Consider the following 57,671-nt stretch of genomic DNA (forward strand, 5'->3'; position numbering starts at 1 on the left):
CCTACAGTGGGCCACGACCCACCAACCCCAAGTCGCATAGCGACTGGACCACCAAACGGGTCCCCCTCACCGGGGTGGGCGTAGAAATCGCACATCGCGCGGTTGAAGTCCTTCATGCTGGTATTGCCTCGCATGCCGATTCGGCACACTGGCCATCTCTCGTCGCCGGTGCGGGTGAATTGACCGTGGCGCCGCACTTCGCGTCGATGGAACTCTTTGGCGAAAGCCTCAACTGCGGTGCTTTTGCCGAGGCCGGGATAGCCGTCGAGCGCTATGGCACCTTTGACGCGATCTCCGTCGCGGTCGTTGCCGTCCATGATGTCCCACAGCGTTTCGTGCAGCTCCACAAGTTGCGGTGTCTGCAGCGGCCCAATGTTGTTGTGCCAATCGTTTCGTCGCTGGTTGTAGATGTCCGCGGCGGATTCACTCAGACGGCGGATCTCTGATTTCGTCAACGGCTCCGGACGTTCTCGTTTGGGTGCTGCGACGGCGTCGCGCCAGCCCTCTTTTCGGGACAACGTGAGGTTGTCCAGGTTGGACCGTTGCTGTGGTTGAGTGATGCCGGCGGTGTTCATGATGTCCTCCTACATGTCGGCGCAACGATGCGTGGGTCGGTGTGCTCGTCGGGGCCGTACTCATATGTCCTCCCATACGTCGTCGTAGAAGTGTTCGTCGTCGGGGAGCGGATCGTCGTCGAGCTCGTCAATCATGTGCGCGTTGTTGTCGATCTCGACCTCGTCTTTGGTGCCTCCGTGAACGTCGAAAGATGGTAAAGCTGAAGCCGATTGGTTAGCTTCGCCTGCACTTCGCGCGTCTTGACTGAGTGTGGATTGTTCCCGGGAAAGCCTCAGCGCAATGCGACGCTCGGTCGGTGTGCGAGCTTGACTGAGATGGTGCTGTTCCAGGAGTTCGGCGAGCGCCAGTTTGTCGTCGAAGTAGCGGTGCTTTTTTCTGACGAGATCCCGGGCGTACTCCAAGCCGTCCTCGGACATCGGACCGTCGCAGACCTCCGCCTCGGTCCATACGAGGGTGTGCCACTGCTGAGTGGTCTTGAGATCGAAGAAGTACAGATATCGCACATCGTCGGGATCAATGTGGAATGGCCACTTGCCGCCTTGTTCGCGATAGGGGCTTTCCTCTCCAGCCGCGTAGCTGCCGAGGCACTTGCCACGGTAGACACGGTTGCGTGTCTGAATGCCGTAGGGCTGGATGGTGCGCCAGTCGACCTTGAGAAACTGGTAGGCAAGATGCGGATCACGCGGCGCCTCGATGTAGCCGGCGCGTGCGATCCCGTGCTCGAACATCTGAGTTGGCGACAAGCCGAGTCCCCAAAGGCCAGGCTCGCCGATCCCGCGGTGGGGCCTGCGGTGGTAGACCGTAGCCACCCATGTGCGTAGCAGTGCCTCAAGCTCGTCGATGAAGAAGAAGGCATCTTTTTCCGGATCTAGACCCCGCGAATAGACGTCCGGGCCCTTGTAACCGGGCAGCTCTTGCAGAACACCTTCGCGGATGGTGCGAAAAAAGCGTTCGACTGGACCCTTGTCTTGCCCTTTGCGTAGACGGGCCGGTTGTATCGAGATTCCCAACTTTCGACAGGCACTCGTCAGATGTTCACCGACATAGATCTTGCCGTGGTCGACGACAATCGTTTCGGGGACAACGGCCGGCGTGGCTGCAAATACGCTAGCAGGATCGAGTGTGTTGTGTTCGACCAGAACCGATCGCGGTACGCCGTGTGGCGGCCACACCGCGTCCTCGGGCCAATCGACACCTGCCGGAGCTGGTCGAAAACACTGATACAGCACTGCGGCCGCGTCGATTGCTTTCGTGGACGCAGGAGTCAACCGCAAGCCTGTGATACACCGGGAATACCAGTCCATGGCGACGGTGAGATCAACCGATGTCCAGCGCAGCGTGTTGGGATCCATGGCGAAAACATCCAGTCGCGTGGTATCCATCAGCAGGTACTCGCCGGGCCGAGCCGGATGCAGTTTGCCGTATGGCTGCTGGGAACGAGATGCGATGTCCCGGTTACGTTTAGTGCTCCCATGAAGGACGGGGTACATGCGCTCAAGTGTGTCGACGATCCGGTAGGCCGTCGCCGTGGACGGTAGCGGCACAACACCGACGCCGTAATCAGCGATCAGGCGCGCACGGGCATGAGAAATCACAAACTTCGCGTTCGGCTTCGACATCTCGACGTGCTCGCGCATCACGTCCAGCGCGGCCTGCCTGAACAATTCAAAAGACCTGCCGCCAAGTCCCGGCCGTATAGCCCTAGCCGAGACGAGACCGACCTCGCCATCCTTCTCGAAGCTTCGCACCCACCGCTCCACGGTGCGTTGGGATTTGTGAAGCTGCTGCGCCTTGGCGCATACCCGAGCTTGCTTCGAACGAGTCAACCGGTAGCAGGCCCGAGGCTCCCCCGGCCGTGCGGCTTCTGCGCATCCCGACCGATAGCCGGTCAGCACCTCCCGTACGTGTTCAGCACGCCACCGGGCTTCCTGCCGCGCCGATTCTGGTGCTGCTGACCACCTGACTGCCGTGCTGTCGCCACTGTCTGCATCGACATCAGGTGCGAGATCTTCCCCGAGCAGACGAGACCTTTCGGAAAGCATCAGCTCACTCAGGTCGAATCGTCGGATCGTCTTCGTTCGCAGGTCTTCGGTGATAGCTTCCATTCGTCCATCGACCGAATGCATTTCGACTATCTTGATGACCTCGCCGTCGTATGCGAATCGCGTTCCGGTGCCTACTCGCCCTCCTGCACGCTTCATCTCTGTACCTCCAATACCGTTGATGGGGACAATGTTTGGTTAATGCTTACTGAGAACTCGTGATGCCATAGCAGATGCAGAAAGGCCGCGCGTACCAACGGCTTGGGAGATCCCGCCAAGCTCGACTCGGCGTCCTTGATCGTTCGACCACTGAAATCGTCTTGGTGAGAACGTATCTCGCCAAGAATGCTCTGGTTGAGCAACCACTCGCGCCGGTACCCCGCAAGGAACCGTACGTTGGCCAAGCGGATACGCTGCGGCTCGCTGACGATCAAATATGTCCACCCACAGGATTCGACGATCGCACGGGTCCACTCACACAGCTTGGCGATCTTCGGTTTGTCAAGGCGCTCTGCACGGACGACATCAACGACAACCGGCCCGTCGTCGCTGTCCCACAAATAGTCCAGAATGTGTCGGCGGGACTTCCCGTCCACCTCGGCCTGCAACATGAACGGCTGCGCCACGATGCGTCGCACCGTTGGGTCAAAATCGGCTAACAGCAGGTTCGCGAGCTCCAGCCGTGACTCATAGATCACGTGGTCGCCCACCGTGGCCGACCAGTACGTTCCCGAGTAGTGACGCTGACCGAAGTACCAGCGGAAGGTGCGCCAGGGCCGCGCGGCGAACAGCGCAGCCGGCGAAGCCTCCCCCACCGGCACCGATCGTTGCTCGCCCATCAGTGGCCGATACTGAAGAACTGCGGAATCTAGATCGATATCTATCGCCATCACAGCTCACCCACCATCACACCGGCAGAGACTCCGTCGACAGCAAACTCAACTAAGGTGAATTGGGGCCACTTCGGAGTTCAATTACTCCGCTCAGTATCCGCCCGGATTGCCTCATTCCAGTCCAGCAAAGCAAATTTTCAAACAGGCTAATATTGCGCGCAAATAGCGGCGGGCGGCCGTTTCACCAAAGTGCACATTTCTCAATATAAGAGCAGCTATTTTAATACGAGATTAGATGGTTGATAGAGTCAAATAATCTAGATTGTAGCTAATGTTGAAAAATGTTGATCAGCACTACGTACTACAGGATCGACCTGCATAGTATGCGGAAATTAGCCAGCTTGCAAAGTCCGCTGAGCAAATATCAGCCCTACACTTTGTATAGGTACCGAGGCGGACTCGGCCAACAGCACCGCACTGCTGACACTCCCCATCATGGCATTCCGTAGCGGTGCTACACCGAAGTGTAGCACCGCATCACTTTGGAACATTGCCGTAAGTGCCCATGCCCGCCGGAAAATCCCGCCAGCACTGCGCTGCCCACGCTCTAATTATTGCGACACAACAAGTTTCAGCAATTTGAAACTAAATCTGCGCTCAGCTTAATTACTGGTAGCACCAGGACAAAGCCCTAGTACCATAGCGGCGCTACGGTAGCTACAATCGGCCGCCAACTCAGTTGTGCGATTATTTCGCAATAACGCTGAATGCAGACGATTTGCTGGTGGTGATTCCGTAGCACTTCCACAAGCGCGAACGAATAGAGCGATGATCAGGTCCCCCTCGTCAGAGTGTTTGACCACGCATGCTCGCGTCAACGCCCGTGTCTGGGAACAACGGCGCCCGATCACCGTCCAAATGCACACCATCGCGTCGACGTATCCAGGTGACTCACCGGTTGAGACCTCGGTGCTGTCGCCACCTACCCATAATGAATAGATGGACTTTGGTGCCTGATGGTGTTCGAGGAACTCTCTGAGCGCGAGCGACGCATAGTTGCCGACGCCCTAGCCGATGGCTGGTTGTCCGGATGGCGTTGGTCGCAACAAGATGTGCGCTGGCTCGCGGCTCTTGCTACGAGAAGCATCACCTTCGAGGACTACCGAGCGGAAGTTCTTGCATCCGTCGATCGTGTTCGTAACGCATGACTTCGAAATGTCAGGCGAACAGTCGTTCTCGTAGCAGCAGCATCGCCAGCGATTCAAGGTGACTGGCTGACGAAGTGGCAAGTGAAGTCGCCTTCGAACCGGAATCGCACTGCGGGCAACTAACCAGAACCAGAACCAGAACCTCCGAGCTTCCAGTCACACAGGCAACAACCACACATCACGCGCGCACCCAAACCAGTGGCCAAAGCCCGTCACGATCACGTATAGGCGCAACTCCAACCACCATGCCCGTCGTCGGGCCCAAGATCGGGTCATCGGCGAGCACCAGATTCCACATCGCAGCTTGATGGTCCGCACTCGCCCGTTTGACGTAGTGGAACTGGTCGGGGTTAAGAGGACCTGCGAGTCGTGGTGGGTTCACCGGCGGCGGAATTCCCATCTGATCACCTACTCGACTGAGAGGTTGTCTCACATGATCGTAGGACCGATCACACCGTCAACCAAGCCTCACGCTCAGACCTCAGCTGGATTGATCTCGGCGTGTAGCCGTCTAGATCCCGCAACCCCGCTATCTCCCAAACAGGTGCGATCGAATCGTTGCTGGCGGACTTAAACTCTTGTTCATGGGTGGGATGTTGCGTGTCAATCCGGACTCGCTGCGCAATGCTGCGCGCACTCAGGCCGACGTGGGTGAGTTTGTCTCAGGTCTGGGTGCTGGCCAATCGCTGCACAGTGCGAGCACTGGGGTCTCCGGTCTGCTCAGCGAGGAAGCGTGCCAGTTTGCCAGCTCCAGGGTCGATGCCGCCCTGAGTGCAGTCCGTGAAGACCTGACTAAGCACTCCGACAACCTGTCAACCGCGGCCGCTCGCTACCACCGCATGGACGAGGAGTTCGGGCGACGCTTACGCAGGTTCACCCAGTGATCCCCCGCTCAGCTCCTCGACCAATCGTATCCGTCTCAAGGCTCACGCCGTGACGGTAACCATTCCCCAGGTTCAGGAATCCCATCCCGAGACGCTCACCGCGTCCGCTGCCGAAATTGGCCAGAAGGCAACAGGTTTGGCCTCCCAAATCGACAGGCACCGCGCCAACATCGACGGGTTACGGTCGGGTTGGCAGGGCACCGCCGCCGACGCGGCGTTCGCGAAAGCGCAACCCACTTTGACGCGCATGCAACAAATTCACGACGCGCTGAACCGGGCTCAATCCGCCATGCAGGAGGGCGGCACCGCCTTGGCTCAAACCCGCACCAGTCTCGTCGCGGCGGTGGACCAGTTGAAGGCCCAGGGCTGGCAGATCGCACCGGACGGCACGGTGTCGGTACGTCCTAGAAGCGTGCTGGACGAGTACGCCAAGACGAGTCCGGCCTTCGCCATGAAGCTTCGTCAGCTGGCCGCCACGAACTCAGTGGGTCTCAAGGCGCAGTTGGCGAGTTTCGACACCGCCGACCGACAGCTCAGCCAGAGCCTTCGCACCGCGGTCGGTGGGCTAGACACCGCGCCACAGAACTTCGGGCCCGGCGGTCCCCCGGAAGCGCCGCCGTATGACACCGGCGCGGAGATCCCGGTCGGCAAGAATGCCGAGGAGGTCAACAAGTGGTGGGACTCGCTGCCACCGGAGAAGCGCCGGCAGCTGCTCGATGATTGGCCGGAAAAGTTGGGCAATCTGAATGGCATTCCGGTCCAAGACCGCAGCACGGCGAATCTGTCGATCATGATGCAGGATCTCAATCGTCCTGCCCAGGTGGCCAAAGCACGCGGGGTCACGAAAGAGGAAGTGCTGGCTCACCCGGAAAAGTACGGGATGGCTGGGCAGATGATGAGCCGCTACAACAACGCCGTTAAAGTTGCCGAGGCTTTGAAGGCCGACGCCGACAATGCCGTGGACGCCAATGGCAACACCCCTGAGGTGCTGCTGATGAAGTACGACCCCGAGGCATTCGACGGTGAAGGGGCGGCGGCGATTGCGATCGGTAACCCCGACAAGGCCGCAAACACCACCGTGATGGTCTCCGGTCTGACCACCTCGGTGGCCGGCGGAACGTTGTCCGACGGGACCGGGGTCAACGTTTACAACGAGGCCAACAAGGCCGATACGCACAACTCCACAGCTGTCGTCCAGTGGATGGGCTACAACGCCCCAGACCTGGATGCCGACCTGGACACCAACATGATTGGGGTCACCGAGCCCTTTATGGCACGCGACGGCGCGCAGCTATTGGCTCCCGACGTTAACGCCCTCGACGTCACACACGACGGAAACCCCGCGCACACCACCGTCATCGGCCACTCATATGGGTCGACAACGGTCGCCGACGCCGCTGCCGGCTATGGGATGCGCGCCGACGACATCGTCCTTGTCGGCTGCCCCGGAACAGATCTGGCGCAATCAGCAGCCGATTTCCACCTACCACCCGACGGCCACCTCTTTGTCGGCGCGGCGTCGACTGACTTCGTCACGGGAATGGGGCGCGAACACGTCAACATCCCTGGAGTCGGCCTCGGCACCGACCCCGCCATGGACGGGTTCGGCTCCACCCGCTTCCACGCCGAGGTGGCCGGCATCAACCTCGATCCACGCGACATCCTTGATGAGCACACCTCGTACTTCAAAAAGGGGTCGGAGTCGCTGTTCAGCATCGCCGACATCGTGTCCGGACACGGGGACGATCTCGAAAGGCACGGTATGACCGCTGCCCACCGCGTGCAGACTCCCGCGTTGCCGTTCCCCATACCGGGAGTGTCACCGAAGGTGGGGTTCGATCCGGAACTGGTGCACAAGTCCAACAACGACCACTATCACTGAGGTGGTGAGCCATGACGATCGAGAGAGACGGGGCAACGACCTTTGAGAATTGCATGGGTACGAATCGCCGGAACGCTCACGGGTCTGCTCTGCCTGGTGGGGTGCTCTGGCAGCGTGGATAATCCGATTTCCCCCGAGGATGCTCGCCGTCAGGTCATCGATGCGTCGCGTCAGGTGATCGCCGATCTCGGCGCCGAGGTGGCTGATGCGAAGTTCGGTTACGACTCGTGCAACGACTACGGCAAACCGCCGTTCCAGGGTCACAGCAGGCTGAAGTTGTGGATGCCAGACGCCGATCGGTCTCGCGAGGTCTCGTCGGACTCTGTGCTGGATAGGTTGCGGCAACGTGGTTGGCAGATCGATCCCGACTTTCATTCCCATGCAACCACATTCAAACGCGACAACGTGGACGTGAGCGTGTGGGTGATCCCACCACCGAAGCCCGACAAGCCGCCCGTTGCTCACGTGATGATCGATGTCTTGGGAGAGTGCCGCGACAACTTCGACCATCGCAGCAACCAGACGAACTCGCTGTCTGAAGATATTAAAGGAGACCTCGCCACCAGTTAGAGGCAAAGGAATCGCTAGCGCGCATCGGATCAATATCTGAGACTCAGGACGGCGTGCGATGGTTCGGAACCAAAAGCACCACCGAGCCGCGACCAGTTGTTCAGAGTCCCGGGACGAAATGCGTTCGAGTACACACCGCGCGCCAGTTGGTCGGCCGCGTGCGCACGCAGGTCAGGGAAGGTTGGCCTGGAGTTGACGGTCGGCCAGTCGCTGGAATTCATCGTCGGTGAGTTGGCCGGCGTAGAAGGCGGTTTCGATGGAATCCCAGTCGCCAGCGGTGTAGGCGTCGGTGGCGACACCATTGATTCGGACTACCTCGCCGAAGCTGTATCGCCACCCTAAGAGTTTTTCCATCATCTGCTCTGTCGTGATGATGCCGGCGGTGCGCTGATCGATGATCTCGGCGGGTTTGACGTCGAGCTGGGTGGGGTCGTCGGCGATGCGACGCAGAACACGTTGGATGGTGGCCTGAGACTGGTTCCCGACGAGCTCGCTGATCTGCCGCTGGGTGAGGCCTTGGACCACGGCAGCGTCGTAGATTTCCCGTTCAAGGTCGAGTTCGTCGATGCGTTGACGTGCAGCTTTGGCTGCGAGCCGTTTTCGTGCACGGGCCAGGTTGGTTTCGGTGGACATGACGACACCTCCTGATTCATTATGAATCAGGAGGTGTCAGCCGTCGAGCGAGTGGGCGGTGTGCATCTGATGAGCCCGTCTCACCCCAATAAACTCGGCCGCCACGAGTCCGGATTCCGCAAGTCCGGCGGTCTGCATGCAACGATCAGCTCTGGCTGCGGGCCAGTCGGCAGAACCGCGCGGAAATTTGGGGGGCACCGATGACGTTGTTGCTTGATACCGAGACCTGGTACTCGGTAGGGGCTCAATTACGTGAATGCTCGAAGAAGCTCGAGGAGTGCACACACACTGCGGCTACCGCTCGCGACGAGGTGGGGCGTTGTCTCCAACAGCTGGAAGAGCACTCGACTGGAATGACCGGCGTTCTGCATCCGTGCGCGGATACCGTCCGCGAATCGACTGATGCAATGCTGCCCGTCACGATCAGCAGCGTTGCCGATCAAATTGTTGGGACGGCCGACAATTTCACCCGACTAGACGAGGAGTTTCGCAGGAGGCTCGGCCCGTAGCTGCCTAGATAGGACGCGGGTGGCGAGGCACACGGTATTTTCGGGAATCATTCTTGCGGCCAAACTGTTTGGTGGGCACTGACTGTCGGGCTACCAGACCCCGAACATGCATAACCGACAACAGCCCACGACCAGTCGAACCCATCCACGGGGAGCCCGAAGGCATATTCTGGCGCGGCACCGGAGTGCCGCGCTTGAACGACGCGATTCATTGACTTGGTTCTCGGAGGGCCAAGCTAACTCGCTCACTGCGAAGATCCTCGACCAGATGTGGGTCGATTTCCGGGCGAGCCCCGTACGTGAAGCCCGCCGACGGCGGTCGGCATGACGGTGAGTTCCTCGCGCGGAAACCGCTCGGCGAGGGACATTACCTGCAAGGCAGCCTGGCGCGACTCGGCATAGGAAGACATATCCCAAGCCACTATTCGATCTGAGTTTGTGATGCCGGAGTTTTCTTCACTGCGGCGGCCCAGGCGACCATTTCAGCTGTGTTGTCAGCGGCGGGGGGAGCCGGTCCGGTACCAGATCCCCGTCATCGGGGTGGTGAAAGATGAATTCCCGCGCACCGTCGATCGCGGTCTGATTGAACAACTTCGCGAGGTACGCAGAGCCGTCGAGGACAGCGTCGGCCCGCCCGTGCGCGAAACCGGTCGATTCATCGTCTCCGCCGGGCGCGATCATCATGAGCCCCACGGTAGGAGACATTGGAAACAGAATGACCCACGCCGATCCAACGCCAAGGCCGGCATCCGCCGGCGCATCCGGATGGGCCACCAGACCAACCGGTGCATCGGAAGTCAACAGCCGCTTCCTGCTGAATTGAACTAGCTGCCAACTCCGGCTGAAGAATTACGGTCCGTACTGCTCAATATCCAACATCGACTGCACGTGAACGCTTTTCGAGTCCATCTCGCGATGGCTCGGCGTGCGGGTCCGCTGCAGCGCGAGGAAAGTGGCCAGGATTGCGCGCTCGTGCGCGCGGAGCGGCCAAGAGCGGTCAACTAGCACCTTCCGGAAAACTGCAGCAGCATCCCGTTCGATATCTGACAGAAAGTCTTCGACTGCGTTTGGGTTGTCACGCAAGTCGATGTTGTAGAAGTCCCGCATCACCGATGCGTTGCCGGTCGACAGACGAAATCGCTTCTTGCTAGTCAGCCGCGCAACTCCGAGTTGGTTGTCGTCGTTGGCAAAGCGATCCAGGTAGAACCGAGGGACCGTATGGTGACCGCGTTTTATGTCAGCCACGCATCGGGATCCTCATAACGGTGAGCCCGTCGACCCATGTGGTGGACTCAGCACAGACTACGCAGGCTGGGCAGGTCCTCGTGTGCGGCAGCCGTCGGACCAGTTCGGAGCCGGCCGCAGTCCGCACCAGCGCACTCAGCATCGCAGGCACTAGTTCCTCTCGGTGGGATAAACCTTATGTTCTCGGTCGTACCAAAGGATCCGAAATACCGGTCCGGCCAGATAACCCCAGATACGAATCGCACTGCCATGCCTTAACCGAAACACCCGCTCGACGTCGACCTGCAACTCCCCTAACCGCTGCTGGGCCTGGATGCAAATAGAACTGACCGGCTGATCATGGTGCTTTTTGTGCCCCTCCCGACCGCCGGTAGTCATCGCCTTAACCTCGCGCCATGTCAACCTTGACAGTTCCTCAAGCAGCTTCAGGAGGTCAGCAATGTCCTTAGGCGTGAGATCCCACGCCCATTCCCCCGTGTATTGGTGGTCGATTTCGCCCGCGGACCAAGCAAAGTCCTGGTTGTCGATAGCTTCCAGCGGGGCCGCGCTCTGCTTGACCTGCTTGCGCTGGGGGCGCCCCGCACGCTGTGGCAGCTGCTTGTTGCTGTTGTTCTTACCCACACCTTTTACTGGTTCCTCGGGTGCTCGATTACAGGGTCACCAGTCGACGAGTGGCTCGTCGTCGAACTCCGCCTCGTCCAGAGCGTCGGCTTCCTTGACCGCCAGCGCGCCGAAGAAATCCTGCATCGTCTCGAGCTCAATGACGGCCGATGACAGCGTGCCTGCCGGAAGACCTGCCCGAGCTTCAACCCAGGGTCGCTCGGTATGCGACTTGTCGCTAAGTTGCTGACCGGTCAGTTTTCCGTAGGCGAACAGCACCGCATCAACGGTCTCGCGTTCGTCCTGGGACAGTTTGTCGGAATCGCCCGTCGGCCACTGCCTGACGCGGAACTGGCCGCGGTGCTCATCAAACAGCTCGTAGACCACGGGACCGTTGGCCCAAGCACGAATAGGCTCGTCGAACAGTGGCTTCTCGTCCCATGCGAGCGACCAACCCTGGCTGTAGTAACAGAGCTTCTGCAATTTCATCGTCGACATCGCGCCGCGCTTCTCCAGGATGTACGCCGCGACGTCATGCACCGATACCATCGTGTAGCGACACCTCCTGTCACTGGCTTCGGACTTGCCATTACGGTACGACCCGAGTATGACATCGCTTGCCCGGTCTCCGTTGAACCCGCATAAATTGCGACGTCGCCGTCGGGAGCTGCGGGGTACAGAATCATGGCTAACCACCGCTATCCATCCCATCGGATACATGTCGGGACGACGCTACGACAGGCAATTCACCCAGCGGTAGTCCTTGGGCTTCCGCAGCTTTGGGAACTTCGAGCCGACTCGTCGCAGACGAGCTGTGACTGATCCAAAAATCGTGCATCGTTCCGGTGTTGCGTGCCGCAACCCCGCGATAGTCTCGCAGCGATTCGCCTGACGGCGTGGGGACCGGCAGCGGGAAGTTGGGGGTAGGCGAATGCCTGCAGCAGGGTGGTACGCAGACCCGTGGCAGCTGTCGGCGCTGCGGTGGTGGGACGGGTTCCAATGGACCGGCGCCGTCAGCGAACCGGTGGCGCCTCCCGCGGTCGCGCAGACCTCCATGGTGAACGGCCTTGCCACATTGTTCGGTAATGCAGACCGGATCGCCGTGATCGATGTCGAGACAACAGGGCTCTACACCAAGGACCGCGTCGTGGAGATCGCGATCGTCACGCTGAACCGAGAGGGCGTCATCACCGATGAATTCGACACTTTAATCAACCCTGCTCGTGATGTCGGCCCGACGTGGCTTCATCGAATCACGCCGTCGATGGTGACCGGCGCACCGCTGTTTTCCGACGTCGCTGGACATGTCGCCGCACGTGTTCATGGAGCTGTCTGTGTAGCTCACAACCTCCGGTTCGATTCACGCATGGTCGGCGCAGAGATGCAGCGTGTCGGTATCGAGATCGACTGGGGATCGGGTCTGGACACGTTGTCGGTGACTGGATGCAAACTCGGACAGGCCTGCGCTGACCACGGGGTCACGCTCGACAATGCCCACCGCGCGCTCGCCGATGCCCGGGCCACCGCACAGCTCCTGATCGCGGTCGCCGGCCAATTTATGCGTGCCGGAGCCGCAGCACACGCGCACCCGATCGAGGCCAGCCCGCTGCGCGTGTGTACCCGCGACGGCCACGCCAACGCTTACGCGCCGGCCCCGTACCTGGCGCAGCTTGCCGCAGGTCTACACGTAGCACCCGATGTTGCCCCCTACATCGCACTGCTCGATACTGCACTCGCTGACCTTCGAGTCACCACCGACGAGCGAGCTGAACTTCACACAGCGGCAGCTGAACTCGGGTTGAGTGCGTACCAAATTGAACGCGCACACCGAGCGTTCCTCGACGGTCTCGTCGAAGCCGCCCTCGCCGACGGTGAGGTCACCGATGACGAAATCAACCAGCTGTGCCGCGCGGCCGCATTGTTGGAACTGGATCCCGACTTTGTTCTGCGGCAGACCGACGCGCATCGCACAGTCAAAGGCGCCATCGTTCTGGCGTTGGGTCTGTCGGTGTGCTTCACGGGAAGTGCGACCGACAGCTCTGGCAACGAAATCGACCGGAGCGACCTGGAGCTGCTTGCTGCGCGAAATGGTCTGGTGGCCAGGGACTCGGTCACGGCCAAAGGCTGTGATCTTCTGGTCGCGGCCGATACATCAACGAGTTCCGGAAAGGCCGACCAAGCCCGGCGGTTCGGTATCCCGATCGCGTCGGTCGACGACTTCCTGAAATCAGTGGGCACCCCGTACCCACTACCCGTGCTCCGGCTCGAACACATCGGTGTCGCGCTCGTGTGCGCTAATTGCGGTGATTCGTGGATCGCCAAGCGCCGCAGCAGTCAACCGCTGTGCGGCACCTGTAAGTAGCCAACGGCGCTGAGGAAGCCTCGCACCGATAATTCCCAATTCTGTCGACGGTTGGGCACTCACCTCATCGCACGCAGACCCAGCAGTTCACCAACGCAACCGGGACGTAGATGCAGTTGCGCGCGAGCGGCCCGATACGGGTCCACGTGAGCTTCCCGGTGGTCGACGAGCAGGTGTTGCTATTCAGCGATGGGTCTGCGCTCTGCTGACGACGATGCCGCCGACCTGCGACGACGCTGCCTCGCGCATCGCTAGTGGATGATGAGTCACCCCGAGAATGTGGCGTTCACGGAGTCCCGGCCCGATCTGGCTCTTGAGCTGATCGAAGTGCATCCGACCTTGCAGACGGCACGGCGACCTAGCACACTGCTCGCCACACTCCCGTGAGTTGCGGCCTTGAAATGGCTTCTCCGTCCGGGGGTCTGGCTTCGCATTGCCGACGTCTATCTGCTCCTGGCGGTCCCATTCCGGTCCGCGAGGCACGGGAACGCATGTGGTCACCGGCCGTCGTTGCCTGGGTATGGTCGCATGTACAGCATGCTCGGTGGGGGGTGGTTACCCTGCAGCACTCGTTGCGCCACGGTGGTGTCGAGGAATTGGCCGTACTTCGACTGCGCGACCTCGACGAGCTCCGAAAGGGAGTCCACCGTGAGCCTTTTCGGCTGATCCCCGGGATGCTCGTGGGTGTGGAGCCACGCAGTCCTTGCCTCGGGAATGTAATGTGCCAGCGCACTGTAGGTGAGCCCAGTTCCTGGAATGGGCAGGCGCATATGGCGAGTGGGATCGGCTCCATCGGCCAATGACAAATCTAGTGTGGCCTGCCCATGCGGCTTGTGAATGATGGTGCCATTTATGTCATCCGGCATGACGAGGCCTGTATCGGGCATGAAACGCAGGGGTTTGTCGCTACGTCCGCTGACGCGGACCAGGTAACCACCGACAGTATCGACATCTTCCCAAGCGATCAGGCCGCTCATGGCGAAGAAGAACCGTGCGTCCAATCCCAGGTCGCCCGGCGCCGAGTCATCCTGAAAGACTTCGCTGAATGCGTTGAATGCCTCGCGGTCTCCGATCCATCCGGTGCCGATCGCGGTTCGATCTTCTTGCTGGCCCCGGGAGATCACAGTAATTCGAGGTTCTGGCGTGCGAGCGACAACTAGGAAGCTCTTCGAAGCTCCTGCTGTCTCATACATTTCGGCTGAAAGTGCGCGCAGCGCGTCTTCGATTCCATAGACGGATTGGCCACGCAGCTCTGCTACCCGGTTGACTGCCGATGCGGGAGTATCTCCGGCAAAGCCGACAACGATGTCGTCGTCAACGATCACCACCTTCTGCCCCGGATTGCTCAGCGTCCGCCGGCTGGCAGTGTCATCGATTCGGTCAGTGACCTTGGTATCCGACAACAGCGTGACAGCTCCGGAGTTAGCATCGGTGATTTTTGCGATAACAAACGTCATAGCCGTCCTTCCACGATGCATCCACCGTCGATGATGATGCTCTACCGATTGGATTGCTGAGTCGGCCGAGTGCCCACCTCGCGTAGTCCCGCCTCTCACCTCGCGCTATCGTCGCGTCATCAGCCAGCGGGCCCATCTGACTGTTAACCCTCTCGGAATTATCCGCTCGCAACAATGTCATGAGGCGAATGCGTCGCCCCCACGTGCCATCATCTAGCGACATGCATGGTGCGCGGATCGAGGCGTGCATACGGACCCTCGGACTGGCCTGGACCGGATAAGGACGTGGATGAACCTAAGGGTGACCCACCAGGGCTACGCATACCAGGACCTCATCACCGGCATTGCACTGGTCGACTTGCTGCTCGGTACCGCGGTCCGCATTACCGTCGACACCAAAGGGTTCCAGGGTGACCGATTCGACGACCTGACCATCACCTACCGGTCAGGCCGCCGCGTCCGTATCCAAATCAAACACACCGCCCAAGATCGTGAACTCGCCAAGGCAACTTTCTCCGCCGACGGACGAAGCCTCAAACTGAACAAGCTCTTCGACTCACTGCTGCAGGATCTGGCACAAGAGCCGCGAACCACATACCGAGTCGTTGTGCGTGACGGTGGCCCTGACGAGGACCTCGCCACAGTGCTGAAGCCTGTGAAAGTAGCTGATGATCCAGGCGACCCGTTGCGGGGCGTCGCAACGCACAAGTACAAGTTCTATCCGCAATTGCTTCGAGAAAGCGCGCCGTGGAAAAACCTCGTCGCGCACCTGACGGACGACCAGCTCGAGGCAGCTTGCGAGTGCCTTACGGTCGATACCGATGCTCCCGCTTCAACGCTCGACTTCGTCAGCCCAGGACCCGCTGAACGTGTCCTCCTACGTCGGGTCATCGAAGAACTCGGCGCTGGCCGCACCCCCAACGCTCACATTGCGCCCGAACACGCGGCGCGTGCCCTCGCATACGCGGCTACACGCGCACGCGCGATCGACGGAAACGTAGCGCGAGAACGGATTTCACCCCAACTCGGCCTCACCATCGACTTCGGTGCCGTCGCCGAAGGCCATCCCATTGAAACGACTGTCGCTGTGGCGCGCGACGACGCTGCGACTGAAGTACGCACGCACATCGACGCCATCGCACCCGTAGGCGGCCGTGTCGTCCTCACCGGCGAACCCGGTGTGGGGAAATCCTGGCTCTGCGAACAACTTGCAGACACCTACCGAAAAGCTGGCTGGACCGTTGCACGGCACCACTGCTGGTTGGGCGCAAGCGATATTGACCGCGATGAAAGAGTCCTCACGCAGGTCGTTATCGGAAGTCTCCTCCGCCAGCTCGAAATGACCGTACCAGAGGCGACAGTTGACCTGCGGCCTCGGTTCGCGGCCACGCCCGAAGCGCTCGTCGCTGCACTGCAGGCGTGTCGCGCCACCCACCCCCAACAGAACGTGCTCCTCATTATCGACGGTCTCGACCACGTCGACCGAGTGTTGGGCGGCCGTACCAACGGGCAGGCTGATCCATCCCACTTACTCGTCGACCAGCTGGCTGATATCACGCTAGTGCCCGGCGTATGCATGCTCATCTCGAGTCAGCCTGGCCCGCATCTCGAAAACGCCAACCCGGCAACCGATGTGCCGGTGCAGATGCCGAGAATGTCATCGGACGAGCTTCGCGCCCTCGCAAACAATCACGGGCTTCTCGACGGCTTTGCCGAGGATGGTGCGCTCGACGCCGAGGGCAAACGGAGAATTGTTGACCTCCTTGACAACCGCTCGGGCGGCAATCCCCTTTATGCCACGTACCTTTGCCGCTTCGCGACACGCGTCTCGCCGCTCGACACGGACGATGCGACGACGGTGACTGCCAGCGACGTCGTACACCGCCTGACGCTTGTTCCCGACTCGGCACTCGATGTCGATGCTTACTACACATACCTGCTCGGATCGATGACTGATGCCCAGCAGTACGCCATCGGCATGCTGGCGCTATGTGACTTCGCAATGAGCGCGGACGAACTCGGTGAGGTTCTACCCCAGGTTAAGCCGTTGCTGACACCCGCGCTCAGGACGCTTGCTCCCGTGCTGAAATCGCAACCAGGTTTAGGCGGCCTGCGGATCCATCACGAAAGCTTCAGCCGACACATCCTGCGGGACAAGGATGAGCTGTGGGTCGGATCCATCCGCGGATCCCTCGCCGCATGGTTGGATGCCCGAGGGTTCTTCAGCGACGCCAGGGCGTTTAGACATCTTCCTGAACTGTTGGCGCACCTTGACCGGTACGACGAGCTAAAAGAACTGATCCAACCGGGGTTTGTGGCCGAGAGCATTCGTGCATTCCAACCCCCCGGCGCGCTCCAACATGTGGTCGGTGTCGTTGCCCGCGAAAGCGCGGCGCGACTCGATTGGGCGACGCTCATCGTATGCGTAGAAACACGCAAATCAATCGATACTTACGAAGGCGAGTCGCTGTCTGATTCGATCATCGAGTACGCGGACGTCGTTGTGTCCATCCTCGGCGCCGACGCTGTCGCGGAACGTCTTGTGTACGAGGGACGTCCAACATTTCCCCCGCGCTGGGGGCTGCGGATTTGCCGCGCGCTAGACGCGGCTGGCGTCGCGGCACCATGGGCGGCCTACATCGAGGCCCGGAACAGAGAAGCAGAGCTCGAACGCACCACATATAGTTCTGACCGGGACGGCACCCTACAGCTTGCCCGTCAGCTAGGAGCGCTTCGTGTGCGCGCCCAACGTGGCGAGATCCGCCCTGCCCTTCCCGACCGACTAGCCGAGCACTTCGAGCGAGACCACGACGCATCCCTCAGGGACCTGACCGAAGTGTTCGCCACCGGTCTCCCCGCAGCTTTTATGCAAAACGTCGCCGCAGCGATGACCGATCCCGACAAGGCAGCAGAGGTCTACCTGACGCTCGCCGACCTCGCGGCTGCCGGTGCGCCTGGATTCGAAGATCAGACTCACCTCGCCCGCGAAGCCTGGACCCGCGCTCCGGCGTTCGACGTCACCGGTTACTTGCGCCATGGCATCCCGGCCAACGACATCCTCAAAGGCCTCGGAACCAGCGACCTCGAAGCAGACATCCATGCCGCCACCGACAAGGTCCTCGCTGGGCCCACAGCGGACAACGACACCGTCAGTTGGTGGCTCGCCCTTCTGTCACTCGTGCACGCAATTGACAGGACCATCCCGCTCAAGTTGACAAGCCACATCGAGGGCGTCGGCTTCTACCGCGCCTGGATGCGTTACACCGTCGCCACTGTCGGTATCGCAGACGACGTCGCCGCAGGCATCATTACACCCAAAGCCGCATCCTCCGTCGTCCTCGTGGCACTCGCGGATCTGGCAGCGGCCGCGAAGCCATTCACGGGCGAACCGCGAGCCTGCGACCTGTACTCCATTCACCCACTCATCCATGAGACCGTTGAGAACGCCGTCATCGTCGTGCAGCCCGACGACCTCGAAGCTGTGCTAGGGCACCTCATCGCTATCGGCGATGGCACTACGACATCTACCATGGGGTTGCCCGAGAACGGTCCACTCGCAACCAATGACCTGCTTGCAATCCTTGCCCGCGTCGCCGATCACATCGGAGTCGAAGCGATCCATGCCGTCATGAAGGTCATCCGCGAACGCCGCGTCGACACCCACACTCAGTACAGCGTTACCGCTGGTTTCGAACTTGCGATCGCCCGCATCTGCTGCGCCGCCCGAGCAAAGGACGAAGCCGCTGAGTGCTGGAGGCGTGCTTGCCTGCTACTCGCCGGCTACGGCGGACACAAAGACCCGACGATTTCCGAAATTATCGACAGCATAGAAGATCTCGCCACCGTCGACCTCGACATCGCACGTGCATCACTCGCGAAGCTTGTCGATCTCACCTATCTCGTTCGTCAACACACTGACGGACGCGACACTTCACATTTCGTGCACTCGTGGTGGGAGAAGACCGCAGACATCGACCCCACAGCAGCAGCCATCGATGGCGCCGACACCCTGCTAGCCGAACTCGGATTCGAAGATGCCCGAGCGCACACCGCGCACAGGCACCTCCTGGAGAATCAGCTCGAGACCGCCGATCCGGTAGTACTGATGGCCCTCCGGCTGACTGTCGGAACAAGCTGGCGTCGCCCGAACAGCGACCTAAAGCTACTGAACCGTCTTCACCGCGACGTCGGTGTCAGTCCACAGACCGACGCGTTGCTCGCGATCACGGTGAATAACATCGCAGCGTCCTACGACGATCAGGCAATGATGTACTCCGGCGAGCAGCCAACGTCGGTTGTAACTCCCGAACTTGTCGACGCGATCGTACGGCTCGGCGGTCCGGAGTTCGATATTCGGACACCGCGTGTCGAGGAGGAGCCGAAAAGACTGTTTGATTGGGGCCTAGACCCGAAGTCCGACCCAACTGAGACGCAGCAGCGCCTCGTCAATGACCAGCGTCCGATCATTCCCGGGGGCCGGGCTGGTGTCGTATTCGCGGCACGCGATTATGAACTCAAGCAATACCGCGACGATGCAGAGGCATCTCGATGGAACGTTGATGCGCTCGCGAACGCGATCGGCTGGCGAATTATCGAAGCGACTCTCCGCGATGGCGCCGAAGCCGGAATCGAGCTTATCGACGACGTCGCACGCGAAATATCCCGATACTCCAGCAACAACGAGGTGTTCGCCGTCATCGGTGAGGGTCTGGCGGTCCGCTGTGATGACACATCTGATGCTCTGAAGGCGGTCGCAAGCTACTGCCTGACACTCGCATACATCCGCATCCGGGCCGGGGGAGGATTGCGCACATTCGCTGGTAGGGAGCAAACAAACCTGTGGACCACAGCCCACGACCTCGACCCCGCGACCGCAGAACAAACCCTCGCTGCAGCGGTGGAGCACACCGTCGGAACGGACGCGCAACACACCTATGGCGTCACGCAGGCCGTTGTCGCAGCGCTGGCCGCCACGCCGGCTGAAGCGCCAGGCGGTACAGCTGTCGACTGCTGGGACGCTGCATTAACCGTCATCCAGCATCGCCTCCCGGGAAGAGCGGAACGATCTGGGCACGTATACCGGCCCACCGCCACCCCGGACAGACTCGGGGACCTCGATGTCGCGATGGCCACGCTCGCCCTTGCGACGATCTCACAACCGATGCGGACCGACCTACGACAGGCCCTTCTCGCAACGAGCCTGCTAGCCACCTGTCGCCCAGCCGTCGGGCAGGCGGCTCTGGTCCACATACTGCGGGCTACTTTGGACGCGGGCCGGATAACGTGGCTCCTCGATGTCGTACTAACCTGCCTCCCATCCGGTGCACTGAATGACGAGATGACGGCAGAGTTGAGGCGCCTCGCCGCGACCGACTGGCTATCGGTACGTTCGCTCGCTGCGCGAATCCTGGAAGTGCACGCCCGTCCGGTTCCGTCCCCACCAGCAACTGATCCTGCAGGCAAGATCCGGGCCGCATTCCATGACCTATTCACGGAGCATGAATGAGTTCCCCCACCCCCCCATCAAGTGAGCGCCGGACGGAACGGCTCGTCAGCATGTTTCTCGGCGACCGCCTGGAGGACGCAAGCGAACCTCCTGGGCTGCGCGAAGCAATCATCGACCGGGTCGCCTTGGCGGCGGACAAGATTCGAAAACGCGGCCAAACACAGATCGACCACCTGCGGTCGCCGTCCAGCAGCCGCCTCCCCGATGCGTATCTGGTGGACGAAGAAATCCTTGAGAACGAACTTCAGGTGTGCGCCGCCGGCATACGGACTGCCAGGGCACTCGAGGGGGTTTTCTCGGACCCCCACAGGTTTGAATACGAACTCGCACAATGCCTGGCGTCGAATGCACAGTGGGCAATGCGATGCGAAGCTTCCCGAGTTCCACGGCCCTCCACCCGAGCTAGTGTGCTCGACTGGTCATTGAACCCCATCCCGTGGCTCAAGAACGAGGATGAATGGCCGCCCAGCTGTGCTGTCGCGCTCTCCGGCGCTCGACAACTCAACGGACCCGACGGACACCCGGTGCGCGTCGCTGAGGCACCATACGCCGGCTGGGTGCAACTCGGGATGATCGAACGCCAAGAATCCCTCGCTTCGCGCTACCCGAAAGTCCCCGCCCGGGAGCTCTTCGTCGCGACTGGACTCGAAGCATGCGAAGGATCTCCACCCGCCAATAGCGCGCCCTTGTACACAGGCTCACCGGACTTGTGGGCCGTGCCGCACGACCAATTCGCCCCGAGCGTCGACGCCGAAGAGGCTGAAATAGTCCTCCGCTCCGCGCAAGGCCCCCTCAGCGCCCTCGTCGACTACACAGGTCAGCCGGGCGCCCCGCATCTATATCGCGGCGTCGGACTGCAGCGCTTCACACTCGTCCCCCAAGTCGAAATCGTTGCCCTCCTTGGCCTCCGGCCCGAGATCCCGGCCCTGCGGCAAGTCCTGGTCGACCACAACGGCCCAGCACTCGTCGGTCGGAATTGGCACGGCTTCCTAATCCACGCTGGCGATTACCGCCCACTCGAACCGGCAGTCCAAGGCGCCGATCTGCTGCTCCGCCCTGACCTGTACGAGTCACTTGTGAGAGTCGTTGGTACAGAACGACTAGCGCTGGGCGTAACCGTCAATCACGCCACACACGAGCCCTCAGACGATGCCGAATGATTGCACCCTATGCCACTCTTTCGAGCGATTAGTCATCGACAGCTTCCCACGTCTACCGCCGAGGCGGCCGATCCATAATGAGTCCGATGTACTTGCGCGAATTCTCTGCCCTCGCCAGATCGTGCCGTGAATCCGGGTACGGGTTTGAGGAGTTTCGGACCAGCGACATAGTGATAGAACTCGGGTGGCCCGATGATGTTGCAGAGCAGTGGCTTTACGACCACGCCGGCAACTCGTCGTTTCTTGAGGACTACGGGAGTGTCAATCTGACACGAATCCGGTGGGACGTCGAAACCATTCCCCATGAGGCGTTTTTGACGATGCCGACCGGACCGAGCGACGGTGATTACATCGAGGAAATTGCCGCTAATCCAATTCACTACATCAGTGTGCGATGTCACGGCACCCATGTCGGCGTCCAGCAGTGCTGGGAGATTCACGGGACGTGGAAGCGGTGGCCGATTCTCATCGACAGCATGTTGCTCGACCCACCGATTGCCGGGCTTCAAGTGATCGAAGGCCGGACTCGGGTTGGAGTTCTACGGGGGCTACTCCGTCTGGGACATCCCGTCGCCCGGCAGCATTTGACTTGGGTGGGTCGCGCCCTGGGTTGAGGGCTCCATGGGGAGACGCGCCCCTACGCTAAGTCAGATTTGATGACGAACATTCGAGCGTCAAGATTCCCCGCCGATTGGTGTTGTGGTAGCGGCCCGCGCTTATCGCGAAGGTGCTCGGGTGACCACGCCTGCAGCACTTCCGGAGGTTCGTCACAGTCCGCCGCCTACAGAGAGCGGCACCCAAATCAATGCACCGAATACCACGGCCCCTCAACCGCTCAGCTGTTCTCATCTTCATGTCGAATCCGACATCCGCACGACATCAAATTGAGAATTCCGACACGGAGATTGAGAACCTACAGAGAGAATGAGCTGCATCCCTTGAGTGGCGGTCAACATAAGCAATTCTAATGCTTCTGAAGAATCATTAGATGTACTTGATCACTGCACGTCCATAGCCTCGAACGCATGGCTTCACCTGTGCTCATCGGATTCCTCACCACCATGGCGCTGATCGCCGCGATCGGCGCGCAGAACGCCTTCGTGTTGCGTCAGGGCATCCTTGGCGAGCACATCGTCGCCGTCATCGCGTTGTGCACGGTCTCCGACCTGATCCTCATCGCCGCCGGCATCGCCGGGGTCGGCGCGCTGATCACCGCACATCCCGACGCGATGACGGTCGCGAAGTTCGGCGGGGCGGCCTTCCTGATCGGCTATGGCGCACTGGCCGCGCGGCGCGCCTTCCGGCCCTCGACCCTCAACCCGTCCGAGCGCACCCCAGCTCGCCTGGCCGAGGTGTTGGTCACCTGCCTGGCGCTGACCTGGCTGAACCCGCACGTCTACCTGGACACCGTGGTGCTGCTCGGCTCGCTGGCCAACGAGCACCACGAGCAGCGGTGGCCGTTCGGCGCCGGCGCGGTGGCCGCGAGTGCGGTGTGGTTCACCGGCCTGGGCCTGGGTGCCCGCCGAATGGCCGGACTGTTCGCCACCCCGATGACCTGGCGCATCCTCGACGGGCTGATCGCCGTGATGATGATCGCGCTCGGCACGAGCCTCGCGCTGTCCTGAGCCTCGGAGGACGCTCAGCCCGACATACGCCGGGGCGGGTCTCGATCGATTTCCGGCGATGAGACAGAATCAGCAGGTGAACCGCATGTTCCGGCGTGGAGTGCCGACGGAGGCCCCGCATCCCTTTGCGAATGCCCCGGCCTGGTTCACCTCCGCTTTGGAACAGACCCCCGAACACTCGACCATCGACGTCGACGGCTGCGCCATCCACGTGCGGAGCTGGGGTGATCCGGACAATCCGCCCCTGGTGTTCGTCCATGGCGGCGGCGCTCACTCCGGCTGGTGGGATCACATCGCCCCGTTCTTCGCCCGCACCCATCGCGTCGTCGCACCCGACCTGAGCGGGCACGGCGAGAGCGACACCCGCAAGGAATACGCCCTGTCGATCTGGGCCCGCGAAGTGCTGGCCGCCTCGGACGCCTCCGGGTCCACGGCGCGGCCCACGATCGTCGGCCACAGCATGGGCGGCTGGGTGGGGGCCTCGGCCGCCACCCGCTACGGCGCGCAGATCGACAGCATCCTGGTCATCGACTCCCCGCTGCGTGATCGCGCCCCGGAGGAGGTCCGGTTGCGCAACCGCCGTCGCGACACCGCCGGATACGCGACCGAGGACGAGATCCTGGCCCGGTTCCGGGCGGTGCCGAAGCAGGACGTGACGCTGCCCTACATCGGTCACCACATCGCCGTGCAGTCGGTGCGCAAGACCGACAACGGGTGGGTATGGAAGTTCGACCCGGACATCTTCGGCGGCCATCTGATGGACGAGACAGCCACCGATCAGGAACTCCTGGAGCACACCTTTGCCCGAATCCCTTGCCGGGTCGGGTATTTGCGATGCGAGAACGGCGTGGTCCCACCGCCCATGGCGGCCCAGATCCGGTCGATGCTGCAACTGCGCGGCCCGTTCGTCGAACTCGCCGAGGCGGGCCATCACCCGATGCTGGATCAGCCCCTACCGCTGGTGGCGACGATCCGGACGCTGCTGGAGTTCTGGTCGATCACCTAGCGGCCAACGGCCCGGCGAATGACTTCTTCAGCGCGCTCGGGGCGACGGCAGGCAACAAGGCGGCCAGCAGTTTGCGCTTGAGCCCGGTGGGAGTGCGGACGAGTTCGATGTCGATGCGCGTGCCGGTCTCCTGCGGCGTGAGTTGAAATGTCCAGCCGCCGCCCGGGCCGAAGACCTTCGAGTCATGGGTGGTCACGGTGACGCGCCGCCGCTTGATGTCCCAGTCGTAGCGGGCGCGCTCCCACGCCGACGCTGTGCCTTCGGTCACTTCTGCCCAGGTATCGCCCAACGCATGCACCCGAAAATGCTCCTCGTCGATGGTTGGCCACCGATCTGGCCGGGACGGCCCAAAGTCGGTGAGCACGTCTATGAGGGCGACGGGGTCGAGCGTCGACGACATCTGGAACCGAACCACGGGCATGCTTGCTCCTTCGGGATTGAACTGGGACATACCGACATTCAGCTGGTATCCGCGCGGGCTGCGCAGCCGACGCGAACGCCGCATGCTTCATCTGACCCGAGGAAAATGATCTAGTCCAACGATGGTTTTTGATGGGAACCATCTCAGTTGGAGATGACCTTGTCAGCGCGCGGATCGGCCCGGCAGAATCCCCGAGGCATCTGATCTTGATTCGATACCCATTCTTTCGGCCGTGGCTGTCGGAGGCTGTCTGCCTTCCAAGAGAGAATGCTTACGCCGCCCGCCGAAAGCGAGCGGCTGGAACCGATCGCTCCGGCATCGGCCCTGGTGGGAAAGGACCAGCAGTGAGTTACAACGCCGCAGACATCACCGAGCTCGACGATGTCCAGCACACCCGCCTGCGGCCGGCGGTCAACCTTGGGCTCGACGTGCTCAACACGGCGCTGCGCGAGCTGGTGGACAACGCGATCGAAGAGGTCGCCGATCCCAGCCACGGCGGGTCCACCGTCACCATCACCCTGCACGCCGACGGCTCGGTCAGCGTCGCCGACGACGGTCGCGGCCTTCCGGTCGACTCCGACCCCACCACCGGGAAGAACGGCATCGTCAAGACCCTGGGCACCGCGCGGGCCGGCGGCAAGTTCTCCGCGCACACCGACGCCACCAGCACCGGCGCCGGCCTGAACGGAATCGGCGCCGCGGCAGCGGTGTTCATCTCCGCCCGTACCGACGTGACCGTGCGCCGGGCCGGCAAGACCTACCTGCAGAGTTTCGGCGGCGGCTACCCCGGCACCTTCGACGGCAAGGATTTCGACCCCGACGCCGAGTTCACCCGCTCAGACACCCAGAAACTGCGTGGCACCGGCAACCGCAAGCCCGACGCGCACGGCACCACGGTGCGCATCCTGTTCGACGCGACGGTGGTGCCGGACTCGACCGTGGACATCGGCGAGGTCCTGCTGCGGGCGCATGCCGCGGCGCGAATGTCGCCCGGGGTGCACCTGGTCGTCATCGACGAGGGTTGGCCCGGTGAGGAAGTCCCGCCCGCCCTGCTCGAACAGTTCAGCGGCCCGTGGGGCACCGACACCCTGCTGGACCTGATGTGCACCACCTCGGGCAATCCCCTGCCCGGCGTGCGTGCCGTCGTGGAAGGCCGCGGCGAGTACACCACCGGCCGCGGCCCGACCCCGTTCCGCTGGTCGTTGACCGCGGGCCCGGCCGAGCCGGCCACCGTCGCCGCGTTCTGCAACACCGTGCGGACCCCCAACGGCGGATCTCACCTGACAGCCGCCATGAAGGGACTCTCCGAGGCCCTGGCCGACCGGGCGTCCCGCATCCGCGACCTCGGTCTGGCCAAGGGCGAGGACGGCCCGGAACCACAAGACTTCGTCGCCGTCACCGCCTTGGCCGTGGACACCCGAGCACCGGACGTGGCCTGGGACTCGCAGGCCAAGACGGCGGTGTCGTCGCGGTCGCTGAACGTGGCGATGGCCCCGGATGTCGCACGCAGCGTCACCATCTGGGCGGCGAACCCCGCCAACAACGACGCGGTGTCGCTGTGGACCAAGCTGGCGCTGGAATCCGCCCGCGCGCGGCGCAGCGCCGAGGGCGCGAAGGCCCGCTCCCGCGCGGCATCGAAAGCCAAGGGGCTGGGGACGAACCTGTCGCTACCACCGAAGCTGCTGCCCAGCCGGGAGACCGGCCGGGGTTCGGGCGCCGAATTGTTCCTGTGCGAGGGCGATTCCGCGCTCGGCACCATCAAGGCCGCACGCGACGCCACGTTCCAGGCAGCCTTCCCGCTGAAAGGCAAGCCGCCCAACGTCTATGGGTTTGCGCTGAGCAAGGCGCGGGCCAAAGATGAGTTCGACTCGATCGAACGCATCCTGGGCTGCGGCGTGCGCGATCACTGCGATCCGGAGCTGTGCCGCTACGACCGGATCCTGTTCGCCTCCGACGCCGACCCCGACGGCGGCAACATCAACTCCAGCCTGATCTCGATGTTCCTGGACTTCTACCGGCCCCTCGTCGAGGCCGGGATGGTCTACGTGACGCTGCCGCCGCTGTTCGTGGTCAAGGACAGCCAGGACCGGATCTACTGCCAGGACGAGTCCGAACGCGACGCGGCCGTGGCGCAATTGAAGGCCACCTCCAAGCGCAAGGTAGAAGTGCAGCGCAACAAAGGCCTGGGCGAGATGGACGCCGACGATTTCTGGAACACCGTGCTGGATCCGCAGCGGCGCACCGTGATTCGAGTGAATCTCGACGACGGCGAAGCCAAGCTGCACCACACCCTGTTCGGCGGGCCGCCGGAAGGCCGGCGCACGTGGATGGCCGAAGTCGCCGCCCGTGTCGACACCGCAGCGCTCGACTTGACCTAGGAAGAAGTACTGTGACCGCCACCCTGGACGTTCCTGAGCAGAACCCTGACCTGGTGCTCGACCAGAGCGCCGATGACTACTGGAATCACTACCAGCTCACGTTCGCGCTCTACAGCGTCAGCGACCGCGCCATCCCCTCTGCATTCGACGGGCTCAAGCCGGGTCAGCGCCGCCTGCTCTACCAGATGCACGAGTCGAAACTGTTGCCCGGCAACAAACCGCAGAAGTCCTCGAAGATCTGCTCGGCGGTCACCGGTAACCTGCACCCGCACGGCGGCGCATCGATGTACGGGGCCGCGGCGCTCATGGCCGCCGAGTTCCAGCGCGTGAAAGTCATTGACGGACAAGGCGCGTTCCCCCGCATCCAGGGCGACATTCCCGCCGCGGACCGCTACACCGAGATGCGGCTGTCGGCTCCCGGTGCCGCGCTGACCGCCGAACTCGACGATCACGCCGTACCCATGGTGCAGACCTTCGACGGCGAGTGGACCGAGCCGACGATGCTGCCGGCCCAGTGGCCGGTGCTGCTCTGCAACGGCGCGGTCGGCATCGCCGAAGGGTGGGCCACCAAGGTGCCCGCGCACAATCCGCGTGAGGTGATGGCCGCCTGCCGGGCTCTGCTGGCCAGACCGAACACGACCGATGACACGTTGATGAAGCTCATCCCCGGACCCGACTGGGGCTGCGGGTCCACCGTGGTCGGCTCGAACGGCCTGCGGGAGTACATCACCACCGGCCGCGGCATGTTCACCGTCCGCGGCACCCTGACGGTCGACGGCAAGAACGTCATCGTCACCGAGCTCCCTCCCGGCGTCGCCAGTAACACTGTGCAGGACAGGATCCGAGCCCTGGTCGAGTCCGGCGAGTTGTCCGGCGTGGCCGACATGTCGGACCTGACCGACCGTCGCAACGGGCTGCGCATCGTCGTCACCGCCAAACGCGGCCACAGCGCCGAGACCATCCGCGAGCAGCTGCTGGCGCTGACACCGCTGGAGTCGACGTTCGCCGCCAGCCTGGTCGCCCTCGACGAGGACCGGGTGCCGCGCTGGTGGTCGGTGCGGGAGCTGATCTCCGCGTTCCTGCATCTGCGTGACTCCGTGGTGTTGCACCGCAGCGAGTACCGGTTGGAGAAGGTCACCGCGCGTCGCCACCTGGTGGCAGGCTTGATGAAGATCCACCTCGACATCGATGCTGCCGTCGCGGTCATCCGAGGCTCCGATACCGTCGACGACGCCCGGCAGGGACTGCGGCAGCGATTCGAAATCGACGAAGAGCAGGCCAATTACGTTCTGGCCCTGCAGCTTCGACGGTTGACCAAGCTCGATGTGATCGAGCTGCAGGCCGAAGCCGACAAGCTGGACGCCGAGTTCGCCGAGCTGACCGAACTGGTCTCCAACCCCGATGCGCGCCGAAAGGTGATCGACAAGGAGCTGGTGGAGACCGCGAAACTGTTCAAGGGCCCCGAATTCGACCGCCGCACCGTGCTGGACCTCGAGGCCACCCCGACCGCGTCCTCTGCCGACGAGGACGGCCCCAGGGAGCGGAAGGTCAACACCTCCTGGCGCCTCGACGACCGCGGCGTGTTCTCCGACAGCCACGGCGAACTGCTCACCTCGGGTCTGGGATGGGCGGTGTGGACCGACGGCCGGGTCAAGTTCACCAATGGCAACGGCCTGCCGTTCAAGATCCGCGACATCCCGGTGGCGCCGGACATCACCGGGTTGCTGCGCTCCGGGGTGATGCCGACCGGCTATCACCTGGCGCTGGTGACGCGGCGTGGCAAGATCCTGCGCATCGACCCGGCCGCGGTGAACCCGCAGGGTGTGGCCGGCAACGGCGTGGCCGGGGTGAAGCTGGTCGCCGATGACGCCGGCGACGAGGTGATCGCCGCGCTGCCGATCAGTTGCGAAAACGGCGAGGCCATCCTTTCCAAGTCCGAGAAGAGCTGGAAGGTCACCGAAGTCGCCGACATCCCGGTCAAGGGCCGCGGCGGCGCCGGTGTCGGGTTCCACCCGTTCGTCAAGGGCGAGGACGCTCTGCTGTCGGCGGCGATCTCGGCAACCGGTTTCGTGCGCGGACGCCGGGCCGTGCGGGCCGAAAACCGCGCGAAGGCCTCGGTCAAGGGCTCGGGCAGCGATGTGACGCCAGCCCCGTCAGAGTGAGGTTGCCCTTCAAGATCACGAATGGAGTACAGACCGCGAGGCAACACTGTTAACAGCAGTCACTTTGTTAACATCGCGGCATGCAGGACTCGCCTGGGAGCAGCGACCTGCGCCGAACAGGTCCGGTTTCCCGGCGTGACGCGCTGCGCTACGCCGCCGCCGTGTCGGCGCTGGCCGGGCTGGGTGCGGTAGCGGCAAGCGTCGGTGCGCCTGCGGCGTCGGCCGCCGCCCCCACGCTGATCGACTTCGCCATGCGTCAGATTCCGGCGCAGCACATCCGGGCCGCCGGCCACTCCGGGGTGATCAACTACGTCTCGACGTCACGTCCGGGCTCATCCATGGGCGCCAAACCGATCACCCTGCCCTACGCCAAGCAGCTGACCGCCGCCGGATTGGTGATCGTCAGCAACTACCAGTACGGCAAGCCCGGCGGGACCGCCCCATCGGACTTCACCCGGGGATACGCCGGCGGCGTGGCCGACGCCCGCACCGCCTGGCAACTACACACCGCGGCCGGTGGCGGCCAGAGTGCACCGATCTTCTTCAGCGTCGACGACGATATCGACCGCAACACCTGGAACAACGTCGCCCTGCAGTGGTTCCGCGGGATCAACTCGGTGCTCGGTGTGCAGCGCACCGGCATCTACGGGGGAATCCGACCGTGCCAGTGGGCAATTGGCGATGGTGTCGTCGGCAGATCGACCACCCCCGGCCGTGCCTGGGCGTGGCAGACCCGGTCCTGGTCTGGCGGGCAGGTCCACCCTGCCGCGGTTCTGTACCAACGGGTGGTGAGTACCGCGTCGAATCCGGGACCGGTGGTCGGCGGGCTCGAAGTCGACGTCAACGATGCGCTGGCCCAAGATGTCGGCCAGTGGAACCTACATCCGTAGCGTCGCTGCTCAGATCGGCGCGAGGCGACCGGCCCAGGGCATTGCCTGCTCGAGCTGAGCCGCCAACTTGAGCAGCAGCGATTCACCGGCAAGCGGTGCGACGAACTGGACACCGAGCGGCAGACCTTCTGCGGTCCAGTGCAGCGGCAACGAGATCGCCGGGCGGCCGGTGATGTTCGCCAGTTGCGTATAGGGCACCCAGCCGAGGTTCTTGTCCACCATGTCATCGACGATCTTGGTGTAGCGCAACAGGCTTGCGGTACGTGTCTTGATCAGTGCGTCGGCAGCATGCTGCAGCACGACCGGCAGATCGAACTCACCGATCCGCGGCGGCAGGGTTGCCAGGGAGGGCGTCAACAGCAGGTCGTACGACTCGAAGAACGTGCTCAGCCGCAGAGTGTGTTCCTGGCGACGCTGCACCGCATCCAGATAGTCGACGCTGCTCGTGGCGCGGCCGATCGCCGCCATGATGAGCGTGTCACGTTCAAACGCGTCGTCACCCGCGCCGGTCAGCCGTTTGGCCTCGGCGAGCTCCCACGCGCTGTAGACGAACCAGGTCAGCAGGAAATCGCGGGCAAGCGCGGCGTCGTCGAAGGGCGCTTGAGGAAGTTCCTCGACATGGTGGCCGAGCTCGGTGAGCGCGGCAGCAGTTGCCTCGACGGCTGCGAACGCCTCGCGGTGTGGCGCGGGATTGATCGCCGTGGGCACCCGCAGCCCGATACGCAGTTTCCCGGGATCCGCCCCCACGCAGGATGTGAACGACTCGGCCGGCAGACTCGGCACGTACGGCCCGAAAGCTTCCCCGCCGCTGAGGACATCGAGCATCGTCGCGGTGTCGCGCACCGTCCGGGAGACGACGCCTTGAACTGCCGCGCCGTGCATGGATTCTCCGACTACCGGACCCGACGGTGTGAGCCCGCGGCCCGGTTTCAGCCCGACGAGACCACAGCTGGCCGCCGGAATGCGGATCGATCCGCCGCCGTCGTTGGCACCGGCGCAGGGCACGATGCCGGCGGCAACGGCCGCTGCCGACCCTCCCGAACTACCGCCCGGCGACCTTGTCAGATCCCACGGATTGCGGGCCGGCCCCCACGCGTCGGGCTCGGTGATTCCCTTCGCGCCGAACTCCGGTGTGTTGGTCTTGCCGAAGATGACCAGGCCCGCGTCGATCCAGCGCTGGACGACAGTGGCGTGCTCGGGGACGTTCAGCGACATCAGCGCACGTGAACCGGCCGAGGTGGGCAAGCCCGCGTAGTCCTGCGCAAGATCCTTGATCAGAAAGGGCACCCCGGCGAAAGGCCCGGTCAGATCGTCCGTCGGCGCTGCCGGAACGTCGCGCACGATCGCGTTGATCTTCGGGTTGACCGCCGCCGCGCGCTGCTGAGCGGTCGCGAGCAGCTCAGCCGCCGAAACCTGCTTTTCAGCAACCAATTTCGCCAGAGATGTGGCGTCGTGTGCCCGGTACTCGTCAAAGTCCACCCCATGAACCTAGACTGCGCCGGCGTCGTGCGGTGAGTTACCGCCGGCGACGACGGGGGCACCGTTTGACGACAGCTCAAAATGGCTACCGACAAAGCATGTCTGAACCCAACACCGGCAACCGCATCGACGACGTCGCCCCCGGTGACATCATCACTCTCGGTGGCGGTGAACCGGCCTGCAAGGTGGTCCACAAGGAACCGACCGAATCGGGCTTCCTGGTCACCTTCGAGGTGGACGACGGCGAGATGTTCCAGCGGGAGGTGGCCGCCGGAACACCGGTCACGCGGTCCTTGGAGTCCAAGTGGGAGTCGACTCAGACCCCGACCGCGCACCCAAAGTCCTGAAACCGGCGGCATCAAGTCTCAGCGCACGAGAGTGGCACCGCCGTCCAACCGGATCTGCTGTCCGGTCATGAACCGGGACTCGTCGGCCAGCAGATACAGCGCCGTATAACCGGTCTCCCAGGCACTGGCCCGGCCCATCTTCAGCTTCACCACTTCGGCGTAGGCTTCGTCGACCTCATCGGGCTCGAACCCGAACAGCGACTGGGAATCGGTGTTGCCCAGCGTCGAGTCGATCGGGCCGAGCATCAGCGTGTTGGCGCGGATGCCTGCGGCGGCGAACTGTGCGGCGGTCAGTTCCGTGATGTAGTTCAACCCGCACTTGCCCAGCGCGTAGGGCATGATCCCGATGTTGAGTCCGACTTCGTTCTTGATGCTGGCGATGGACGAGATATTGATGATGCTGCCGGTTGAACCGCCCTCGTTCTTCTCCATGCATTGTGCGGCAAAGAGATTGCAGTAGTAGCAGCCCAGCATGTTCACGTTGATGCCATGGTTGAAGTCGTCGGCGCTCATCGAGTTGTTCACCCGGTCGAAGGGCGGATTGATCGCCACGCTGTAGACCATCCCGTCCACGCGGCCGCTGTTCTGCATCGCGGTGTCGAAGATGCGCTGGCAGTCGTCCTTTTCGGCGACGTCGGCCTGGACCGCGTACGCCTTGCCCTTCTCTGCGGTGATCATGTTCACCGTCTCCTGTGCGGCAGCGAGATTGCGGTCGACGACCACCACCTCGGCGCCGTGGCGCGCGGCCACGATGGCGGTGGCGCGGCCGTTGCCGATCTTGGGACCGGGCATCTGCCCGCCGCCCACGACGACGACCACCTTGCCGGTCAGATCGAACACGGTGCGGCCGGGACGCTCGAAATCTGTTGACATGATTACTCTTTCCTTGACTAATGAGCTAGATACGGATGGCCCGCTCCGGGCAGCCGTCGACCGCTTCGGCGACGGCGCCTTCGAGCTCGGGAGGGATGTCGGTGTCGATGGCCTCGGCGTAGCCGCCGTCGGTCAGCGTGAACACCTGCGGACACAGGGCCGCGCACACGCCGTGTCCGCGGCACAGATCGTCATCGACGACGACTTTCATCGGGACGCCTTTTTCGTGTCCGCGGCCGGGGTCAGGTTGAGGTGCAGATCGGTGAGACCTCGCAGGATGTAGGTCGGCACATAGTCGTAGCGTCGCGCGTGGGCGGCGCCGTGCCGGGCCTCGTCGATCTCGATCGCACCGGTGCTTTCCAGCAGCCGCTGGATCACCACTTTTGCCTCGGCCCGGGCCAGTGGTGCACCGACGCAGCTGTGGACACCGCGGCCGAAGGCGATGTGCCGGCGGGCGTTGTGCCGGTCGAGGTCGAAGACGTCAGGGTTGTCGAACTGGCGCGGATCTCGGTTGGCTGCACCGTAGTGCACCATCACCACAGTGCCTGCGGGGATCTCTACACCGCCGACGGTCGTGGTGGCACGGGCGAGCCGGAAATCCCCGCGGATCGGGCTCTCGAAGCGCAGCGCCTCTTCGACGAAGTTCGGGACCTGGTCGGGGGTACGGCGCAGCTGCTCTTGGAGTTCGGGATTCTCGGCCAGGATCTTCAATGCCGAGGACAGCAGTCGGACAGTGGTCTCCTGACCGGCCGAGAAGAGATTGGCCGCCACCCGCACCACATCCATGACCTCCGGGGTCGACCCATCCGGGAACGTCGCGTGCGCCATCTCGGTCATGACGTCACCGCGAGGTTCGCGGCGCCGCTCCGAGATGTAGTCGGCGAAACGGTGGTAGAGGAATTCCAGCGGCGCGTGCGTCATCACCGTGTCGTCCGTACTGCCCAGCGAGTTGTCCCCGGTCAGCCGTTCGGTGAGCTCGGGACGGTCCGCCTCGGGAACACCGAGGAGATCCGCAATGACCAACAGCGCGAAGGGATTGGCGACAGCGCCGAGGAACTCGCCTCCACCGCCGGCGACGTACGGCTGCAGCACCTGATCGGCAAGGCGCCACATGAACGCCTCGTTTTCCTTCAGGCGTTTGGGGGTGATCAGGCGGCTCAGCAGCGAGCGGTGCGCGGTGTGTTTTGGCGGGTCGAACGACGGGAGTTGGTCACTGAACGGCAGTTCGTCACGGTGAGCCTCGATCAGCGCCCGGACTTCCGCCTCATCGCGCCCCTCCAGCGTCACCGGGGACCCAGGGGTCGGGCCGGTGACGGTATTGCACGACGAGAAGGAGTCGTGGTCGCTCACGACCGCCAACGCTTCGTCGTAGCCGGTGACGATCACCACGTTCTGCGACGGCTCGCGGAGCACGGGACTGGCCGTCCGCATGCGCTCAAGGATCGGGTAGGGATCCGCGACCAACGCGGCGTCGTGGAAGAAATCGACGCCCTGGAGCGGGGACGTATCGGTGGACGAAGTCTGCTGCGGTGCGGTGTTCAACGGCATGGTGTTCTCCTCGACTGGGCTGAGGCAAGCTGACCAGCTTGGCGCAGAAATACTGACCAAACGTACAGCTAGTTCCTGACCAATCGTACAGGCATATACTGTACGAATGGTCAGGCAGGGCGATTTTGTTAGGAAAGCTACATTTAGGTCGGTGCGGTGAGCGGTTCCGCGTCCGGCGCCGGCGGCACGACCCGGCAGAAGTTGATCGAGGCCGCCATCGAACTGTTCCGGCGGCACAGCGTCGCCGGCACCTCGCTGCAGATGATCTCCGACGAGCTAGGTCTGACGAAATCGGCGATCTACCACCATTTCCGCACTCGCGATGAGCTGCTGACCGCCATCATGGAGCCCGTCGTCAACGAGCTTGCCGCACTCGTGGAAACCGCCGAAACCCAGCGCGGGAGCCGTGCCCAAGCCGAATCGATGCTCACCGGCTACATTTCCCTCGCGGTGTCGCACCGCGACCTGTTTCCTATCCTCACCGGCGACCCCGGGGTCACCGAACTCCTCCGAGGGCAACCGCAATGGCGCGCGATCGTGAAACGACAAGCCGATCTGCTCGCCGGTGCGGAGCCTGGCGTGGCCGGCCAGGTCCGCGCGGCCATCGTCATGGCCGGCATCTCGGCGGCCGTCGGGGTGGAATTCGCCGGTCTCGACGACGGTGAGCTCTACGGCCAACTGGTCACGGCGAGCCGACGCACACTCGATCTGCGACCGCCACGACACGCACCGGGACCGCTCGCCCACGGGTGACTGCCGTTTCCTCCGTTGCCGCCAGAATCCCACCTTGGGCAAGCTGAGTACCAACTCACCCGCGAAGGAGCACCTGTGGAGTACACCACGATCCGGCACGAGCTCGACGACGGAATCCTGACCGTCGTCCTCGACCGCCCCGACAACCTCAATGCCTTCACCGTCGAGATGGCCGAAGAGTTGGAACGCACCTTTGTGATGGTCAACGACGATGACACCGTGCGTGCCGTCATCGTGACGGGCGAAGGCCGGGCATTCTGTGCCGGCATGGACCTGTCGAGCGAAGGCAACGTGTTCGGCCTCGACGAGTCGAAGTCACCAACACTGGCCGACATGGCCGACCTCGACGATCCCGAACTGCGCCGGGTCCGCGACACCGGCGGTCGGGTCACCCTGGCGATCTACTCCTGCCGCAAGCCCGTCATCGCTGCCATCAACGGGGCCGCGGTCGGAATCGGCGCGACGATGACGCTGGCCATGGATGCCCGGCTCATGTCGACGAAGGCCCGCTTCGGGCTGGTCTTCGGAAAGCTCGGCATCACACCGGAAGCCTGTTCCACCTGGTTCCTCCCCCGAATCGTCGGCATGCCAGCGGCTTTGGACCTGGTCTACCGCTCTGACATCCTCACCGCAGAGACGGCCCGCGAGATCGGACTGGCCCAGGCCGTCCACGAACCGGACGCCTTGATCACCGAAGCCCGGGCGCTCGCCGACGCGTGGACCCGCGACCGCTCCCCGGTCTCGGTCGCCCTCATGCGGCAGATGCTCTACCGCAACTCCGCCGAGCCGCACCCCGTCGACGCACACCGGATCGACTCACTGGCCATGTTCTACACGAGCATCGGCGACGGCCACGACGGCGTGCGGGCCTTCCTCGACAAGCGCACTCCAGAGTTCACCGGGCGGGCCTCCGAGATGCCGCCGTTCTATGAGGAGTGGGTCGACGGCTAGGGACAGCAGCCGCACTGCGGGTTTCAAATCACCGACCAGCAACAGAGCGCAGTTGCGCGATGGAGCACCTCGGTAGGCTGCCTGAGCGGCATACCCCCCGCTCGATCGGAGGCCGATACCCGTGCTCGACGCTGACGATGTGCGCAGCATCGCGCTCTCTTTCCCAGAGACCGCCGAGAAAGAGCGCTGGGGCCATCCGACCTTCGACGTGGCGGGCAAGATGTTCGTTACGGTGCCCGACGACGAAACCTCATTTGCCGTGCGCTGCCCCCGATTTGACCGCGAGGAATTGATTGCCGCCGAACCGCAGAAGTTCTGGGTGCCCCAACACGAGGCCGCATCAGCGTGGGTACGGGTCCGGTTGGCTGAACTGGAGGATTCGCAGGAACTCCGCGACATTCTGCTCGACTCATGGCGGCAAGCCGCGCCCAGCCGCCTGACCGAGTAGCTACGCGCTGCTGTCGGCCTGCACCGCCGGTCGTCGCAACGGGTGCGCACCTCAACCACCCCTTGTCACATAACGCTACGGGCAGTAGCGTAACGCCGCGTGACCCGGAGTTTCCATGTCGGCCAGCCGTTCACCACCCCCGATGCCGACATCGCGGCGGCATTGGAGCAGGTCAGCGTCCCGACGCTGCTGCTCTCGCTCGTGCACATCACCGGCGACCCGCGGTACATCCGCGAGTTCAAACAGGCCGGCCTGTTCCTCAATGAGGTCCAGGGCTTCATGAGCGAGGAAGACAAGGCCCGGGCCCGTGAGGTGGCGCTGCCGGTGATCGCCGACTACCGCGATCGCGGCTGCCCAGTGCCCGACCCGCTGCCCGCCGAACTGGTGCGGGAGATGCTGGACTGGGCGGCCTGTGAACCGGTCGACGAGGACAACCTGCCGCTGATGCTCGAGGAGCTCGACCTCGAAGGGGTCGACCCACGGCGGCCCACACCACTGCAGGACACGCAAGGCGTCAGCGTCATCGTGATCGGCTGCGGCGAGTCCGGGGTGCTGGCCGGGGTACGGCTCAAGCAGGCCGGTATCGATTTCACCATCGTGGAGAAGAACGCCGGACCGGGCGGAACCTGGTGGGAGAACAGCTATCCCGGCGCCCGGGTAGACGTGGCCAACCACTTCTACTGTTACAGCTTCGAACCCAGCAACCACTGGGATCACTTCTTCGCCGAACAGCACGAACTGCGCCAGTACTTCCGCGACGTGGTGGACCGCCACGACCTCGAGCCGAACATCCGATGGAACACCGAAGTGGTGTCCGCGGAATGGGATGGTGGGATGTGGAACGTCATGGTGCGCTCGGCCGCCGGCACCGAGACACTAAGGGCCAACGCCGTCATCACCGCCGTCGGTCAGCTCAACCGGCCGCAGATCCCCGAGTTCCCCGGCGCGGAAACCTTTGCGGGACCGGCCTTTCACTCGGCGGCGTGGAACCACGATGTCGACGTCACCGGCAAGCGGGTCGCGCTGATCGGCGCCGGCGCCAGCGGGTTCCAGATCGCCCCCGCCATCGCCGACAAGGTCGCCCACCTCACGGTCTTCCAGCGCACCGCGCAGTGGATGTTCCCCAACCCGATGTACCACGAGTCCGTCGCCGACGGTGTCCGCTGGGCGATGGAACACCTGCCGTACTACGGCCGCTGGTATCGCTTCCTGCTGTTGTGGCCCGGAGCCGACAAGGGCCTGGACGCCGCCCGGGTGGATCCCGACTACGACGACCACGGCAATGCGGTCAGCGAGATCAACGCCATCGCCCGCATCATGTTCACCGACTGGATCACCACCCAGGTCGGTGACGACGCAGGGTTGCTGGCCAAGGTGCTGCCCGACTACCCGGCCACCGGTAAGCGCACGCTGCAGGACAATGGCAGCTGGCTGGGCGCCCTCAAACGCGACAACGTGGACCTGATCCGCACCCCGATCGAACGCATCACCCCGAGCGGGGTCGTCACGACCGACGGCGAGACGTACGACGTCGATATCATCGTGTACGCCACCGGTTTTCGGGCCACCGACGTACTGTTCCCGATGACGATCACCGGGCGTGACGGCATCGACCTGCACGACGTCTGGGGGCAGCGGCCGTACGCCTACCGCGGTATCACGGTGCCCGGCTTCCCCAACTTCTTCATGACCTACGGCCCGGGCACCCACCTGGCCCACGGCGGCAGCCTCATCCTCAACTCCGAACTGCAGATGCGCTACATCAACCAGTGCCTGGAGCACCTGATCACCGAGGGCCTGCGGACCATGGAGCCGCTGCCCGAGCCCACCAAAGAATGGCACCGGCGCTCGCAGGAAGCCATCCGCCAGACCGTGTGGGCGCAGCCCTCCATCAAGCACTCGTACTTCAAGAATTCCGACGGTGAGATCCACACCGTCAGTCCGTGGCGGTTGAGCGAATACCGGTCCGCCATCAACGAACCCGTCTGGTCAGACTTCACAGTGCAGGAGGCGTGAGCATGCGCGCAGTCGTCGTCGACAGTTCCGGAAAGGTCAGCGTCGAGACCCGGCCTGACCCGGTCCTGCCCGGTCCCGACGGGGCCGTCGTCAAGGTCGAGGCCGCGTCAATCTGCGGATCGGACCTACACTTCTTGGAGGGCCACTACCCGATCGCCGATCCGGTGTCGGTCGGACATGAGGCCGTCGGCACGATCGTCGAAATCGGTCCGGAGGTCACCGGATTCGCCGTCGGCGACCAGGTGCTGGTGTCCTCGGTGGCCGGCTGCGGGCACTGCAGTGGCTGCGCGACCCACGACCCGATCCGCTGCCTGCAGGGTCCCCAGATCTTCGGCACCGGATTCCTCGGTGGCGCTCAGGCCGAACTGCTCGCGGTACCGGCGGCGAACTTCCAGCTCCTGAAGATGCCGGAGGGCATCAGCACCGAGCAGGCCCTGCTGCTCACCGACAACCTGGCCACCGGCTGGGCAGCGGCCAAACGCGCCGACATTCCGGTCGGCGGTTCCGTCGCGATCATCGGCCTGGGCGCGGTCGGCATGTGCGCCCTGCGCAGCGCCATCACCCTCGGTGCGGCAAAGGTTTTCGCCGTCGACCCGGTGGAGGCCCGGCGCGAACGCGCGGAAGCCTCGGGAGCCATCACCTTCGCCCCGCCCTCGGCGCAGGCGATCCGGGAAGCCACCGGTGGCCTCGGCGTGGACTCCGTCGTCGACGCGGTGGGCATGGACGCCTCGATCAACGACGCCATCGACGCCGCTCGGGCCGGTGGCACGGTGTCCGTCGTCGGCGTGCACGATCTGCAGCCCTATCCGATGCCCGCACTGGGCTGCCTGCTGCGCAGCCTGACGATCCGGTTCACCACCGCGCCGGTCCAGCAGACCTGGCCGGAACTGATTCCGCTGCTGCAGGCCGGTCGTCTCGACGTCGACGGGATCTTTACCACCACGATGTCGCTGGACGAGGCCGCCGACGGTTACGCCAAAGCGTTCTCCCGCTCGGGCGAGGACTTGAAGGTGCAGCTCAAGCCGTAACCGACATTCAGTTGCACTGGTAGACAAGGCTTTTGACGCAAAGTCACGGCGCTTTGATCGATTTCACTGTCAATTCGCTGTGAACTTCATGAGCCTTCCCCCTCAGCGCAACCGGCCTTTTTTACAACACATCGTTGTTCTATGCAAATTTACGTGAGACGCTTCACAATCCGGAATTAACTCGCCGACAACGGAATAACAACTGCGGTGTCGACAGTTAAACGGACACGTGCGCCAATCGAACTCGTTAGTTGACTGTCCGAACGCGGCGCCGCAGCGCCAGGCACTGCCAACAGCCCGCACTGGGCGGCGCTGATGCGTCAAGGTCCGCTCGCCGGCCGGTACCCCGCGGTGGCCGCCATGGTCACCCTGGCGTTGATCCCCTACCTGGCGTTGTCTGCCGCGGTCGATCCGCTGGTACCGATCATCTCCGAGCAGCTGAACCTGTCGGCGCAGACCATGAGCCTCGGCTTCGGCCTGGGCAATGCCGCCTATGCGGTGGGCACGGTCCTCGCCGTGCAGTTCGCCCAGCACCTGCCCCAGCGCAGGATGCTGTTGGCCTATGCAGTCGTCCTGGTCCTGGGGTCGGTGATCGCCGCGTCGGCGGTCAACGGGGCGATGTTCATCGGCGGACACATCCTGCAAGGTCTGGCCACCAGCATGCTGCTGATCGCCGCGGCGCCGCCGCTGACCATCGGCTTCCCCAGGGACAAACTGCGGCACACCGCCGTGATCATGAACATGTGCGTGTTCGGGGCCGTCGCGCTCGGCCCGTTCATCGGTGGTGCGCAGGCAGAAGCCCTCGCGTGGCGGCCACTGTTCTGGATCATCGCCGCGATCGCCGTCGGAGCCCTTGTCATGGCGGCCCTGACCTTCGAGGACGCTCCGCCTGCCGACCTCGACGCACCGCGTGACCTACGGGCCATCGGATTGGCGTCGGTCGGCTGCGCCGCCGCTTTCATCGGTGCCGCACAACTGACCAGCCATGAATTCACCGACCCGGTGGCGATCGTGCCGATGCTCGGCGGCCTGGCCCTGATCGTGCTGCTCATCGTGTATCAGTTCCGGTCCCGCCGGCCGTTGCTGACCGTGCGCACCATGCTGACCAGTGCGATTCCCGTGGCCGGCGTCGGTGTCGCGCTGTTCGCGGCGGCCGCGTCGGTGGCGGCGACCGCGCTGACAGCTCAGGTCTTCATGGAGACCTACAGCCCGGTACAGGTGGGGCTGCTGTACCTGCCGGAACTCGGCGGCGCGATCGTGATGGCGTTCGTGTTCGGTTCCGTCATCTCCAAACGGTCGATGCACTACCTTCCGCTCGTCGGCATGGGCCTGCTCGCCGCCGGGATCGTGCTGTTTCGGCTCGCCATCCCGGCCAATCAACCGCTGGCCCTGCTCGCCTCGGCGCTGACCGGGCTGGCGCTGGGCGCCACGGTGGCCCCCGCATTGTTCGTCGCCGGATTCTCGCTGCAGTCCAACAGCCTTCAGCGCGTGTTCGCGATCATCGAGTTGTTGCGGGCCGTGGCCGCCTTCATGGTGGCGCCGATCTTCGCCCATTTCGCGGCCAGAGCGGCCGGCGGTCTCACCGCGGGCGCCGGCGACGCCCTGTGGATCGGATTCGGACTGGCCGTCGGTGGCGCCGTCTTCGGAGTGGCCGTCTATGCGCTCAGTGGCGCCCGGCCCCAGACACCCGACCTCGACCAGTTCCTCGACGGTGAATCGCCGGCCTGGTACTCGCCGCCCCTGCTGGCGCGGCTCCGACCCGGCCTGCCCACACCGATTCCCGCACCACGCCGAGACCGGCGGGTGACGGCATCCGAGGCGGGCGCGATGCCTGTTGCCGCCACCGGACCGGTGCTGTTCGCCTATGACGGATCACAACGCGCCGCCGGCGCCATCGAACGCGCCGCGGCCGAACTGCCGGTCGGTCGCGACGCCGTGGTGGTCTGTGTCTGGCAGCCGGTGGATGTCGGATTCACGCCGGTCGAGACGACGCATTTCGACGCCGACCAGGCGACCGAGGTACGACGGGCCGCCGAGCAGACGGCTGCTCACGGCGCATCGCTGGCCGCCAGGGCAGGTTTCTCCGCCCGCAGCGTGACGGTCGAAGCGGCGCCCATCTGGAAAGGCATCGTCGAGACGGCTCAGGAACTCAACGCCAGCCTGATCGTGGTCGGCCCGCACCGGCGCAGCGGACTGCTGGGCCACCTGGAAGGCAGCGTGGCCGGCGCCGTCGTCGCGCACTCGACCACCCCGGTCCTGGTAATCCCGGAGGACTGTCGACGTTCATCCTGCGTGGAGGGCGCGGTCCACTCGAACGTTCACGCCGTGGCCGCAGGGTCAACGACGGATCGCGAGTAGTTGCGCAGGTTGTCCCGCAGCGTGGACACGCCGCGTTGCATGGTCTTGAGTTCGTCCAGTGACAGCCCCGTCGCGGCCAAGAGGTCCATCTCCAGGGTCTGCGCCCGGAGCGCGCGGCCGGCGTCGGTGAGGCTGACGCGCACCTGACGCTCGTCGTCGGGATCACGTTGCCGTGTCACGTACCCCAGCGCTTCGAGCCGCTTGAGGATCGGAGTCAGCGTGTTCGACTCCAGGAACAGCTTCTCCCCGAGGCTGCCGACCGTCTGGTGATCCTGTTCCGAGAGCGCGACGAGCGCGATGTACTGCGTGTACGTGATGCCATGCCGATCCAGGATCGGCTTGTAGGCCTTGCCGTACGCGAGGTTGGCCGAGTAGATGGCAAAGCACAGGAAATCGGAGAGTTGCGGAGCCTTGAGCGCCATGGTCAAAATTATATCGGATCCGATTTAGTCGGACGGGATGAAATACATGACCACCCCGCGTTCATCTCTAACGCGTCCAATTGGAGCCGATCATCCACCCGAAGGAGAACGCCGTGACCACCAGCCAGACCGACAACGTGCTGTACACCGCCCAGACCCACACCACCGGCGGCCGTCAGGGTGAGGCCTACAGCTCCGACGGCAATCTCGACATCCAGCTCACCCCGCCCGGAGGCAACGGCTCCGGCACCAACCCCGAGCAGTTGTTCGCGGCGGGCTGGTCGGCCTGCTTCCTCAGCGCCATGGGCCTGACCGCGGGCAAGCACAACGTGAAACTGCCCGCCGAGACCGCCGTGGATGCCGAGGTAGACCTGCTCAACACCGACGGGGCATTCTCACTGCGGGCACGGCTGAACGTCACCATCCCCGGTGTCGATCGGGAGACCGCCCAGGCCATCGCCGATGACGCGCACCAGGTCTGCCCGTACTCGAAGGCCACCCGCGGCAACATCGACGTGACCATCAGCGTCGCCTGACGGAGCAGTGGATCGAATGGCCACTTGTCGCACGCCTTTCGCGTAATCGCGTGTCACAAGTGGCCACTCGGCAGGCATGCATTCACGGGCGGTCAGTTACTCCTTCAAGTCCAGTACCGGCGTCGGCCGCTGGAAGCCACGGGTAACTCCGGCCAGCCACACGAATCCCACTGCCAGCCAAGTCAACCCGATCACCAACGTCAGCCCCGACAAGCTGGTCCACAGCCACACGGTCAGCAGGAAGCCGATCAGCGGCAGCACGAGATTGCTGATCACCCTGGCACCGTCGCGCTCCTGCCGGTCGACGAAATAGTGCTTGATCACCGACAGGTTCACCACCGAAAACGCCACCAGTGCACCGAAACTGATCACCGAGGCCAGGGTGGTCAGGCTGATCACGGTGGCCAGCAGCGACACGACTGACACCGCCAGGATCGCGTACACCGGAGTGGCGAACCGCGGCGAGACGTGACCGAAGAACGAGCGCGGCAGGATCCCGTCGCGCCCCATCGCATACAGGATCCGGGCCACCGACGCCTGCGACGCGATCGCGGATCCGAGCGCACCGGCGACATACGCCGCGGTGAAGAAGGTCTGAAGGAACTGGCCGCCCGCCGTCAGCATCAGATCCAGCGATCCGGACTCGACATCGGTGAACTGGTTGGAGGGGAACACCAACTGCCCGAGATAGGACAGCACGACGAAGATCACCCCGGCCACCACGGTGGCGATCATGATCGCCTGCGGAACGGACCGCTTGGGATCCTTGGCTTCCTCCGACAGCGTAGACACCGCGTCGAACCCCAGGAACGACAGGCACAGGATGGCCGCGCCGGCCAGCACCGGACTGAATCCCGTTGCGCCGCCGTCACCGTGGAAGGGGGCCATCAGGTCCACCGCGCCCAGGCTGAACACCTTGGAACAGGCCAACACCAAGAAAGTCACGATGAAGATCGCCTGTATCGCGATGATGACGAGATTCGCCCGCGCCACCGACACGATGCCGACGATGTTGAGCACCGTCACCCCCGCGATGGACAGCACGACGAACACCCAACCGGGGATCGCCGGAACCGCGGCGTTGAGATAGATGCCGATCACCAGGTAGTTGATCATCGGCAGGAAGAGGTAATCCAGCAGCAGTGACCAGCCGGCGAGGAATCCGATCGGCGCGCCGAACGACTTCTGGGTGTACGTATATGCCGATCCCGCAACTGGATAGGCGACGGCCATCCTGGCGTAGGAACGCGCGGTGAACACCATGGCGGCCAAAGTGACCAGGTATGCGACGGACAACCTGCCGCCGGTGGTCTGGGTGACGATGCCGTAGGTGGTGAACACCGTGAGCGGCACCATGTAGACCAGACCGAACAGCACCAACGACGGCAGCCCGAGCGCGCGGCGCAACCGCCCCTCGGTGGCCTCAGCCAAATCGGCCATGACATTTCCTCTCATTCTGCGGCCGAATAGACCTGTGTGCCTTGGAGATAGGTGGCGCGCACTTGCACCTGTGACAGTTCCGACGGGGGGACATACCTCGGATCACGGTCCAGCCAGACGAGATCGGCACTCGCCCCTGGCGCGATGTGGCCCCAATCAGCTTCGGCAAAGGCCTGATACGCCACGGCTCCGGTATAGGAGGCCAGGGCGGGCTCGATCGGGAGCACCTCTTCGGGTGTCCACCCCCCGGCCGGTTCACCGTCGGAGGTGCACCGCGACACCGCGACAGCGATGCCGTCCAACGGCGCACCCGAGGAGACCGGCCAATCCGATCCGAATGCCAGTGCCGCACCGGAATTCTCCAGCGTGCGCATCCGGTACTGCCGATCCGCACGCTGGGCCCCCAGTCGCGGGATCGTGAGCACCGTCATCAGGGCATCCATCTGCGCCCACAACGGCTGCATGTTCGGGATCACCCCGAGTTCGGAGAATCGCCCGAGGTCGGCGTCGTCCACGAGCTGAGCGTGCGCGATCACCGGGCGCCGGTCGCGTGGACCATTGTGCCGTGCAACGTATTCGATGGCGTCCAGGGCCTGGCGGACCGCGGCATCGCCGATGGCGTGGATATGGATCTGCAGGCCCAGCTCGTCGACTTTCCTGGCCGCCTCCGCCAGGGCATCGCCTTCCCACAACTGCATACCGTGGGAGTGCAGGCCCGAACAGTAGGGCTCGAGCAGGGCGCCGGTCTCGTTCTCCACCACCCCGTCGGCGAAGAACTTCACGGTCTGCGCGGTCAGCAGCGGCGAACCCATCGCCACAGCCCGGTCTCTGGCCGCGGCGTATTGCGTTACCTGCGTGTCGAAGTGACGCGGATCGGCGTAGAACGCCAAGTTGAAGCGCATCCGCAGGGCGCCGTCTCGGGCCGCCGCGAGGTAGGCATCGAGTTCGGCCGGTTCGACCCAGGCATCCTGAACCCACGTCACGCCATGGGCCAGGTAGTAGTCGGCGGCCGTGCCCAATGCGGCGATCCGCACCGCTTCGTCACGGGGCGGCATGACCGCGGTGATCAGGTCCGTGGCGCCCCATTCCCGCAGCGTGCCCAGCGGGGTGCCGTCCTCGCGACGCGGGATCTCCCCGAGGGCCGGCTCCGGGGTGTCGGCGGTGATGCCGGCCCGCTGCAGTGCGACCGAGTTGACCCACAGGGTGTGATAGTCCCAGGCGCGCAACACCACTGGCCGGTCCGGGACCGCGGCGTCGAGCCAGCGCGCGTCGAACAGTCCGCCGGGAGCGAGACTGCCGTCATACGATGCCCCGACGATCCACTCCTGATCGGGGTTCGAATCTGCGAATTCTTTGACCGCCGCTACGATCTGGTCGATCGACTCACATGGCCGCACCGCAGGTCCTGCCGATTCCAGACCGCCGAACAGCGGGTGGGCGTGACCGTCACCGAACGAAGGCATCAGGAATCCACCTTCGAGGTCCACCGTCCGGTCGGCCGTGGCCGCCAGTGCGTCGGCGCCGACTGCGCGCACCACACCGGCGGCAACGAGCAGTGCGTCGGTGGTGTGGCCGGGCGTCCAGATCACGCCGCCGTGGAACAAGGTGGAGCTCGCACCGAGCTCGGGCGGCGCATTGCGGGCGGTCATGCGACGGCCTCCCTCTGGATCGGGGATGGTTGTTGTTGGGTGATGCAATGGATTCCACCGCCACGCTCGAAGAGTGGTCGGGCGTCGACGGCCACGACCTCGCGGCCGGGATACTGCTCGGCCAGGATCGCCCGCGCCTCCGCGTCGTGCGGATCATCGAATGCGCAGGCGATCACGCCGCCGTTGACAACCAGGTGGTTGATGTAGCTGTAGTCGACGTAACCGTCGGCATCGGTGAGAGTGGCCGGCGCGGGCATCTCGACGATGTCGAACCTGTCTTCGACGGCCGATCGAATCCCTTTGCACACCATGCTGTCCGGATGTGATTCGTCGCGCTGGGTATGCAGGAGCAGACGCCCCGGAGCGGTGAGGGCCGCGACGATGTCGACGTGACCGCGCGTGCCGTAGCGCTGGCTGTCTCGGGTCAGTCCGTACGGCAGCCACACCACGTCGGTCGCTCCGATGGTCCGCGCCAGTTCGGTCTCCACACCGGCCTTGGTGGCGCCGGAATTGCGGTGTGGGTCGAGTTGCACGGTCTCGGTGACCAGCACCGTGCCGTGCCCGTCGGTCTGGATACCTCCGCCCTCGTTGACGAGCGCGGACGGCACGACGGTGACGCCCGCGAGTTCGCCCACCATCGCCCCGATCTCGGCGTCGCGGTCCCAACGTGCCCAGTCCTGGGCGCCCCAACCGTTGAACGTCCAGTCGACGGCAGCCACCGACCCGTCGTCGGCGTGCACGAACGTGGGCCCGATATCCCGCATCCAGGCATCGTTCAACGGCGCCTCGATGAGCTCGATGTCTTGAGACACATAGCGTTTCGCGACCGCGAGCTCGGCGGGGTCGACGAGCATCGTGACCGGTTCGAACTGCCCCACGGCATGAGCCACGGCGGCCCAGGTGGACCGGGCCTCATGGCGCGCCTGCTCGGTGTCGCCGAGCGAATAGCCATCCGAAGGAAAGGCCATCCACACCCGATCCTGCGGTGCGCCCTCGGCGGGCATCAGGTATGAGGTCACCAACCGTTCCTATTTCACGACCGGCGTGGCCGCATGGCCATCGCCGTACGGGTGGGCAGGGTCGACCGGAGCGGTCAGCCGGCCGTAGCTGTCAGGGCGCCGGGTGACCAGGAACGGGAACAGCTCCAGCCAGTCACGCCGCTGGTCCAGGTCGAGATCGGCGACCAGCACGGCCTCCTCGTCGCGCGGCGCCTGCACCAGCACGCGACCGTAGGGGTCCGAGATGAACGACGAGCCGTAGAACGAGACGGTGCCCTCGTCCCCGGTTCGGTTGGGCACCACCATGAACAAGCCGCTGCTGATGCCGTTGGCCACGATCACCTGCTGCCACAAGGGCTGGGTGTCGAACGCGGGGAAGACCGGCTCCGATCCGATCGCGGTCGGATAGACCACGATCTCGGCGCCACCGAGCGAATAGTTGCGGGCCACTTCGGGGAACCATTCGTCCCAGCAGGTGGGCAGGCCGACCCGTGCGCCCAGCCCCTCGGGGTCATACACCGGGTACGGATCGTCGTCCGCGGAAGCCGGGCCCGGTCGAAAGTAGGTGTCCTCGTAGTACCCCGCCGAGATCGGGATGTGCATCTTGCGGGTACGCCCGACCAGCTCGCCCGACGGCGACACCAGGATCGCGGTGTTGTAGCCCAGGCCGTCGGCCGCGGGAGCCTTCTCATACAGCGAGGCGTGCACGAAGATCCCGTTGGCCTGCGCCGCCTCGGCCGCGAGTGCAAAGGTCGGGCCGTCGGTCAGGTCCTCGGCCCCCTCCCCCGGGTTGGGCCCGGCCGGGGTGTCGGCCGGGTAGCGCAGCAGCGTGATCTCGGGCAGGAACACCGCGGTGGCGCCGGCACCGGCGGCGCGGTCGATGCCGTCGCGCAACACCTTGGTGAGTTCTGCGGCGTCAGGCCGCCAGCGGTGCTGCACCAACCCCACCCGCAGAGGCGGTCGCTGTGATGCGGTGCTGCGCGACAGCGAGTCGGGGGCGCTCGCAGTGAGCGTGATCATGGGACTCCTAAAACGAATGTGATTCGTTTATTGTGTGAGCCAGGACACCATTTGTAAAGAGTTAAGTTCGATCAGGGGGACAGAACATGGGGCGACCACCATCACCGATCCTGTCAATCGACCGGATCTCCAGTGCGGCAATGGATCTCGTCTGCACAACCGGCGGTTTCACCATGCCCGAACTGGCCCGCAGGCTCAAGGTCAGCCCGTCGTCGCTGTACAACCACGTCTCCGGGCGCGAGCAGATCGTCGAACTGCTCCGTGAACGGGCGATGTCAGAGGTGCACCTGCCCGACCTGCACGCCGAGCGGCCATGGATCGACATCCTGGCCGACATCATGCGCTCGTACCGCAGCAGCTTCGCCCGCTACCCGCAGTTGATTCCCTTGCTCACAGCCCACGCCGTCAACAGCAGCCAGGCACTGACCATGTACAACGCGATCGCCGTAACCCTGACCCGCGGAGGCTTCAATCCGACCGACACATTGCGGATCATCACGTTGGTCGACAACTACGTGCTGGGGTCCGCGCTGGACCTCACCGCACCCGACCGGCCGTGGGAGTCGAGCGCCGAGGTCGGCCCGGAACTGACCGCTGCGCTCGACACCGGTGCGCCCAGGCCCGCGCGCGCCGACGATGCGTTCGAGTTCGGTTTGGCGGTCCTGCTGCGCGGGCTCGTGCAGCAGTGAGTCGCCTACCCGCCGCAGCGGTTACGGAAATCGATCGCCGGTTGCCGGATCCCCGTCAGTTCGGCCCGGATCTGCGGCTTGTCCTGGAGATAGACCTTCACCGATTCGGCCATCTGCTCGTTCGACTGCCCCTTGAGGCTGGTGAAGAACGCGTTGACGTCGGGATGGGTGAACAGATACGCCGAGGTGGACGCGCGGACGCCGGCCATCACACCGGCCAGGTCAGCGGCGGTGCAGTTCGGCTCGTCTGCCGCGGCGACGGGCACACCAACGGCCAAGAGCGACAGGCTGATTGCACCGGCGGCGATGACACGGGAGAACATCGTGGCTCCTAAGTGGACTCGGGTGAATGGGCTGAGGCTCATGGCCGCCCCGGACGCCAACCGCCACCGCCGCCACCACCACCGTTGTCAGGGCGGCCGGGGTCGAGATTGATCTCCAGACCCCAGTCGCCGCAGTACCAGTCGTTGGCACACGGATACGGGTAGTATGGACCGGCCTTCGGCGGCGTCGGCCCACCGCCACGGACATTGCCCTGCGCGCACACCGTGGAACCTCCGGCGTCGACGCAGTCGGCAACGGCGGCCGGTGCAGCGGCAATGGAGATAGCGATCGGGATGGTCAAACCGGTCAATCCGAGCAATGCCGGATACCACGTGATCCGCATGGCCACTCCTCAGTCGGTCCGCGTTGTGCCGAGAATAGATCTCGGGGGACGCCCAATATGCGGGAACGACAATAGCTGGTCACCGAGCGCAGCGCAGCGCCACTCACGGCGGTCGTAACTGGTTGTATTCGTGAAGATCTCAAGGGTGCCCGCGAAGATGCGCGCTACCTAGCCTGACGCGCGTGAACGAAGACTGGCTGGCCGTGATCGTCGGCCTCATCCTCTTGACCCTCGTCCTCGTCGGTGCCATCCCCGGCGGCGTGATCCCATGACCAGCACCGAGGAACGCTCGCAGCAGCGATCGCCGAAGGCCGGCTACGCCGTCGCCGGTGTGCTCGTGGTCATCGCGTTGGGTGCGGCGACCAGATTCCTGGAAACCGAGGTGCCCCACTGGGCCGCCGGGACACCACTGGCCAAAGTCGCCAAATCAGTCGAATTCCCGGTCTACGCAATCGCTCTCGGGCTCATCGGCAACGCCATCCTGGCCAGGTTCACGCTCCGCGACGTCCTGTCTCAAGGGTTTCGCACCGAGTTCTTCATCAAGACCGGCCTGGTCCTGCTCGGGGCGTCGATCAACCTCAAGGTGCTCGCCACCGCCGCGGGACCGGCGATCATCCAGGCACTCCTTCTGATTTCGATCGTCTTCGGATTCACCTGGTGGCTGGGTGGGCGGCTGGGCCTGGACGACAAACTGCGCGCGCTACTGGCCTCGGCGGTCTCCATCTGCGGGGTGAGTGCGGCCATCGCCGCCGCCGGCGCCGTTCAGGCCCGAAAAGAGCAGCTGGCCTACGCCGCGTCGCTCGTCATCGTGTTCGCGCTACCGTCGATCTTCTTGCTGCCCTGGCTCGCCGACGTGTTCGGGCTGTCCGACGCCGTCGCCGGTGCCTGGATCGGCGGCAATATCGACACCACCGCGGCCGTCGCCGCGGCAGGCACGATCGCCGGTGAGCAGGCACTGCAGATCGCCACGATCGTCAAGACCACTCAGAACGCGCTGATCGGCATCGTCGCCATCGCTCTCACCGCGTACTTCGCCTTGAAGGTCGAACGCCGAACTGACACACCTGACCCAGCAGTGGCACGCCCGTCTCTGCGCGAATTCTGGGACCGCTTCCCGAAATTCGTGCTCGGCTTCATCGCCGCCTCGGTGATCGGCACGCTGTACCTGCAGTTCGCCGCCGACGGTAAATCGGCCATCGCAACGGTCAACGACCTGCGAACCTGGTTCCTGATCTTCGCGTTCGTGGCCATCGGGCTGGAGTTCTCGCTCCGCGGACTGAAGGAAGCCGGCTGGCGACCGATCGTGCTGTTCGCCGCGGCGACCGTCGTGAACATCGTGGTGGCGCTGGGTCTGGCCTCGATCCTGTTCGGCGGATTGTTCGGCACCTTCACCACGGGGTAGCTAAACGGTTACCCTGGCTAAGTGCCGACAACCTGGTCGCGGCGAGGGTTTTTCACGGTCACCGCTGGGATGGCCCTGGTCGCCGCATGCAGCACGCAAAAACCCGGCGAAGTTGCGAAAGACGGTTCGGTGACCGTCCGCCACCTCTTCGGAGACACCAACATCCCGGGTCCACCGCAACGCGTGGTCAGCGCGGGATTCACCGAACAGGACAACCTGCTGGCCCTCGGCGTCGTGCCGGTCGCAACGACCGAGTGGTTCGGTGGTGAGCCGTTCGCGGTGTGGCCCTGGGCGCAACCAAAACTCGGGGCCGCCCAGCCCACCGTGCTGGGCCTGAGCGACGGGATCCAGGTCGACGCGATCGCGGCGCTCAAACCGGACCTGATCGTGGCCACCAATGCCGGACTCGACGCCGACACCTTCGCCAAACTCTCCGAGATCGCCCCGACCATCGCACAGTCCGGACCGGACGCGTTCTTCGAACCCTGGCGCGACCAGGCCACCCTGATCGGCCAGGCCCTGTTCCAGAACGACGCGACGACGGGACTGGTCACCGGCGTGGACGACAAGTTCAAGGCAGTGGCCACCAACAATCCGCGCTTCGCCGGCAAGAAGGCGATGCTGCTCGCCGGCACGCTGTTCCGCGACAGTGTCCAGGCACAGACCGGGTGGCGGACCGAATTCCTCACCCAGATGGGCTTCGCCGTCCCCCCGACACCCGACCTCATCCCGCGCTCAGATTTCTCCTCGGTGCTCGACGCCGCCGATGTATTGATCTGGACCACCGAGAACGACGCAGAGCGCGACGCCCTGCTGGCCGACCCGGGCATCGCCGAGCTCAAAGCCACCACCCGCAAGCGGCACGTGTTCACTCCCAAAGAGCTGTCCGGCGCCATCGCGTTCGCCTCGCCGCTGTCCTACCCGCTGGTCGCCGACCAGCTGCCACCGCTGCTCAACCAGGCACTGACCTGACAAGATGACCGGGTGACAAGCACCCAGGAACACTCCGAACACCGCGGCACCGCCAGCATCGGCTCGGCCTACTATCCGGTGCTCGTCGCGGTTTTCACGGCCCTGGTGATCATCTCCAACGTCACCGCCACCAAAGGAGTCGCCTTCGGACCGATCATCGGCAACTGGTCGATCATCACCGACGGCGGCTTCATCGTCTTCCCGCTCACCTACGTGATCGGCGACGTGCTCTCCGAGGTGTACGGGTTCAAGGCCGCGCGCCGAGCGATCTTCCTGGGTTTCTCGATGAATGCCCTTGCCGCGCTCGCATTCTGGGCCACCATCTATCTGCCCGCTGCGGACTTCTACACCAACCAGGAGCACTTCGAGAACATCGTCCACGCCTACACCCAGTTGATCGTGGCGGGCATGGCCGGGTTCATCGTCGGGCAGACCATCAACGCCTGGGTCGTCGTCGCCATCAAGGAACGCACCAAGGAAAAGCACCTGTGGGCGCGCCTGGTCGGATCCACCTTCGCCGGCCAGCTCGGCGACACCCTGGTTTTCTGCGGTATCGCGGCCAGCGCGATCGGCATCAGCACCTTCGGCGACTTCGTCACCTACGCCGCGCTGGGCTGGGTCTACAAGACCGCGGTCGAGGTGATCATGCTGCCGATCACCTACCGCGTGATCGCCACCATCAAGCGCCGCGAGCCGACTTATCGGGCCGCCGTGTGAGGCTTCGTTAAGGCACCTCTGGCAAGGTTCACAGAGCCGGAGCTTTCTTAGCTACTCGCGGGTAGCTTCAGGTCATGAGTGTGACATCAGAGGTGATGGACGCGACGGGACCGACCCTGAACCCGGGCACCGCTCGCGACTATGGCGATCAGGCTCTGCTGCTCGAGTTCGACAGCACGGCCGATGTTTTGGCGTGGACCGCCACTCTCACGGCGGCCCAACTACTCGGCGTGGTCGATATCGTGCCTGCGTCACGCACGATCTTGATCAAGCTGGCCGATCCGCGCTACCAGGCGCCCACCCGACAACGGCTGGGCAAGCTGCAGCTACAACCCGGTGCGGCCCCGGTCCGTCCGGTCGGCCAGGCCGACGTGACCATCGACGTGGTCTACGACGGCGCCGACCTGCGCGACGTGGCCACGCTGACCGGGCTGACCCCGGAACAGGTGATCGCGGCGCACACCGGCAGTCAGTGGCAGGTCGGATTCATGGGCTTCGCACCCGGATTCGCCTACCTCGTCGGCGGCGACGAACGACTACAGGTACCGCGCCGAGCCGAGCCCCGCACCAATGTCCCGCCCGGCGCGGTCGCGCTGGCCGGCGAGTTCAGCGGCATCTACCCACGGCAGTCACCCGGCGGCTGGCAGTTGATCGGACGCACCGACGCGGTGTTGTTCGACATTCATCGGGACCAACCCGCACTGCTCACCCCGGGTACGTGGGTGCAGTTCCGGGCCATCGGCTAGTCGGCGAGGAGGACATCATGACCACAACATTGGAAGTGCTGCGGACCGGCCCGCTGGCCCTCGTCGAGGACCTCGGCCGGGCCGGCATGGCCCACCTCGGTGTCACCCGCTCCGGGGCGGCCGACCGACGGTCTCACACGTTGGCCAACCGACTCGTCGCCAACCCCGGTGAGCACGCCACCATCGAGGTGATGTTCGGCGGGTTCTCGGCCCGGGTGCGCGGCGGGGACGTCTCGATCGCGGTGACGGGCGCCGACACGGACCCCGCGGTCAACGGTATTCCGTTCGGCACCAACAGCATTCACCACGTGCACGACGGCGAGGTGATCTCGCTGGGCGCCCCGCACTCGGGGCTGCGCAGCTACCTGGCGGTACGCGGCGGCATCGCCGTCGAACCGGTTCTGGGATCGCGGAGCTACGACGTGATGTCGGCGATCGGGCCGGCGCCGCTACGCCCCGGCGACATTCTGCCGGTCGGTGAGCACACCGCCGACCTGCCCGAGACCGACCAGGCGCCCGTCGCGGCCATCAGCGATGACGTGCTGGAACTCAACGTGGTGCCTGGCCCGCGTGACGACTGGTTCGTCGACCCCGACGTGCTGATCCGGACCAACTGGCTGGTCACCACCCGCAGCGACCGGGTCGGGATGCGCCTGGTCGGCATGCCGCTGGACTACCGCTGGCCCGACCGTCAACTGCCCAGCGAGGGAGCGACCCGCGGAGCTATCCAGATACCGCCCAACGGTTTTCCGGTGATTCTCGGGCCCGACCACCCCGTCACCGGCGGCTACCCGGTGATCGGTGTGGTGACCGACGAAGACATCGACAAACTGAGCCAGGCCAGGCCAGGCCAGACTGTCCGGTTGCACTGGGCGCACCCCCGGCGGCCGTTCCAGGGGTAGACGTCTGGGCGATTCCCGTCGTCGTTTTCCACGTCAGGGTTGCGATCCCGGCGATCAACGACCCAGGTGTAGGAAACGACGCCCAGGGGCTTGGCGCTCGGGAAGCCCGGCGCTCGGGGAGCCCGCACCCCGGGGAGCTCGGCCGATGCGCTGGACGGCCCGCAAGCTAGAGACACCGGCGCGCAGCGCTGGTAGAACATGGGTGTGCCCATCCAGGATGTCAGCTCGCCGTCCGTCCGAGGCGGGATCCTGCACACCGCGCGACTCGTCCACACCTCCGATCTCGACCACGAGACCCGTGAGGGTGCGAGGCGCATGGTCATCGAGGCCTTCGACGGTGATTTCACAGACGCCGACTGGGAGCACTCGCTCGGCGGGATGCACGCGTTCATCTGCCATCACGGCGCCCTCATCGCCCACGCCGCCGTGGTCCAGCGCCGCCTGATCTACCGCGACACCGCGCTGCGCTGCGGCTACGTGGAAGCCGTGGCGGTACGCGAGGATTGGCGCGGCCAGGGCCTGGCCACCGCCGTCATGGACGCCGTCGAGCAGGTTTTGCGCGGCGCCTACCAACTCGGCGCACTCAGCTCATCGGAGTCCGCGCGGGACATGTACCTCTCCCGCGGGTGGGTGCCCTGGCAGGGCACGACCTCGGTGCTGCAGCCGGCCGGTGTGACGCGCACACCCGAGGACGACCGGGGGCTGTTCGTCCTCCCGATCGATCTGCCGGCCGGCCTGGAACTCGACACCACAGCCGAGATCACCTGCGACTGGCGCGACGGGGACGTCTGGTAACCACCGGACGCACAGTCTCACACCCATGTGTGTGAGCGGGTGAGCGGAATTTCACGGCCGGGTCACCGCAGGGCGCATTCGGGCAATAAACGCTTCCTAGCGTTTCCGCCATGCCCACTCTGTTGAAGTCGAATCGCATCACGAACTGGGATCCCGAGGACACCGTGGCCTGGGAAGCCGGCAACAAGTACATCGCGCGACGGAATCTGATCTGGTCGGTTTTCGCCGAACACGTCGGCTTCTCCGTCTGGTCCATCTGGTCGGTCATGGTCCTGTTCATGCCCGAGGCGGTCTACGGCTTCTCGGCCGGGGACAAATTCCTGCTCGGCGCGACCGCCACCCTGGTGGGCGCGTGCCTGCGGATTCCGTACACCTTGGCCACCGCCACGTTCGGCGGCCGCAACTGGACGGTGTTCTCCGCTTTCGTGCTCCTGATCCCCACGGTGGGAACCATGTTGCTGCTGGCCCACCCAGGCCTGCCGCTCTGGCCCTACCTGATCTGTGCGGCCCTCGCCGGGTTCGGCGGCGGCAACTTCGCCTCGTCGATGACCAACATCAACGCCTTCTACCCGCAACGACTCAAGGGCTGGGCACTGGGCCTCAACGCCGGTGGCGGCAACATCGGTGTTCCCATGATCCAGCTGGTCGGCCTGCTGGTGATCGCCACCGCAGGTAACCGCTCCCCGTACTGGGTGTGCGCCATCTACCTCGTCGCATTGGCCGTTGCCGGCATCGGCGCGGCGTTGTGCATGGACAACCTCGAGCAGCACAAGATCGACCTCGGTGCGATGAAATCGATTCTGGCAGTGCGCGATACCTGGGTGATCTCGCTGCTCTACATCGGCACCTTCGGATCGTTCATCGGGTTCTCCTTCGCCTTCGGCCAGGTCCTGCAGATCAACTTCGCCGCAGGTGGTCAAACGGCGGCGCAGGCGTCGCTGCATGCCGCACAGATCGCCTTCATCGGCCCGTTGCTCGGTTCGGTCTCGCGGGTGTACGGAGGCAAGTTGGCCGACCGGATCGGCGGCGGCCGGGTGACCCTGGCGGTGTTCGGCGGCATGATCTTGGCGGCCGGGCTGCTGGTCGCGATCAGCATGTTCGACGATCAGACCGCGGGTGCCGCCAACGGTCTGATGATGAGCGGCTACGTCATCGGATTTGTGGCCCTGTTCCTGCTCAGCGGCCTGGGTAACGGATCTGTCTACAAGATGATCCCGTCCATCTTCGAGGCCCGCAGCCACTCGCTGGACATGAGCGAGGAAGACCGGCAGCACTGGTCACGGTCGATGTCCGGCGCACTGATCGGCTTCGCCGGTGCGATCGGGGCCTTGGGTGGATTCGGCATCAACATGGCACTGCGTCAGTCCTACCTGTCCAGCGGATCGGCGACCGCGGCGTTCTGCCTCTTCCTGGCCTTCTACATCCTCGCCTCGGCGTGCACGTGGTTCCGCTACGTCCGCCGGCCTGCTGCGACGGGCGTCACAACGGTCGCCGAAGACCGACACGCCTCGGCAATGGCCGGGTAATCACTTGGAAACACGAGATACCTTCACTGGACACATGACCGAGCCCGACTGGGCACCGCTCACCGGCTTTCGCGTGGCGGTGACCTCCGCCCGACGTTCCGATGAGCTCAGCGCGCTGCTGACCAGGCGCGGCGCGACGGTTACCAGTGCGGCCGCCATCACGATGGTCCCGTTGCCCGACGATGAGGAACTACGCGCGCACACCGAGTCGCTCATCGCCGTGCCCCCGGACATCGTGGTGGCCACCACGGGTATCGGCTTCCGCGGCTGGTTCGCCGCCGCCGACGGGTGGGGCCTGGCCGGCGAACTGACCGACGCGCTGGGCAAGGCCCGCATCGTCTCCCGTGGCCCGAAAGCCACCGGGGCCTTGCGAGCCGCGGGCCTGCCCGAGGAATGGTCACCGGAATCGGAATCCTCCCGGGAAGTGTTGCGCTACCTCATCGAGCAGGGCGTGGCAGGGCAACGAATCGCCGTACAACTGCACGGAGCCACCGACGAATGGGACCCGTTCCCCGAGTTTCTCGACGAGATGCGGGCCGCGGGAGCCGATGTGGTGCCGATCCGGGTGTATCGCTGGCATCCCGCGCCACGGGACGGCGAATTCGACCAGATGGTCGCCGGAATCGCCGAACGACGTTTCGATGCAGTCAGTTTCACCTCGGCCATGGCCGTTGCCTCGGTCCTGATGCGGGCCACCGAGATGGACCTCGCCGACCGGGTGCTGGCCGCACTGCGCACCGACGTCCACGCCATGTGCGTCGGCCCGGTCACCGCGCGGCCACTAGTCCGCCTCGGTGTGCCGACCTCGGCACCGGAGCGAATGCGGTTGGGCGCCTTGGCCCGTCACATCACCGATGAACTGCCCCTGCTCCAGGCGCGGACCGTCCACGTCGCCGGACACTCGCTCGAGATCCGGGGCACGTGTGTCCTTGTCGACGGCGCGGTCAAGTCGCTGTCCCCGGCTTCGATGGCCACCATCCGGGCCCTGTCGCAACGGCCTGGGGCGGTGGTGTCGCGGTTCGATCTGCTCAGCGCACTGCCGGGCACCGGCACCGATACCCACGCCGTGGAGACCGCGGTGCTGCGGCTTCGTACTGCGTTGGGAGACAAGAACATCGTGTCGACAGTGGTCAAGCGGGGTTACCGGCTGGCCGTCGACGACGCCGAGATGGCCCGGATCCGATGAGCCTGGTCCTGGTGGCGCACGGCACCCGCAAGCCGGGCGGCGTGGCGATGGTCGGCGATCTCGCCGCGCGGGTATCCGACCTACTGGGCCGGCCTGTGCACGTGTCGTTTGTCGACGTGGTCGGACCGACCCCCAGTGAGGTTCTCGCGTCGCTGCCGACGGATGCCCCCGCAGTGGTGGTCCCGGCATTCCTGGCTGCCGGATATCACGTCCGGCTCGACGTTCCCGCCCACGTGACCGCCAGTGAGCACCCG

51 protein-coding genes and 2 pseudogenes (1 of these 53 running past the window's edge) are annotated in these 57,671 nt (G+C 64.3%); 30 read left to right on the forward strand and 23 right to left on the reverse strand.

What is annotated here, in order from left to right:
• From AC4ELH_RS01775 to AC4ELH_RS01785, 3 genes and pseudogenes are all read right to left on the reverse strand, one after another.
• Positions 1-575 (reverse strand): annotated as a pseudogene (locus AC4ELH_RS01775) (hypothetical protein); the annotation flags it as partial.
• A gap of 60 nt (positions 576-635) precedes the next feature.
• The gene (locus AC4ELH_RS01780) at positions 636-2,777 is read right to left on the reverse strand and encodes a TnsB C-terminal domain-containing protein (RefSeq protein ID WP_498883080.1); all 2,142 of its coding nucleotides are present in this window, start codon (positions 2,775-2,777) and stop codon (positions 636-638) included.
• On the reverse strand, positions 2,774-3,508 hold the full coding sequence (locus AC4ELH_RS01785) for a TnsA-like heteromeric transposase endonuclease subunit (RefSeq protein ID WP_498883082.1): 735 nt from the start codon (positions 3,506-3,508) through the stop codon (positions 2,774-2,776). The genes AC4ELH_RS01780 and AC4ELH_RS01785 overlap by 4 nt, the downstream gene beginning before the upstream one ends.
• A gap of 1,735 nt (positions 3,509-5,243) precedes the next feature.
• On the opposite strand from AC4ELH_RS01785, the gene AC4ELH_RS01790 reads away from it, so the two are divergent.
• From AC4ELH_RS01790 to AC4ELH_RS01800, 3 genes are all read left to right on the forward strand, one after another.
• Complete coding sequence (locus tag AC4ELH_RS01790; RefSeq protein WP_498883083.1) at positions 5,244-5,543, forward strand: DUF6317 family protein; 300 nt, start codon at positions 5,244-5,246, stop codon at positions 5,541-5,543.
• 49 nt (positions 5,544-5,592) lie between these two features.
• On the forward strand, positions 5,593-7,425 hold the full coding sequence (locus AC4ELH_RS01795) for an alpha/beta hydrolase (protein WP_498883084.1): 1,833 nt from the start codon (positions 5,593-5,595) through the stop codon (positions 7,423-7,425).
• A 114-nt stretch (positions 7,426-7,539) separates the two neighbouring features.
• Positions 7,540-7,995 (forward strand): lipoprotein LppJ family protein, encoded by a 456-nt coding sequence (locus AC4ELH_RS01800; RefSeq protein ID WP_498883086.1) that lies wholly within the window; start codon positions 7,540-7,542, stop codon positions 7,993-7,995.
• Between the two features lie 171 nt (positions 7,996-8,166).
• Here the strand turns inward: AC4ELH_RS01800 and AC4ELH_RS01805 are convergent, their stop codons facing one another.
• Entirely contained in the window at positions 8,167-8,628 is a 462-nt protein-coding gene (locus tag AC4ELH_RS01805) for a winged helix-turn-helix domain-containing protein (protein WP_498883087.1), read from the reverse strand.
• Between the two features lie 200 nt (positions 8,629-8,828).
• On the opposite strand from AC4ELH_RS01805, the gene AC4ELH_RS01810 reads away from it, so the two are divergent.
• Complete coding sequence (locus AC4ELH_RS01810) at positions 8,829-9,137, forward strand: hypothetical protein (RefSeq protein WP_498883088.1); 309 nt, start codon at positions 8,829-8,831, stop codon at positions 9,135-9,137.
• Between the two features lie 456 nt (positions 9,138-9,593).
• Here AC4ELH_RS01810 and AC4ELH_RS01815 read toward each other — a convergent pair.
• The 4 genes and pseudogenes from AC4ELH_RS01815 to AC4ELH_RS01830 all read right to left on the reverse strand — a co-directional run.
• A pseudogene (locus AC4ELH_RS01815) lies at positions 9,594-9,971 on the reverse strand (DUF4238 domain-containing protein); the annotation flags it as partial.
• Between the two features lie 15 nt (positions 9,972-9,986).
• Positions 9,987-10,382 (reverse strand): DUF4238 domain-containing protein, encoded by a 396-nt coding sequence (locus tag AC4ELH_RS01820; RefSeq protein WP_498883089.1) that lies wholly within the window; start codon positions 10,380-10,382, stop codon positions 9,987-9,989.
• Between the two features lie 150 nt (positions 10,383-10,532).
• Positions 10,533-11,003, reverse strand: a complete 471-nt coding sequence (locus tag AC4ELH_RS01825; RefSeq protein WP_409550791.1) for a hypothetical protein — start codon at positions 11,001-11,003, stop codon at positions 10,533-10,535.
• A gap of 36 nt (positions 11,004-11,039) precedes the next feature.
• Entirely contained in the window at positions 11,040-11,531 is a 492-nt protein-coding gene (locus tag AC4ELH_RS01830) for a Panacea domain-containing protein (protein WP_409550790.1), read from the reverse strand.
• 382 nt (positions 11,532-11,913) lie between these two features.
• On the opposite strand from AC4ELH_RS01830, the gene AC4ELH_RS01835 reads away from it, so the two are divergent.
• A complete protein-coding gene (locus AC4ELH_RS01835; RefSeq protein ID WP_498883092.1) occupies positions 11,914-13,344 on the forward strand; it encodes an exonuclease domain-containing protein in 1,431 nt (476 codons plus the stop codon).
• Positions 13,345-13,527: 183 nt separating this feature from the next.
• Here the strand turns inward: AC4ELH_RS01835 and AC4ELH_RS01840 are convergent, their stop codons facing one another.
• A complete protein-coding gene (locus AC4ELH_RS01840) occupies positions 13,528-13,677 on the reverse strand; it encodes a hypothetical protein (protein ID WP_409550788.1) in 150 nt (49 codons plus the stop codon).
• A 164-nt stretch (positions 13,678-13,841) separates the two neighbouring features.
• A complete protein-coding gene (locus AC4ELH_RS01845) occupies positions 13,842-14,801 on the reverse strand; it encodes a hypothetical protein (RefSeq protein WP_498883095.1) in 960 nt (319 codons plus the stop codon).
• Between the two features lie 301 nt (positions 14,802-15,102).
• Here AC4ELH_RS01845 and AC4ELH_RS01850 point away from each other — a divergent pair, with 301 nt between their 5' ends.
• Entirely contained in the window at positions 15,103-20,307 is a 5,205-nt protein-coding gene (locus AC4ELH_RS01850) for an ATP-binding protein (RefSeq protein ID WP_498883097.1), read from the forward strand.
• 836 nt (positions 20,308-21,143) lie between these two features.
• On the opposite strand, the gene AC4ELH_RS01855 is transcribed toward AC4ELH_RS01850, so the two are convergent.
• Entirely contained in the window at positions 21,144-21,290 is a 147-nt protein-coding gene (locus tag AC4ELH_RS01855; RefSeq protein WP_426654353.1) for a hypothetical protein, read from the reverse strand.
• A gap of 263 nt (positions 21,291-21,553) precedes the next feature.
• Between AC4ELH_RS01855 and AC4ELH_RS01860 the strand changes: the two genes are divergently transcribed.
• The 3 genes from AC4ELH_RS01860 to AC4ELH_RS01870 all read left to right on the forward strand — a co-directional run bounded on the left by AC4ELH_RS01860 (position 21,554) and on the right by AC4ELH_RS01870 (position 24,098).
• On the forward strand, positions 21,554-22,081 hold the full coding sequence (locus AC4ELH_RS01860; RefSeq protein WP_498883098.1) for a hypothetical protein: 528 nt from the start codon (positions 21,554-21,556) through the stop codon (positions 22,079-22,081).
• A gap of 411 nt (positions 22,082-22,492) precedes the next feature.
• Complete coding sequence (gene lysE, locus AC4ELH_RS01865; RefSeq protein WP_498883100.1) at positions 22,493-23,092, forward strand: L-lysine exporter; 600 nt, start codon at positions 22,493-22,495, stop codon at positions 23,090-23,092.
• Positions 23,093-23,177: 85 nt separating this feature from the next.
• Entirely contained in the window at positions 23,178-24,098 is a 921-nt protein-coding gene (locus AC4ELH_RS01870; RefSeq protein ID WP_463794101.1) for an alpha/beta fold hydrolase, read from the forward strand.
• On the opposite strand, the gene AC4ELH_RS01875 is transcribed toward AC4ELH_RS01870, so the two are convergent.
• Entirely contained in the window at positions 24,091-24,519 is a 429-nt protein-coding gene (locus AC4ELH_RS01875; RefSeq protein ID WP_498883102.1) for a hypothetical protein, read from the reverse strand. The genes AC4ELH_RS01870 and AC4ELH_RS01875 overlap by 8 nt on opposite strands.
• Before the next feature lie 344 nt (positions 24,520-24,863).
• On the opposite strand from AC4ELH_RS01875, the gene AC4ELH_RS01880 reads away from it, so the two are divergent.
• From AC4ELH_RS01880 to AC4ELH_RS01890, 3 genes are all read left to right on the forward strand, one after another.
• The gene (locus AC4ELH_RS01880) at positions 24,864-26,897 is read left to right on the forward strand and encodes a toprim domain-containing protein (protein WP_448444908.1); all 2,034 of its coding nucleotides are present in this window, start codon (positions 24,864-24,866) and stop codon (positions 26,895-26,897) included.
• Positions 26,898-26,908: 11 nt separating this feature from the next.
• On the forward strand, positions 26,909-29,059 hold the full coding sequence (locus tag AC4ELH_RS01885) for a DNA gyrase subunit A (RefSeq protein WP_498883103.1): 2,151 nt from the start codon (positions 26,909-26,911) through the stop codon (positions 29,057-29,059).
• A gap of 80 nt (positions 29,060-29,139) precedes the next feature.
• Entirely contained in the window at positions 29,140-29,949 is an 810-nt protein-coding gene (locus AC4ELH_RS01890; RefSeq protein ID WP_064958266.1) for a DUF1906 domain-containing protein, read from the forward strand.
• A 9-nt stretch (positions 29,950-29,958) separates the two neighbouring features.
• On the opposite strand, the gene AC4ELH_RS01895 is transcribed toward AC4ELH_RS01890, so the two are convergent.
• Entirely contained in the window at positions 29,959-31,428 is a 1,470-nt protein-coding gene (locus tag AC4ELH_RS01895) for an amidase (protein WP_064958265.1), read from the reverse strand.
• A gap of 98 nt (positions 31,429-31,526) precedes the next feature.
• Here AC4ELH_RS01895 and AC4ELH_RS01900 point away from each other — a divergent pair, with 98 nt between their 5' ends.
• On the forward strand, positions 31,527-31,775 hold the full coding sequence (locus AC4ELH_RS01900; protein WP_064885968.1) for a hypothetical protein: 249 nt from the start codon (positions 31,527-31,529) through the stop codon (positions 31,773-31,775).
• Between the two features lie 18 nt (positions 31,776-31,793).
• Here AC4ELH_RS01900 and AC4ELH_RS01905 read toward each other — a convergent pair whose 3' ends face one another.
• The 3 genes from AC4ELH_RS01905 to AC4ELH_RS01915 are packed head-to-tail and all read right to left on the reverse strand — an operon-like array spanning position 31,794 to position 34,196.
• Positions 31,794-32,648, reverse strand: a complete 855-nt coding sequence (locus tag AC4ELH_RS01905; RefSeq protein WP_064885967.1) for an SDR family NAD(P)-dependent oxidoreductase — start codon at positions 32,646-32,648, stop codon at positions 31,794-31,796.
• A 25-nt stretch (positions 32,649-32,673) separates the two neighbouring features.
• On the reverse strand, positions 32,674-32,859 hold the full coding sequence (locus AC4ELH_RS01910) for a ferredoxin (protein WP_064885965.1): 186 nt from the start codon (positions 32,857-32,859) through the stop codon (positions 32,674-32,676).
• Positions 32,856-34,196, reverse strand: coding sequence for a cytochrome P450 (locus AC4ELH_RS01915; RefSeq protein WP_498883106.1), 1,341 nt, complete (start codon positions 34,194-34,196; stop codon positions 32,856-32,858). The genes AC4ELH_RS01910 and AC4ELH_RS01915 overlap by 4 nt, the downstream gene beginning before the upstream one ends.
• Before the next feature lie 156 nt (positions 34,197-34,352).
• Between AC4ELH_RS01915 and AC4ELH_RS01920 the strand changes: the two genes are divergently transcribed.
• The 6 genes from AC4ELH_RS01920 (at position 34,353) to AC4ELH_RS01945 (ending at position 41,750) form a co-directional block, all read left to right on the forward strand.
• Entirely contained in the window at positions 34,353-34,949 is a 597-nt protein-coding gene (locus AC4ELH_RS01920; protein ID WP_448444900.1) for a TetR/AcrR family transcriptional regulator, read from the forward strand.
• A gap of 75 nt (positions 34,950-35,024) precedes the next feature.
• Positions 35,025-35,900, forward strand: coding sequence for a crotonase/enoyl-CoA hydratase family protein (locus AC4ELH_RS01925; protein WP_498883108.1), 876 nt, complete (start codon positions 35,025-35,027; stop codon positions 35,898-35,900).
• Positions 35,901-36,021: 121 nt separating this feature from the next.
• Positions 36,022-36,348 carry an MmcQ/YjbR family DNA-binding protein gene (locus AC4ELH_RS01930; RefSeq protein ID WP_064885957.1) on the forward strand — a complete coding sequence of 109 codons (327 nt, stop codon included), beginning with the start codon at positions 36,022-36,024 and terminating at the stop codon, positions 36,346-36,348.
• Between the two features lie 99 nt (positions 36,349-36,447).
• Positions 36,448-38,364, forward strand: coding sequence for a flavin-containing monooxygenase (locus tag AC4ELH_RS01935; RefSeq protein ID WP_498883111.1), 1,917 nt, complete (start codon positions 36,448-36,450; stop codon positions 38,362-38,364).
• 2 nt (positions 38,365-38,366) lie between these two features.
• Complete coding sequence (locus AC4ELH_RS01940) at positions 38,367-39,392, forward strand: alcohol dehydrogenase catalytic domain-containing protein (RefSeq protein WP_498883129.1); 1,026 nt, start codon at positions 38,367-38,369, stop codon at positions 39,390-39,392.
• 315 nt (positions 39,393-39,707) lie between these two features.
• A complete protein-coding gene (locus tag AC4ELH_RS01945) occupies positions 39,708-41,750 on the forward strand; it encodes an MFS transporter (protein ID WP_498883113.1) in 2,043 nt (680 codons plus the stop codon).
• On the opposite strand, the gene AC4ELH_RS01950 is transcribed toward AC4ELH_RS01945, so the two are convergent.
• A complete protein-coding gene (locus tag AC4ELH_RS01950; protein ID WP_498883115.1) occupies positions 41,711-42,172 on the reverse strand; it encodes a MarR family winged helix-turn-helix transcriptional regulator in 462 nt (153 codons plus the stop codon). The two genes, AC4ELH_RS01945 and AC4ELH_RS01950, sit on opposite strands and share 40 nt — an antisense overlap.
• A gap of 113 nt (positions 42,173-42,285) precedes the next feature.
• Here AC4ELH_RS01950 and AC4ELH_RS01955 point away from each other — a divergent pair, with 113 nt between their 5' ends.
• Positions 42,286-42,708: an organic hydroperoxide resistance protein gene (locus AC4ELH_RS01955; protein WP_064933946.1), complete on the forward strand. Its 423-nt coding sequence runs from the start codon at positions 42,286-42,288 to the stop codon at positions 42,706-42,708.
• Positions 42,709-42,804: 96 nt separating this feature from the next.
• Here AC4ELH_RS01955 and AC4ELH_RS01960 read toward each other — a convergent pair whose 3' ends face one another.
• The 4 genes from AC4ELH_RS01960 to AC4ELH_RS01975 are packed head-to-tail and all read right to left on the reverse strand — an operon-like array spanning position 42,805 to position 47,815.
• Complete coding sequence (locus AC4ELH_RS01960) at positions 42,805-44,148, reverse strand: APC family permease (protein ID WP_463794027.1); 1,344 nt, start codon at positions 44,146-44,148, stop codon at positions 42,805-42,807.
• Positions 44,149-44,159: 11 nt separating this feature from the next.
• The gene (locus AC4ELH_RS01965) at positions 44,160-45,797 is read right to left on the reverse strand and encodes an amidohydrolase (RefSeq protein WP_498883118.1); all 1,638 of its coding nucleotides are present in this window, start codon (positions 45,795-45,797) and stop codon (positions 44,160-44,162) included.
• Complete coding sequence (locus AC4ELH_RS01970) at positions 45,794-46,816, reverse strand: agmatine deiminase family protein (protein WP_498883120.1); 1,023 nt, start codon at positions 46,814-46,816, stop codon at positions 45,794-45,796. Before AC4ELH_RS01970 ends, AC4ELH_RS01965 begins: the two co-directional genes overlap by 4 nt.
• 9 nt (positions 46,817-46,825) lie before the next feature.
• On the reverse strand, positions 46,826-47,815 hold the full coding sequence (locus tag AC4ELH_RS01975) for a nitrilase-related carbon-nitrogen hydrolase (protein ID WP_448444884.1): 990 nt from the start codon (positions 47,813-47,815) through the stop codon (positions 46,826-46,828).
• 86 nt (positions 47,816-47,901) lie between these two features.
• On the opposite strand from AC4ELH_RS01975, the gene AC4ELH_RS01980 reads away from it, so the two are divergent.
• Positions 47,902-48,504: a TetR/AcrR family transcriptional regulator gene (locus AC4ELH_RS01980; protein ID WP_064885942.1), complete on the forward strand. Its 603-nt coding sequence runs from the start codon at positions 47,902-47,904 to the stop codon at positions 48,502-48,504.
• 5 nt (positions 48,505-48,509) lie between these two features.
• Here the strand turns inward: AC4ELH_RS01980 and AC4ELH_RS01985 are convergent, their stop codons facing one another.
• Both AC4ELH_RS01985 and AC4ELH_RS01990 read right to left on the reverse strand, forming a co-directional pair.
• Positions 48,510-48,827, reverse strand: coding sequence for a heme-binding protein (locus AC4ELH_RS01985; RefSeq protein WP_064885940.1), 318 nt, complete (start codon positions 48,825-48,827; stop codon positions 48,510-48,512).
• 38 nt (positions 48,828-48,865) lie between these two features.
• Positions 48,866-49,171, reverse strand: coding sequence for a hypothetical protein (locus AC4ELH_RS01990; protein ID WP_064885938.1), 306 nt, complete (start codon positions 49,169-49,171; stop codon positions 48,866-48,868).
• Positions 49,172-49,439: 268 nt separating this feature from the next.
• Here AC4ELH_RS01990 and AC4ELH_RS01995 point away from each other — a divergent pair, with 268 nt between their 5' ends.
• From AC4ELH_RS01995 to AC4ELH_RS02035, 9 genes are all read left to right on the forward strand, one after another.
• Entirely contained in the window at positions 49,440-50,573 is a 1,134-nt protein-coding gene (locus AC4ELH_RS01995) for a YeiH family protein (protein WP_448444881.1), read from the forward strand.
• Between the two features lie 21 nt (positions 50,574-50,594).
• Positions 50,595-51,545, forward strand: a complete 951-nt coding sequence (locus tag AC4ELH_RS02000; protein ID WP_064885934.1) for an ABC transporter substrate-binding protein — start codon at positions 50,595-50,597, stop codon at positions 51,543-51,545.
• Between the two features lie 12 nt (positions 51,546-51,557).
• Positions 51,558-52,262: a queuosine precursor transporter gene (locus tag AC4ELH_RS02005; protein WP_498883123.1), complete on the forward strand. Its 705-nt coding sequence runs from the start codon at positions 51,558-51,560 to the stop codon at positions 52,260-52,262.
• A 74-nt stretch (positions 52,263-52,336) separates the two neighbouring features.
• Positions 52,337-53,008, forward strand: coding sequence for a 5-oxoprolinase subunit B family protein (locus AC4ELH_RS02010; protein ID WP_254358675.1), 672 nt, complete (start codon positions 52,337-52,339; stop codon positions 53,006-53,008).
• 17 nt (positions 53,009-53,025) lie between these two features.
• Positions 53,026-53,910 carry a 5-oxoprolinase/urea amidolyase family protein gene (locus AC4ELH_RS02015; protein WP_064885930.1) on the forward strand — a complete coding sequence of 295 codons (885 nt, stop codon included), beginning with the start codon at positions 53,026-53,028 and terminating at the stop codon, positions 53,908-53,910.
• 204 nt (positions 53,911-54,114) lie between these two features.
• Positions 54,115-54,705, forward strand: a complete 591-nt coding sequence (gene aac(2')-Ib / locus AC4ELH_RS02020; protein ID WP_498883130.1) for an aminoglycoside N-acetyltransferase AAC(2')-Ib — start codon at positions 54,115-54,117, stop codon at positions 54,703-54,705.
• Between the two features lie 110 nt (positions 54,706-54,815).
• Positions 54,816-56,231 carry a nitrate/nitrite transporter gene (locus tag AC4ELH_RS02025; protein WP_064957902.1) on the forward strand — a complete coding sequence of 472 codons (1,416 nt, stop codon included), beginning with the start codon at positions 54,816-54,818 and terminating at the stop codon, positions 56,229-56,231.
• A 34-nt stretch (positions 56,232-56,265) separates the two neighbouring features.
• Complete coding sequence (locus tag AC4ELH_RS02030; protein ID WP_064885926.1) at positions 56,266-57,417, forward strand: uroporphyrinogen-III synthase; 1,152 nt, start codon at positions 56,266-56,268, stop codon at positions 57,415-57,417.
• A protein-coding gene (locus AC4ELH_RS02035; protein ID WP_463794015.1) for a sirohydrochlorin chelatase crosses the window boundary here: on the forward strand, positions 57,414-57,671 show its 5' portion. 438 nt of this gene lie beyond the right edge of the window; 258 of the gene's 696 nt are visible here — the first part of the coding sequence; it begins with the start codon at positions 57,414-57,416; its stop codon lies off the right edge, out of view. The genes AC4ELH_RS02030 and AC4ELH_RS02035 overlap by 4 nt, the downstream gene beginning before the upstream one ends.

Source organism: Mycobacterium shunyiense, assembly GCF_058270075.1.

What these genes read in the sequence shown, in the direction of transcription:
- AC4ELH_RS01990 (WP_064885938.1), bottom strand. Translation starts at nt 49,171, where the DNA reads ATGCGGATCACGTGGTATCCGGCATTGCTCGGATTGACCGGTTTGACC.
- AC4ELH_RS01915 (WP_498883106.1), bottom strand. Translation starts at nt 34,196, where the DNA reads ATGCCGTTGAACACCGCACCGCAGCAGACTTCGTCCACCGATACGTCC.
- AC4ELH_RS01780 (WP_498883080.1), bottom strand. Translation starts at nt 2,777, where the DNA reads ATGAAGCGTGCAGGAGGGCGAGTAGGCACCGGAACGCGATTCGCATAC.
- lysE (WP_498883100.1), top strand. Translation starts at nt 22,493, where the DNA reads ATGGCTTCACCTGTGCTCATCGGATTCCTCACCACCATGGCGCTGATC.
- AC4ELH_RS01910 (WP_064885965.1), bottom strand. Translation starts at nt 32,859, where the DNA reads ATGAAAGTCGTCGTCGATGACGATCTGTGCCGCGGACACGGCGTGTGC.
- AC4ELH_RS02015 (WP_064885930.1), top strand. Translation starts at nt 53,026, where the DNA reads ATGACCACAACATTGGAAGTGCTGCGGACCGGCCCGCTGGCCCTCGTC.
- AC4ELH_RS01940 (WP_498883129.1), top strand. Translation starts at nt 38,367, where the DNA reads ATGCGCGCAGTCGTCGTCGACAGTTCCGGAAAGGTCAGCGTCGAGACC.
- AC4ELH_RS01890 (WP_064958266.1), top strand. Translation starts at nt 29,140, where the DNA reads ATGCAGGACTCGCCTGGGAGCAGCGACCTGCGCCGAACAGGTCCGGTT.
- AC4ELH_RS01870 (WP_463794101.1), top strand. Translation starts at nt 23,178, where the DNA reads ATGTTCCGGCGTGGAGTGCCGACGGAGGCCCCGCATCCCTTTGCGAAT.
- AC4ELH_RS01835 (WP_498883092.1), top strand. Translation starts at nt 11,914, where the DNA reads ATGCCTGCAGCAGGGTGGTACGCAGACCCGTGGCAGCTGTCGGCGCTG.
- AC4ELH_RS01985 (WP_064885940.1), bottom strand. Translation starts at nt 48,827, where the DNA reads ATGTTCTCCCGTGTCATCGCCGCCGGTGCAATCAGCCTGTCGCTCTTG.
- AC4ELH_RS01975 (WP_448444884.1), bottom strand. Translation starts at nt 47,815, where the DNA reads ATGATCACGCTCACTGCGAGCGCCCCCGACTCGCTGTCGCGCAGCACC.
- AC4ELH_RS01845 (WP_498883095.1), bottom strand. Translation starts at nt 14,801, where the DNA reads ATGACGTTTGTTATCGCAAAAATCACCGATGCTAACTCCGGAGCTGTC.
- AC4ELH_RS01805 (WP_498883087.1), bottom strand. Translation starts at nt 8,628, where the DNA reads ATGTCCACCGAAACCAACCTGGCCCGTGCACGAAAACGGCTCGCAGCC.
- AC4ELH_RS01840 (WP_409550788.1), bottom strand. Translation starts at nt 13,677, where the DNA reads ATGCACTTCGATCAGCTCAAGAGCCAGATCGGGCCGGGACTCCGTGAA.
- AC4ELH_RS01995 (WP_448444881.1), top strand. Translation starts at nt 49,440, where the DNA reads ATGACCAGCACCGAGGAACGCTCGCAGCAGCGATCGCCGAAGGCCGGC.
- AC4ELH_RS01945 (WP_498883113.1), top strand. Translation starts at nt 39,708, where the DNA reads ATGCGTCAAGGTCCGCTCGCCGGCCGGTACCCCGCGGTGGCCGCCATG.
- AC4ELH_RS01950 (WP_498883115.1), bottom strand. Translation starts at nt 42,172, where the DNA reads ATGGCGCTCAAGGCTCCGCAACTCTCCGATTTCCTGTGCTTTGCCATC.
- AC4ELH_RS01810 (WP_498883088.1), top strand. Translation starts at nt 8,829, where the DNA reads ATGACGTTGTTGCTTGATACCGAGACCTGGTACTCGGTAGGGGCTCAA.
- AC4ELH_RS01900 (WP_064885968.1), top strand. Translation starts at nt 31,527, where the DNA reads ATGTCTGAACCCAACACCGGCAACCGCATCGACGACGTCGCCCCCGGT.
- AC4ELH_RS01875 (WP_498883102.1), bottom strand. Translation starts at nt 24,519, where the DNA reads ATGCCCGTGGTTCGGTTCCAGATGTCGTCGACGCTCGACCCCGTCGCC.
- AC4ELH_RS02030 (WP_064885926.1), top strand. Translation starts at nt 56,266, where the DNA reads ATGACCGAGCCCGACTGGGCACCGCTCACCGGCTTTCGCGTGGCGGTG.
- AC4ELH_RS01785 (WP_498883082.1), bottom strand. Translation starts at nt 3,508, where the DNA reads ATGGCGATAGATATCGATCTAGATTCCGCAGTTCTTCAGTATCGGCCA.
- AC4ELH_RS02010 (WP_254358675.1), top strand. Translation starts at nt 52,337, where the DNA reads ATGAGTGTGACATCAGAGGTGATGGACGCGACGGGACCGACCCTGAAC.
- AC4ELH_RS01830 (WP_409550790.1), bottom strand. Translation starts at nt 11,531, where the DNA reads ATGGTATCGGTGCATGACGTCGCGGCGTACATCCTGGAGAAGCGCGGC.
- AC4ELH_RS01960 (WP_463794027.1), bottom strand. Translation starts at nt 44,148, where the DNA reads ATGGCCGATTTGGCTGAGGCCACCGAGGGGCGGTTGCGCCGCGCGCTC.
- AC4ELH_RS01905 (WP_064885967.1), bottom strand. Translation starts at nt 32,648, where the DNA reads ATGTCAACAGATTTCGAGCGTCCCGGCCGCACCGTGTTCGATCTGACC.
- AC4ELH_RS01860 (WP_498883098.1), top strand. Translation starts at nt 21,554, where the DNA reads ATGTACTTGCGCGAATTCTCTGCCCTCGCCAGATCGTGCCGTGAATCC.
- AC4ELH_RS01980 (WP_064885942.1), top strand. Translation starts at nt 47,902, where the DNA reads ATGGGGCGACCACCATCACCGATCCTGTCAATCGACCGGATCTCCAGT.
- AC4ELH_RS01790 (WP_498883083.1), top strand. Translation starts at nt 5,244, where the DNA reads ATGGGTGGGATGTTGCGTGTCAATCCGGACTCGCTGCGCAATGCTGCG.
- AC4ELH_RS01965 (WP_498883118.1), bottom strand. Translation starts at nt 45,797, where the DNA reads ATGACCGCCCGCAATGCGCCGCCCGAGCTCGGTGCGAGCTCCACCTTG.
- AC4ELH_RS02025 (WP_064957902.1), top strand. Translation starts at nt 54,816, where the DNA reads ATGCCCACTCTGTTGAAGTCGAATCGCATCACGAACTGGGATCCCGAG.